The organism is Gemmatimonadota bacterium (assembly GCA_009692115.1).
Taxonomy (GTDB): domain Bacteria; phylum Gemmatimonadota; class Gemmatimonadetes; order Gemmatimonadales; family GWC2-71-9; genus SHZU01.
In genome coordinates, this window is sequence record SHZU01000006.1 from 172,539 (window position 1) to 228,551 (window position 56,013).

Genomic DNA, 56,013 nt, shown 5'->3' on the forward strand with positions numbered 1-56,013 from the left:
GGCCTGGGCGTGGCCCGCCGGGTGCCCGCTCATTTCGCAGACCAGGTCAACACCGTTGCCGTGGGTTGCTTCGAGGACTCGGTCAACCACCTCATCGCGCCCCGGATTGAGGGTCAGGTGGGCGCCCATCTTGCGGGCCAAGTCGAGCCGCATGTCGTTGAAATCGCTGGCAATGACGGTCGAGGCGCCCGCCGCCCGGGCCACGCCGACGGCAAAGCAGCCGATCGGGCCGCAGCCGAGGACGAGCACGGTGCTGCCCGCAAGCTCGGCGCCTTCGAGGACCGTGTGGACGGCGTTGCCGACCGGATCCATGATGGCGCCGATCTCCACCGGGATGCCGTGGAGCCGAACGATATTGCTGGCCGGCATCGCGATGTAGTCGGCAAACGCTCCGTCCCGATCGACTCCGATGATCTGGGTCCGTTTGCAGAGGTGCCCGTTCCCGGTCCGGCATTGGAGGCAGTGGCCGCACACGATGTGGCCTTCGGCAGTGACCAGCTCGCCGACGGCGAGGATCCCGGCGCGGCGGGCCTCGTCGCCGAGTTCCACGATCTCGCCGGCAAACTCATGACCGATGACCACCGGAGGCTTCATCCGGTTGGAGGCCCACCGGTCCCATTCCCAGATATGGAGATCGGTGCCGCAGACGCCCGCGGCGTGAACCCGGATCAGGACGTCCGCGGGTCCACAAGTTGGCTTCGGGACCTCGACCAGGGTCATCCCGACCCCGGGGGCGGTCTTTACGATAGCGCGCATTTGGTCACTTGAGCCGGAGGAAAAACTGGAGCAAGATATACCGGCGACTATGACTGGGTAAGGTTACGTCGGCCCGGTCGGTGGCCGGTCAGTCCGAATCGGTATCAGGAGTTCGAGGACCTCTGATCTGGGGCAACCGGTGGTGCCAGGAGTCATGCTCCGCTTCGCGCTCGGCGGTCCAGAGATAGGCCCAGAGTTTGGTGGCCGTCGTTCGCGAGGTGCCGGGCGAAATGATGATGCCGACGGGCGACGTGGTCGACGACAGAGAGTCTGGCATGGTGCCTCCGAGAGGGTCGCGGAATCGATGAAGCGACACTCTAAGGACGCCCGCCCCCGACGGATCCGCACGGCGGGCCGGGCGGGGCTATTTGACGGAGGAAAGTCCGCTTGGGCGGATCGGGGGGCCGGAGAGGAGGAAGCCCCGCAGGCCAGGCTCGTTGGAGCGACCCGTGGGTCCTCCGGGAGGGGGCGGGATCTTCTGCCAATCGGGGTAGTGGCGGAGGCAGCTTTCCGGCGCGATGTCCGCGTCGGACGAGACCAGGGCGTGGAGTCCCTCCGGAGCCGTGCGCTGCTGGGCCTGGATCATCAGCGACCGTTGCCGGTCCGGCGTCAGTGACTGGACCGTGGCGGCATCGATGACCACGAGGTGGTAGGGGCCGTTGACGGCCGCCGGAATCCAATGGCCGAGCATCACGACGAAGGCTTCGCACTGCCCGCTCAAGGACTCGGAGGCCAGGGTCCCTTCGATCTTGGTGGCGGCGGTGGTATCGCCAATCAAGCAGTGGATCTCGAGGTCATGGGCCGCCAATAAATAGACGGCCCGTTCGGCCCCGGTGCCGATGACCAAGGCCCGGTCGCCGGGTTCGAGCCGGGGCAGGACCAGGGCGACAGGGTCGACGGTCGACATCCCCCAGCGGGTCGGTGATCGCTGGGCTTCCCGAAGGGGGAGGATCTTGGAGCGCCACCTCCGAAACGAGGGCAGCTTCAGCCGCTCGATGATCTGCTGGTCGACGGTTTCCTGCATCAGCATCTCGGTCATCACGAACTGATCGCTTCGGGCCCCGTGGAGCTCTGAGGCGGCATCATCGCCGAGGCGCATCAACATTTCGCGGGAGAGCGAATCCTTGTAGTCCTCGATCCGCTGCATCAGGTAGGCCCGGTGCTGCTGCTCCAATGACGGGAGCGACCGAAGCCGCCGCGCGGGCGCGGCGTCTTCCTGGGGGTCGAGTTGGATGGCGGTACGCACGATACGATATAGTGGCCGGATTGTCCCAAGTATAAGCCTAACCATGTCTAACTGTGGAGGGGGTTACCCCGATCCTGGCTCGACTCGCAGCACAGCGCCTTTCAAGTACCCGGTTTCTGGTATGGTCAGGACCTCGGGATGGTCGGAGGGCTGGGTCAGGTGCTCGACCAAGGTGACGCGCCGGCCGCTATCGGCCGCTGCCTCGGCGAGCATCCCGAGGAATTCGGGCCACCGGACGTGGTAGGAGCATGAGGCGGTCACGAGATGGCCGCCCGGGCTGACGAGGCGAATTGCCCGGAGATTGATATCCTTGTAGCCCTTCAGGGCTTGGTGGACCGACCCCTTGTTCTTCGCGAACGCCGGTGGATCCACGACGACCACATCGAATCGTTCCTTGGCCCGGTCGAGGTCGCGCAAGCCTTCGAAGGCGTCGGCTTCGAGCCAGGTCAGGTTGGTAAAGCCGTTCAGCCCGGCGTTGGCTTGACCGCGGGTCAGCGCCTCGGCGCTGACGTCCATGGCGACAACCGACCGGGCCTGGCGGGCCAAATGGAGAGCGAACGAGCCGTGATAGCTGAAGCAATCGAGACCGCGACCGCCGGCCGGCATGAGTTGGCCGGCTTTGAGCCGGTTGATCCGCTGATCCAGAAAGGCGCCGGTCTTTTGGCCGGACCACGGCGCCGCGAGATACTCGATCGGACCTTCCCGGACCCGGAGATCCTCCGGTACCGTCCCGTACAGGAGAACGATTTCCTGGGGGAGGCCCTCCCGGCGCCGGACGTTCGGGTCATGGCGGGCCAGGATGCCTTCGGGGGCGAGGACATCGAGGACGGCCGCGACAATATCCGATCGACAGGTTTCGAGCCCGGCGCTCAGGATTTGGACGACGACCCACCGATCGTATCGATCGATGATGAGGGACGGGAGGCCGTCGCCCTCGCCGTGGACGACTCGGTAGGCCGAGGCATCGATCGGCCCCCGGCGGGCGAGCGCCCGGGTGATCCGTTCCCGCCACCAAGTCTGGTCGATGGTTGCTTCCGGCCGGCGGTCGAGCAACCGGACTCGGATTTCAGAGGCAGGGGAGTAGAGTGCCTTGCCGATCGCCTTGCCGCGGTGATCGGACACAGTCGCGACGCCAGCCGAACCCTCGTCGGACGTGACGTCGCTGGCAAAGATCCAGGGATGGCCTTGGGTCCACCGCTCGGCGCCCCGCTTGGTGACCCGAATTTCCTGCACGAGACGATCCTCCAGTGGCCTGGGGTACCAATGTTGCTACCTGGCTAGGGTTCGGAGTATTCTGATCCCATGACCTTCGCTGGTGTTGACCTATGATGCTCTACATCGGTCCCGATGTAATCGCGCCGTTGGCTTCGATCTTGGCCGCAATCGGTGGCGCCATTCTCATCTTTTGGCGCCAAGTCAAGTCGTTCTTCAGCCGAGTCGGAACGTGGTTTGGTCGCGACCGGGGCAAGCCGCCGATTGCCTAGGCCCAAATCAAGGGAGGCTCGGTCGAGGCTTCGACCTGTTCCTTGGTCCAGCCAGGAAGCAGTTCGACGACCTTGAGGCCCGCCGGGGTGACATCGAGCACACAACGCTCCGTGATGATGCGATGCACGCATCGTTCTCCCGTAAGGGGCAGGGAGCATTTCTTGAGGATCTTCGGGGCGCCCTTGGCGGTATGCTCCATCACGACGATGACCCGCTTGGCGCCGGCCACCAAGTCCATGGCCCCGCCCATTCCCTTGACCATCTTGCCCGGAATCATCCAGTTGGCGATGTCGCCGGTTTCCGATACCTGCATGGAGCCCAAGAATGTCATTGCCACATGCCCGCCCCGAATCATCCCGAACGAGGTGGCGCTGTCGAAGTAGCTGGTGCCGGGCAGTTCGCTCACGGTTTCTTTGCCGGCGTTGATCAGGTCGGGATCTTCGTCGCCATCGAGCGGATAGGGCCCGACGCCCAGCATCCCGTTCTCAGATTGGAGCACGACACTGGCTCCGGCGGGAATGTTGTCGGCAATCATGGTGGGAATCCCGATGCCCAGGTTGACGTAATAACCGGTCCGGTCGCTGAGGCTCAAGATTTCTTGGGCGGCGCGCCGGACGATGACCTGGCGGATATCGTCGCTCATCGGGGCCTCACGGTTCGGCGTTCGATCAGTTTCTCCTGCGATTGGCGCTGAAAGATCCGCTGGACGAAGATGGCCGGGGTGTGCACTGTGTCGGGTTCGATCTCGCCGGGTTCGACGAGGTGCTCGACTTCGGCGATGGTAATCCGGCCGGCCGTGGCGATCATCGGGTTGAAGTTCCGCGACGTCTTCCGGTATTGGAGATTGCCGAATCGGTCGCCTTTGTAGGCCCGCACCAAGGCGTAATCGCCGGTGATGCCGAGTTCCATCAAGTACCGCCGGCCGTTGAACTCCCGGACCTCCTTACCCTCGGCCACCAGGGTGCCGACCCCGGTCGGGGTGAAGAATGCGGGGATCCCGGCCCCGCCGGCCCGCATCCGTTCCGATAGTGTGCCTTGCGGGATCAACTCGACTTCAAGTTGGCCGCTCAGCATTTGCTTCTCGAAGACGTCGTTCTCACCGACGTAGCTCGACATCATCTTCTTGACTTGGCCGTTCTTGAGGAGATGAACCAGGCCGTGGCTGGAGGTTCCGGCGTTGTTGCTGACGATGGTCAGGCCGGTCACGCCGAGATCGCGGACCGCCATGATGCACTCATCGGGCACACCGCAGAGGCCGAACCCGCCGACGAGGAGCATGGCTCCGTTTGGGATGTCGGCGCAGGCCGTCTTGGCATCGGGAAAGACCTTATTCACGGCAACGGGCTCCCAGCGGTTGGAGTGTGCGAAGATAACGGCCCGGAGTCTCAATGGTCACGGGGTGAGCCAGCCACGCACGAGGGCGGAGGCCGCCTCGAGCCGGGGGAAGTCGACCCCCGTTTGTTCGGGGAACAGGCGGACGAGGTCTTGGGTGGCCACGTTGCCGGTTGCGCCGGGGGCGTAGGGACAGCCGCCGATGCCGCCGGCCGACGCGTCGAAGACGGTAATGCCGAATCCGGCGGCGGCCCGGGCGTTCTCGACGGCGCGGCCGAAGGTATCGTGGAAATGCATGGCGAGCCTGGCGGCGCCGATCCGAGGCATCAGGAGGTCGAGCAAGGCCGCGACCTCCGCCGGGGTCGCCTTGCCGATGGTGTCGCCGATCGACAATTCTGTGCACCCGATCTCGAGCAGAGAGTCGCAGACCGGAAGCACCGCTTCGGGGGCGATCGGGCCTTCATAGGGACAATGCCACGCGGTGGAGACATACCCCCGCACCGGCACCGGCGACTCCCGGACCACCGGGCGGAACCGGTCGACCGACTCGGCGATCGTGGCGTTGATGTTTTTTCTGGTAAACGATTCGCTCGCCGCGGTGAAGACGGACACCTTGTCGGCCCGGGCGGCTACGGCGCGGGCCAGCCCGGCTTCGTTGGGGACCAAGGCGGTGTAGCGAACGCCCGGCCGCCGGGTGATCCCGGCAAACACCTCGGCCGCGTCGGCCAGTTGCGGCACCCACTTGGGTGACACGAACGAACTGACTTCGATCTCATCGAAGCCCGCGTCTGAGAGGGCATCCACGAAGGCCACCTTCACGTCGGTCGGGATGACGGTCTTTTCGTTCTGAAGCCCGTCTCGAGGGCCCACTTCGACCAGTCGAATCGGGGTCATCGACGCGCTCGCTCGGCGGCCCGAATCCGGGCAATGGCCCGAAGGTGCTCGCCGTAGGTCCGGCTGAACACATGCTTGCCGTCGAGGCCGGCGACGAAGTAGAGGTACGGCACCGGGGCCGGATCGAGGACCGCCTCGATACTCTTGGTGCTCGGGGCGCCGACCGGACCGGGCGGGAGGCCGGGGTGTAAGTAGGTGTTGAATCGCGACGGGAATTGGTAGTCTCGTTCGAACAGCCGAGGCTTCCGTTTGCCGGTGGCCACTTGGATGGCGTACTGGACGGTGGGGTCGGCTTGTAGCGGCATCCGGATCCGGAGCCGATTGAGATAAACGGCGGCGACCAGGGGCCGGTCTTCGTCGCCCCGCGCTTCACCCTCCACGATCGACGCCATCGTCACGAGGTCGGTGCGCGACAGCCCCGCGGCGGTGGCGCGTTCGCCCCAGGTGGGGTTCCACCGGGTCCGAAACAGGGTGGCCATCTCACGCACCAGGCCCCGGGCCGTGATCATGCGGGACACGAAGTACGTCTCAGGGAGGAGAAACCCCTCCATCGACGGGCCCTCGACTCCGAACTCCTGCAGCAAGGCGGGATCGGTCGCAGCGGCCTTGATCGAGTCGGCTGGCAGGCCCAGAGCCGATTCGGCCGCCGCGCCGATACCCAGCAGGGTGAATCCCTCGGGGACGGTGAATCGAGTGGTCTTTTCGCTGCCGGCGACCAGCGTTTTGAGCAGGGCGAGCGTCGCTTCGCCTTGCCTCAGTTCATAGAACCCGGCCTTGAGCTTTCGGTCGAAGCGGCCCACCCGCGCCAGGAAGCCAAACCATTTCCGGTTGGTCACGAGGCGATGGGCCACCAGGCTGTCGGTCATTTCATTGAAACTGGCGCCTGGGGGGAGAAACACTTCTTCGAGGGGACCGGTGGCCGGCGCCCCGCCGCACGCCCACGTCAGGGCGGCCAGCGCAACCAACGGCGATCGCCGGCTCACGACGCGGGGGACCTGCTGTCGAGATAGTGTTGGAGCAACACCGCGGCCGCCAAGGCGTCGACTTCATCACGACGGCCCCGGGTGCTACCGCCTTGCTCCCGGATGGCCGCGAGGGCCCGGGCGGTGGACATCCGCTCGTCCCACAATTCCATCGGCAGGCCGGTTCGGCCGCCGATGGCCCCGGCCAATTCACGGGCCTCGCTGGCCGCCGAGCCCTCGTCTCCGCTGGATTCGAGGGGTAGCCCGACCAGGATGCCGGTCGGTTTTTCGGCCATCACATGTTCGAGAAATGCGGGCATGGGAAACCGCTTGCCGGCCCGGCGGGTCAGGGTGCCGAGCGGCGTCGCGATCAGTTGGGTCTCGTCGGAGACCGCGAGACCGATCCGTTTTTCACCCCAATCGACCGACAGCAGTCGTCCGGTGCGGGGGAGCGATCCGCTCATGTCTGCCCTACTGCACCATCGTAGCGAAGAATTCCTTGTTCGACTTGGTCCGCTTCATCCGTTCGAGCAGGAATTCCATGGCTTCGACCGGGGGCATGTCGGCCAGGAAGTTCCGGAGCAGATAGACCCGGTTGAGCTCGTCTTTATCCATGAGGAGCTCTTCTTTCCGGGTGCCGGATTTCTGGATGTCGATGGCGGGCCAGATTCGGCGGTCGGCGAGCCGGCGGTCAAGGACCAATTCCATGTTGCCGGTGCCTTTGAACTCTTCAAAAATGACTTCGTCCATCCGGGATCCGGTTTCGATCAGCGCCGTGGCGATAATCGTCAGCGAGCCGCCACCGTCGATATTCCGCGCGGCGCCGAAGAAGCGCTTTGGCTTTTGAAGGGCGTTGGCGTCGACGCCGCCGGAGAGGATCTTGCCGGAGTGGGGCACGACGACGTTATGGGCCCGGGCCAAGCGAGTAATCGAGTCGAGTAGAATGACGACGTCGCGGCCGTGCTCCACTAGCCGCTTGGACTTCTCAATCACCATGTCGGCCACCTGGACGTGCCGGTCGGCCGGTTCGTCGAAGGTCGAGGCGATGACCTCGGCTTTGACGTTTTCCTGCATGTCGGTGACTTCTTCGGGCCGCTCGTCGATCAGCAGGACGATCAGGACCACCTCGGGGTGGTTCTCATTGATCGCGTTGGCGAGCTTCTGCATCAAGATGGTCTTACCAGCCTTCGGCTGGGCAACGATCAACCCGCGCTGGCCCTTGCCGATCGGGGACAAGAGGTCGACCACCCGCATCGAGATGTCGCCCTTCTTGCTCTCCAATCGGATTCGGGAATCCGGGTACCGCGGCTTCAGGTTGTCGAAGGCAATCCGGTGCTTGGTCTTTTCCGGCTCTTCATAGTTGACCTGTTCGACCTTGAGCAGGGCGAGGTAACGTTCGCCCTCTTTCGGCGGCCGGACCTGGCCCATGACGGTATCGCCGGTTCGGAGGTCGAACCGCTTGATCTGACTCGGACTGACATAGATGTCGTCGGGGCCATAGAGGTAGTTCCAGTCTTGGCTCCGAAGGAAGCCGTACGCTTCGGGAAGGATTTCGAGGACCCCTTCGCCCCGGATAACGGTGTCCTTGTCGAGCAACGACTGCTCGATCCGGAAGATGAGATCCTGCTTGCGAAGGCCGGAGTAGTTGGTGATGTTCAGCTCTTGGGCCAGCTGATGCAGTTCGGCGACCGACTTCTGCTTCAGTTCGGAAATGTCCACGGAGGGAACCTCGTAGCCGGAGACCGCTGATAAATGGGTGGAGTGGTGATCCAGGTGCCCCGAACCGAGGAGCGTGCTGCGTGGTCGTATTGCTGTTCGGGGAATAGAAGGGTGGCGTCGATATTATAGCCCGCCACCCCCTTACTGTCAAGGGTCCCATGGATCAGTTTCCTGTTTTCTTCTCCGCCTGGCGCACCATTCAGGCCGGGAGCCGCGAGGTGATCGACGCCTTGGTCGTTCCGAACCCCGGGCGGCCGTCGGCCGAGTTTACGGCGTTCCTGGCGAGCTGGCCGGGGGCCCACTACTGGGCCGACCCTGGGCGGACCCGGCTGATTCTGGTCCGGCCGCTCGAGAAGGATGCTCCGATCGGCTGGACGAAGCACGTGGTGTTGTTCCTCCTCACGGCGTTGTTTTCCTTGGCGGCCGGAGCGGCCATGGCTGGGGTCTGGACGCCGGTCGATTATCCGGGCTTCGTCGTCGGTTTCGGTCAAGAACTGCTGGCCTTCTTTCAGGGGTTGGTCGCCGGCGACTGGCGGGTGTTCCTGGTCGGTTGGGCCTTTGCCGTGCCGTCCCTCGGCATCCTCTTGGTCCATGAGCTTGGCCACTATTTCGTGGCCCGGCGGTATGCGATCGACGTGACCCCGCCGTACTTCATACCCGTTCCTCCGACGATCTCGCCGATTGGAAGTTTCGGCGCCTTCATTCGGGCCCGGACCCCGGTCCTCGATCGCCAGCAGCTGGCGGATGTCGGAGCGGGGGGCCCGCTGGCCGGGTTCGTGGTGGCGGTGGCGGTCCTCATCTGGGGTTACCTGACGTCGGAACGGGTGCCTTGGGAGCCGGGGCTCACCAAGAGCTACGTCACTTTTGCCGGTCAGGTCCTGACGCTCGGCGACTCGTTGCTGACCCACTATCTGCGGGAGTGGCTGGTGCCCGGTGACACGGCGGTTCGGTTGAGTCTCCCCGCTTTTGCCGGGTGGGTCGGGTGTTTCCTCACCGGCCTCAACTTGCTGCCGCTGAGCCAACTCGACGGGGGGCACATCGCCTATGGGTTTCTCGGGCGGCGGCAAGGCGGGCTGGCGCTGGTGACGGTCGTCGCGCTGCTCTACCTCTCCCAGTTTTCGTTCAACTGGGTCATCTGGGTCGCGATGGCGTTTCTGATCGGCGGCGGACGTCTGCAGCACCCGCCGGTCATCTTGCCCGAGCGATCGATTTTCCGGCATCGGGCCTGGCTCGGCCTGGCCTGCTTGGCGGTCTTCGTCGCGACCTTCGTGCCGATTCCCTTTGCCCAGTGAGCGGTGCTATGGATGATGCGGAACGACTGCCCAAGCTCCGGCATGACATCGCCAACCCGTTGGCAGCCCTGCTGGCCGAGACCCAGTTGCTGTTGATGGAGCCGGAGGCGCTGACTCCCGAGGTGGCAACCGCCCTCAAGGAAATCGAAGCGATGGCCATTCGGATGCGGACCCTGCTGCGGGAGCCTTAGTCGGCGAGTCGCGTCGCGGCCACGCGGCGTTCGAGGACTTCCCGGATGTCCCGGGCCACGTCTGGCCCAACTGCGACGGCAGCCCGAACTCCGTCGGCGTCTTCCCCGTGAATGTCTCCGCCCGGGTCCCGAGCACGCCGTCCGCGGCGGCGTTCGCGTAGAGCAGTCGGCCGATGGCGTCGAACCGGAACGTCGCGACCGGCAGGCGGTCGAGTGCGGAGACGTCGGGCGCCGATCCGTCGTCCTGGTTCCGGAAGTACGCGGCGGTGAGGAGCTGGCGGTCGACCGGTATCGACCGGAACGACACCGTGAGCCGCATCGCGTGGCCGTCCCGGTGGCGGGCGACAATCGAGGTCCGGTCGCCCACGATCTCCTGGCGGTGCGGGACGAAGTCGTGGTTCGACCGCCCGACCAACTCCAATCGCCGGTAGCCAAAGAGCGACTCGGCCGAATGGTTGACCAATACGATTCGATCCTGATCGTCCGTGATGAGGGCGGGGTCAGGGGCGCTTTCGAGCAGGGATACCAGCGACTCGATGTCGGGGCGCCCATTCATCGGAGGTTCCGTTCTAACGTTATGTCCACGTAAGAGATGAATCTCGGGCCCTCAGGTATTTTCTCGCCAGTGGCCGAATGGCCCTAATCGGGCCGCGTTAGGTGCTCATCAGAACTCGGCGCGCAGGGTGACGGTGGGGATCGGCGGCAGGCTGAACAGCCGCCGATACGGCGTGGGCCGGCTTATGGGGTCGAGCGCCAGCGGACCCTCGCCGGGGCCGGTGGCATAGCCAAACTGTGACACGGCTGTTGCCAAGAGATTGATCACCGATGCGCCGAGGGTGAACCGGCGATGGTTGGGTCCGCCAAAGGCGTATCCGAGACCGAGGTCGAGACGGAACGTGCCACTGGTGGCCGCGGCGTTTTCCCGGCCGTACACGGCAACCGGCACGACCCGGCCCGGTACCGGTGCTTCGGGAATACCCGGGACGCCGGCGTCATCGAGGATGAAGTCGATCGGGGTAATCGGGGCGCCGGTTGAGACGTCGATGGCGCCGAACCAGGTGATGCCGCCGAATCTGACCTGGCTGAATCCACGGACCTGGTGAGTCCGGTCAAGCGACCACCGAACCCACCCGTCACCCCAGTCACGTTCCGAGCGGCCATAGACATAACTCAGCGACAGCGAGTGCGGCGAGTCGGCCGCTCCGCGATAGGCCACTTGCGCCTCGACGCCACGGGTTCGGGACCGGCCGAACCGAAAAAACTCGAAGAGGCCGAGTTGGCGTTGAGATGTTTCCGGCGTCAGTTCCCCGATGCCGTTGCCTTCTGATGCGAACACCGACACCCGGCCGATGAACGGCGCGAACCCGAGGTTGAGGTCGAAGGTGGCATGATCGACTCGGGCGGTCGGAACGCTATCGCCGGCGGGTAGCCAGAAATCGAGGAAGTCGAAGTCCGGCTCCGCTTGGGCTTCGCCGAGCAGGTGGTAGAGCCGGCTGGTCCGGCCGACCCCGATGCTCAACTCGAGTCCCTTCGACGCCGCCCACCGAGCGTGCAAACGGGGCTGAACGCTGGCTTCGGGTCCCGCCGCATCAACCCGGAGGGCGGCTTCGGCGGTGACCGGTCCGACCCGCCGGCTGACGCTCGTGTACCCGCCGATCTCGAGCCGACCGGCGTCGATGGCGGCGTGCGGGGCACCGAATGGATCGGGGTCGGGTTCGAAATCGCGCGGGGCGTCGACGATTTGATTGAGGACCTTTCGCCAGCCGATTGCGAGGCCGGAGGCAATTCGGGTCCGTTCGAACACCGAGACCAGATCAGCGGTGACCGCGAGCCGGGTGAACCGGTTCATCAAATTGGCGTTGGCGATGCTATGGAGACCCGGGACGTCTTCGCCTTGCTGCCCGAAATGGGCCGTGGACGTCGAGAGTTCGAGCGTCGTCCGGGCGCCGTCTTTCAAACGCCACCGGCCCCCGAGCATGACGTTGTCCCAATTGAGGAAGGTCCGGGTGCCATCGGTGGGCCCGGCCCGGTCCTGGGTCGCGAAAAGCGTTAGGCGGCCGGTCGGCCGGTCGGCCGGCCCAAAGACCAATCCACCGTACAGGTCTTCGAAGTGGTACGGAATGTCCAGATTGGGAATCAGCTCGAGCGACTTCCAGTAGAAGACCCGCGCGGTGCCGAACGAGCGGACTCGGTCGTTGCCGCCCCCCGCGAAGGCCGACAGAGATCCATAACTCAGGCCACCCCCGGCATGCCATCGATCGAGACGGCCGGTCCGGCCGGTGATGTCGATCAGTCCCGCGGTGGACCCGCCGTGGGCGGCGGTGTAGGGGGCAGCCGAGACGGTGATGTCTTCGGCTGCGTCGGCGGGGAAGGATGAGAAGATCCGGCCGAGGTGATACAGGTTGAGCACTTCGAACCCGTCGATCCGGGTGGTGACTTCCTGGGCATCGTAGCCCCGGATCAGTGGCCGGGCCGAGAGCGGGCTCGAGAAGCTCACCGCCGGGATCATCGCGAGGGCCCGGTAGACGTCGGTTTCGACGGCCGGTGGAACGGTGCGGGCGGCCGCCATCGGCATTTGCCAGTGGCCGTGACCGGACAGATCGAGCGGACGGATGGCCGGGGCGGTGGCGATGAGATCGGAGATGATGACCGGCGCTCGTTCCAGGGCCACGGTCAACGGGTCTGGTTGAGGTCCGGTGACCAGGATGGTGTCGGGTCGCCAGCCGATGGCGGTGATAACCAGGGTGTCGGGTACCGCGGTGGCGATGGTAAACCGGCCCAACCGGTCGGAGGTGGTTGCGGTGCCGCGTCCGCGGGCCACGATCGAGGCGTTGGTGATCGGGGTCGTGCCCGCGGCGGCGACGACGGTGCCCCGCACGGTTTGCGCTTCTACAGCGGTTGCCGTCATCGCGGCGATGGCCGAGCAGAGGAACCGGCGAGTCATCAGCGCCATACGACGATCCGCCGGGTTTCGGACGCCGCGCCGAAGATGCCGAAGGCTCCGCTGAGGTTGGTCTCCGGCCCCGTCAGGTTGAAGTGGTAGCGGTCGGCCTCGCGGTTCAAGGCCAGGAACCGGATCGAGGGGCCGACGCGCTGGCCCGCGGCAACTTGGCGGACCCCGAGATCGGCCTCGGATCCGTGGGTGAAACGGGTGGAGAAGAGCACCTCGGCCGAGTCGACGACCAGGACCGTTGCCCCGCTCGCCCGCCAGGCGATGACGACCCGGCCGGTGACGGCTCTACCGGGCTCACGTTGGCTCCCCTTGAGGAAGAGCGTGTCGCCGAGCGGCGGCTCGAGCATCAGCGGCCCAGGCACCCGGGTCGATGCGCTGACCGGCCGGCCGCCGAGGGTCCCGGCCAGCCGGTAGGTCGCGGGCGCGGTAATCGGGAGGAAAGCCAGATACACGCCGGCGGAATCAGGATCGAGGTCCCAGTCGGCGCGCGTTCCGTCCGGATGGATGAGTTCGAGGGCGGCTTCCTCGGGCTGAATCGGGTTGATGGTTCCGCTGTCGGCCGGGTTGAGCCATTGGAGGCGGAACCGGGTCACGTCGGTGCCGGCCACGAGTACCGCCTCGACGAGCGCCGTTCGCGTATCGGGTCGCGGGGCATCGACGACATGGCTGCAGGCGGTGACCGCGGCGGCGATCATGGCCAGGCGAAGGGGCGGGGTTGCCATCAGGTGGTGCCTCCAACGATGAGGTCGAGCGAACGAGGATGGCCCCTAAACTATTTGACGGTATCAACGGAGTGTCAAATGGGTGGCGCGGAACGCAACAAGCCCCACCGGGTTTGACGGTGGGGCTTGGCGTGAAGTGGGCCCGGCGCGATTCGAACGCGCGACCTTTTGCTCCGGAGGCAAACGCTCTATCCAGCTGAGCTACGAGCCCTCATTCGAGGGCCACAACTTATAGCGTCGCGGCTTGAATCGCCACTTCGCCGGCCCCGGCCGACCAGACCAACTGACCGTTGCACACCGCCGGCAGGGGCTCGCCGAGCCAATCGAGCAGCGTGGCAAAGATGTCGGTGGTTCGAAGCGGCACCGGCCCAAGCGGCCGGTTGGCCCAGAGCGGCACCTGCATGTGGGCCCGAATCAAACTGCCGTGGCCGGCTCGGTGCTCGGGAACCTCCCACCGATCGCGGAAATCGAATCCTTCCCGCGCCACGATGGCGAGATCGCCGGTTCGGGGCGACCGGAAGTGGTCCACCAACGTCGGGCCGGCGTCCGGGTACCGGGCGTCGAATGTCAGCTGGAGCCAGTCGCGGTCAGAGCCGGTGATCGGGCCGGTGCCGAGCGGATCGGCGGTCACGGGCTGGTAGTCGAACCCCGATCCGGCGAGCCGGAGCATGGCTTCGCCGTCCTGATCGACAAGCCGGATGGCACCGTCCTCGTCTTCGGCGGCGACGAAAGCCACGGCGGGTTCCCGGACCAGTCGGTCGATCACGTCGCCCGGGAAGCCGAAGGCCTCCGGGGCCCGCAGGGCGGCGAGCGGCCAGCGACGGTCACGGGGTTGTCCGGGCCGTGCGTACACCATGGCCGACCCATTGCCGGCGACCATCACGGCGGCGGCGGGATCGGCGTGCCACAGTTCCGGGTGGGCCAAGGTGGCGATCCCGAGATGCCGGAGCCAGACCGCCAGATCGAAGTGGGTGTGAACCGGGCTCGCGCCATGATCACTGACCAGGAGGATCAAGGTGTCGTCGAGCTGGTTCCGGTCGCGGAGCAACCGGGTGATCCGGCCGATCGCGGTGTCGACCCGTCGAAGGGCCTCAATCACCCGGGGGGCGTCGGGCGCGGACTGATGGGTGTAGCCGTCGACTGCGGGGAATTGGGCGAACAGAAACCGCCATGCCGGGTCGCGTCCAATCCAGTCGAGTACGCCCTCTGCCACGACGCGATCGCTCCGTTGGTGCCACAGCAGATAGTGGGCGACGGCCCCCCAGAATTTTCGTTGACCCTGGCTCGGGTCGCGATCGGGCGTCAGGCCGCGGGTGATCGGGGTAAAGAACCCGGCGCTTTCGGGGATGATCTCAAAAATGGTCCGGACGTCTGGGGCAATGTCTTGGTCGAGCATCCCCGCCTGATAGCCGCAATAGCTCCGAACGGTGGCCCGGTCGGTCCACCACCGGCCGGTGTAGGCGGCCCGGTCCAGCCACCGGATCGAGGGGACATTGCAGCGGCCTGGGAGGCACCCGGTCAGGAAGGGGAGATAGGCGACGCTGGTGGTGGACGGAAACGCGGTGATGGCGCGGCCAACGCCGTGGTTGCCGACGAGGCGGGCCAACTCCGGGAGATGTCCGGCCGTGAGCTCGGCTTCGGCCACATCGGGTCGCAATCCGTCGACGAGGAGCAGCAACGCCCGCCGTTCGGCGGACACAGTGTTGGGCACGCGGGTCTCGGTCATTCAAAGGGGAAACGCCCGGCTCGGCGAACCGAATCGGGCGTTCAATAAATCGGGGCGCCGGGATTTGAACCCGGGACCTCCTGCTCCCGAAGCAGGCGCGCTACCAGGCTGCGCTACGCCCCGCGGTGTAATGGGCCCGGAGGGGCTCGAACCCCCAACCTTCTGATCCGTAGTCAAACGCTCTATCCAATTGAGCTACGGGCCCCTCCATCCAGCTAGGCACGAGCATGGGCGGTACAAGGCTCGAACTTGTGACCTCCACGATGTCAACGTGGCGCTCTAACCAACTGAGCTAACCGCCCGCGCTACTTGGGCAGACAACAAGGCGGACGGTAGGCAGAAGATCACGTGGTCCGCGGATCTATCTGTTCGACCGTCCGCCTGTCCTTCTGTCCGACTTCTCCTGAAACCTCACCTCAGAACCGTACGGCTGGAAATGGCGGGGGTGGGATTTGAACCCACGACCTCCGGGTTATGAGCCCGGCGAGCTACCAGACTGCTCCACCCCGCGTCGTTGTGCCTTCGTCCTCGACCTGCTCCAGAGCGGGAAACGGGACTCGAACCCGCGACCCCAACCTTGGCAAGGTTGTGCTCTACCAACTGAGCTATTCCCGCATAAGGCGGGCACCCATTGTACCGCCGGGTGCCCTGATAAGCAACACTCAAGCCCAGGGTGCGCGACCGTGAAAATGGAGGCGAGGGGGATCGAACCCCTGACCTCGTGAATGCCATTCACGCGCTCTCCCAACTGAGCTACGCCCCCGTACTTGTGGCCGCCCGCTGGATGCTTATGTTGCAACGCGGCAAGCTAGCCGTCGTCACTAGGCGTGTCAAGCAGAACTCATGCCGATTCTCTCTCCATATAGCGCCGCATGCACCCGAAGAGACTCACGATTCCCGAGTCGCCCGCGTCGCCCGGTTTCACGTTAGGCCCGTTGCCCACGTGACCGACCATCTCAATCTGATCGGGGTGGCCCAACTCGGCTTTTTGCGCCGGACCGGGCGGTGGGCGGTCGATGCGTCGCGGGCGGTCGGGATGCCTCGGGTGTGGGCGCCCCTCGTCGTCACCCACATGCGGCGGCTCGGCGTCGACTCCATTCCGATCTCGCTGTTTCTGGCGGTGTTTACCGGGATCGTGCTCGCCCTGCTCGCCTCCTACATCTTTACCGGCGCCGTGCCGCTCTATTTCGTGGGCGCGCTGGTCGCCAAGACCATCATGATGGAGCTCGGGCCGGTGCTGACCGGCATGGCGCTGGCCGGCCGGGTGGGTGCCAACATCGCCGCGGAACTCGGCACCATGAAGGTGACCGAGCAGGTCGATGCGCTGGAGACCCTGGCGGTCGACGTGCATGCCTACCTGGTCGTGCCGAGGGTCGTTGCGGCCACCCTGATGTTTCCGGTCGTGACTGCCCTGGCGATTGCCGTTGGCGTCGTCTCGGGGTGGATTACGGCCACCAGTCTGCTCGACCTCTCGACTCCCGAGTTCTTCAAAGGGGTCCGTCAGTTCTACCAGTTCAAAGACATTTGGTTCGGCTTGCTCAAGAGCGCCAGCTTCGGCTGTGCGATTGCCGTCATGGGCGCGCTGACCGGACTCCGGACCCAAGGGGGCGCCGAGGGAGTTGGCCGCTCAACGACCCGGGCCGTGGTGCTGGGCTGCGAGGCCATCCTGGTGCTCGACGCGTTCTGGGCCCTGGTCCTGTTGTAGGCCACGATGATCCGGTTTCGGAACGTGTCGAAGGCGTTTGGCGCCAAACGGGTGCTCGAAGGGTTTACCCTCGACATCCCGGACGGGCAGACCACTGTCCTGCTCGGCTATTCCGGCACCGGCAAGAGCGTAGCCCTCAAGCACATCGTGGGATTGCTCGAACCGGACAGCGGTGAGGTCGAAGTCGACGGCAAGGTGGTGGCGGACCTCTCTCGCGACGAATTGATGGCGATGCGGGCGTCGATTGGATACGTCTTTCAGTTTGCCGCGTTGTTCGATTCGATGTCGGTCTTCGACAATGTGGCGCTCGGGCTCCGTCAACAGGGGCGGCCCGAGGATGAGGTCGGGCGCCGGGTGGAAACCAGTCTGGACCGGGTCGGGCTCAAGGATGCGATGGTCCGGTTGCCGAGCGAGCTGTCCGGGGGGATGCGGAAACGGGTCGGCATTGCCCGGGCGATTGCGCTCGAGCCTCGCTACATTTTGTACGACGAACCGACGACCGGCCTCGACCCCGTGACGGCCGCGGTCATCGACGAGCTCATGGTGCGGACCAAACGGGATCTCGGGGTGACCGGCGTGGTGGTGACCCACGATATGCGCCGTGCCTTTGCGGTCGCCGATCGGATCGCGATGTTGTATGAGGGGCGGGTCCACGCCGTCGGCACGGTCGACGAGATTCGGCAGACGGAGGACCCTTTGGTTCGCCAGTTTATTGAAGGTCGCCCATGAAGCGTCGGAACGAATTCCTGGTCGGTACCTCGGTCGTGGCCGCCTTCGCGGTCGTGATCTTCGGGGCGATTTGGCTCTCGGAGACGGATCTTGGCAACCGGGACATCATCCACGGGGCCCGGTTCCGAGAAATCGGGGGGCTCAACGTGGGCGCGCCCGTCACGCTGCGCGGTGTCAAGGTCGGACGGGTCAATGCGATTCGCCTGGCCCCCGACGATTGGGTCGAGGCCGACCTCAAGATCCGGCTCGATGTGGATTTACCCGCCAGTCCGGTGGCCATCGCCGCGTCGGGCAGCTTGTTCGGCGAGTGGCAGGTCACTCTGATGGGGCTTCCCGACGCGCCCCAGGACCCCGAACTCCGGGCCCGATTGGCCGAGGCCGCGGCACCGGCCGGCGAGCTCTGGCCGGGCGCCACCCTTCCCGACATCGGCCAACTCACCCAGCAGGCCAATCGGATCGCCACCGATTTGGGCACCATGACGGGCCGGGTCTCGTCGGCGCTCGATTCCAGCGCCATTCAGGATGTCCGACGGAGCCTCCGCGACCTCCGTGAGGCGGCCGACCGGTTGGCGGAGTTTGCCCGCAAACAGACTGGGCCGTTCAACCAAGTCACCACCAATCTGGCCGCCACGTCCGACGAAGTCGGTGCCGCCTCGAAGCGAGTCAACACCCTGCTCGGCCGGGTCGAAGATGCCACCAAGGACAACCAGATCGGCGACATCATGAACTCCGCGAGGGCCACGTCAGCCGATCTCCGGTCCGCCTCCGCCGATGCCAAGGAGTTGCTCGGCGCGATCCGAGCCCACCAGAATACGCTGACTCGAATTCTGGAGACCACCGATACGCTGCTCACCAAGGTGCAGTCGGGCCGGGGCAGTCTCGGCTTGCTGGCCCGTGACTCGACGTTATACCTGGAAACCACGGCCCTTATCAAGAGCATGAAAGACCTGTTGGCCGAAATTCAGGCTAACCCCCGCCGTTTCTTCCGTTTCTCCGTTTTCTAGGACGATCGATCGTGTCGAAGGAGAAGCGTCCAGAGGGCGGTCGGCCCCGCCGCGCCAAACGGGAAGTGAGCGCCGGCGGGATCGTCTTTCGGCGATTTCCGGATCCGGGCACTCATCGCTTCCTGCTGATTCGCGATAGCTACGGCCATTGGGGCTTCCCGAAAGGGCACTTGGAGGATGCCGAGTCCCCAGTGGAGGCCGCGGCGCGAGAAACGACGGAGGAAACCGGCTTGGGGGAGCTCCGCCTCCATGCGACCCTCGAGACCATCGACTGGTACTTCCGGCTCCGCGGCAAACTGATTCACAAATTCTGCCACTTCTTTTTGTTCGAGTCGCCGGCCGGCGAGCCGGTGCCCCAGGCCGATGAAGGCATTACCGAGTGTATTTGGGTGTCGTTCGAGGAGGCGATCGAGCAACTCGGGTACGAGAATGCCCGGGGGGTACTCCGGCGGGCCGGGGAATTGACTCAGCAACTGGTGGCCGGTCCCCAATTGACGGTCGAGTAGCGAGTGCCCGCGGTCGTTGCGGCACTCCTCGATAGCCCGCTCGCCCTCGCCTCGCTTCGCCGTTCGCTCCCGAAGGGGTCCGGCGCCCTGCGCGGATGCCGAACGGCTGCCGCCCTCTCGGCGGTGGTCGAGTCGGAACTCGTCGACAGCATCGTGCTAGGCGCTCGGGCCCGCCGGACGGTCGACCTCCCCGACCTCCGGCGCCGGTTTCCGAACCTGCCCGTGATTCTCTACGGCGTCGTTCGCTCCGACGAAGGGGCCGCGTTGCTCGAGCTCGACGCGCTGGGGATTCGGCGGATCATCGTGGAGGGAATTGATGATCCGATGGTGGGGGATCTCGTCGCCCGTGGCGGCTCCGCGGCGGCCCGCCGGGAAGCCCTTGCCGGGGTCCCCGCGACGCTTCGGCTGACCGAACCGCTCCAGCGCCGCGCGTTCGACCTGCTGGCCGCGACGGTCGGGAAACCGCCGACCGTGACCTCGCTGGCCCGGCGTCTTCGGGTCAGCCGGGAGCACCTCTCGCGGCAGTTCGGGGCCGGCGGGGCTCCCAACTTGAAACGGGTTTCCAACCTGCTCCAAGTCCTCGCGGTCAAGGACTTCGTCTCGAATCCCGGATACGATGTTACCGCCGCGGCCAGCCGGTTCGGGTTTGCCAGCCTGGGCCACCTGCGGACCGTGGTCCGGCGGGTGGTCCGGCTGCCGGTCGAGGGGCTCCCGAGCGCCAGTCTGGCCGATCTGGTCAAGCGATTCGCCGCGCAAGGCGGCCGGAGCCAGTCGGGGTAGGGCAAGGTGACGTCGCTTGCCTCGGCATAGTGATTGTGATATTTTTCACAAGCTAGGCCAACTCCTGATCACTCAACGATCTGATACCATATGGCGACCGATTCGACTCTCCGTCCGGGCGAGATCAAGGACATCCTTCTCAAAGAGATCGCCGCGGCTGATTTGGGCGCGGTCGACAGTGCCGAAGTCGGCACCACCCTCGAAGTTCGAGACGGGGTGGCCCGGGTGTACGGGCTTCGGGCGGCGGTGGCGGGCGAGATGCTTGAGTTCACCTCGGCCGAATCCGGCGAAACGGTGGCCGGCTTGGTGCTCAACTTGGAGCAGGACAACGTCGGCGCCGTCATCCTGGGCGACTACCTCAAACTTAAAGAGGGCGACGAGGTTCGCTGCACCGGCCGATTGCTCGAAGTCCCGTCCGGTCCGGCCATGTTGGGCCGGGTCGTCGACGCGCTTGGGCAGCCGGTAGATGGCCGGGGGGCGATCAAGACCACCGCCCGCCGTCCGGTCGAGATGATTGCCCCGGGCATCATCGTCCGCCAGCCGGTCAAAGAGCCGATGCAGACCGGTATCAAGGCCATCGACAGCATGATCCCGATCGGTCGCGGCCAGCGTGAGTTGATCATCGGCGACCGCGGCACCGGCAAGACAGCGATCGCGGTCGATACGATCATCAACCAAAAGGGCCAGGGCGTCGTCTGCGTGTACGTGGCGATCGGCCAGAAACGGTCGACGGTCGCCACCGTGGTGGAGCGGCTCAAGGAAGCCGGCGCTATGGAGTACACCGTGGTCGTCGTGGCCTCGGCGTCCGATCCGGCGCCGCTCCAGTACATCGCGCCATACTCCGGCTGCGCCATCGCCGAGTTCTTCATGTATGAGGAGGGCAAGCCAACCCTCTGTGTGTACGACGACCTTTCGAAGCAAGCCGCGGCCTATCGACAGCTGTCGCTGATTCTCCGCCGCCCGCCGGGCCGGGAAGCCTACCCGGGCGACATCTTCTACTGTCATAGCCGGCTCCTCGAGCGGGCCGCGAAGATTTCCGAAGATCCGAACGTGGTGAAGCTCGACAGCCGGATCAAGAAGCCGGGCGGGTCGCTGACCGCTTTGCCGATCATCGAGACCCAGGCCGGCGACGTGTCGGCGTACATCCCGACCAACGTGATCTCGATCACCGACGGTCAGATCTTCCTGACGACGGATTTGTTCTATTCGAACGTTCGACCCGCGGTCGATGCCGGGATTTCGGTCAGCCGGGTCGGCGGCAACGCGCAGATCAAGGCCATGAAGCAAGTCGCCGGGCCGCTCCGTTTGGCGCTGGCGCAGTTCCGGGAGCTCGAAGCGTTCGCGCAGTTCGGTTCGGAACTCGACGCGGCAACCCAGCGGCAACTGGCCCGGGGTGTCCGGTTGGTCGAGGTCTTCAAACAGCCGCAGTACCAGCCGCAGTCGGTTGAGAAGCAGGTCGCGATCATCTACGCGGCCACCAACGGCCATCTCGACGACGTCGAAGTCAAGCGGATTCGGCAGTGGGAACGGGATTTCTTGACGTTCTTGGAGGCTCAGCACGGTGCCATCCTCGAGGGGATCCGCACCAAGAAGACCCTGGACGACGATCTCAAGGCCAAGCTCGAGCAGGCCATCAAGTCCTTCAAGTCGCTCTTCAAGGCCGAGTAATCCGAAATGGCGAACCAAAGCCGCCAGCTTCGGGGCCGGATTCGTTCGGTCCAAAACACCCGCCGCATCACCCGGACGCAGGAGCTGGTCGCCACGTCCAAGTTGAAGCGGGCGCAGGATCGGGTCGTCGCCGCGCGGCCGTACGCTGAGGCGCTGCGGGAAACGATTGCCGATCTGGTCACGCCGGAACTGATGGAGCGCTTTCCGCTGCTCCGCCGGCCGGTGGCGCCCGCCAAGGGCGGACCGACTCGGGCCGCGGTGGTCCTGGTCACGTCCAACCGCGGCCTTTGCGGTGCCTTCAACAGCAATCTGATCAAAGAAGCCCGCAAAAAGGCCGAAGAGTTGGAAGCCGCCGGCTACACGGTGGAGTTTCACTGCATCGGGAAGAAGGGCGCCGGGTTTCTCAAGTACATCGGGATCAAACTCAAGGCCGACCGCCAGGACGTCGGCGACAAGCCGACCGCGGAGCACGCGGCGAGCATCGTGGTCGGCCTGATGACGGACTATAGTGCCGGAGAACTCGCGAGCGTCGACTTGGTCCACGCCAAGTTCAACAGCGCGATTTCAACCCCGGCGACGTCGATCCGGATTCTCCCGGTCGAAACGCCGACGAAGGGGAGCCGGGTCCGCCCGGACTACATCCTGAAGCCGGGGCCGGATGCGATCCTCGAGAATCTGTTGCCGTTGTACGTCCGGAACGCGGTGTATCGCGGTCTGGTCGAGACGGCCGCCGGCGAACATGGCGCCCGGCGGACGGCGATGAAGAACGCGACCGACAACGCGGGTGAAATCCTTACCTCACTGCGGACGGCGTATAACAAGGGCCGGCAGGCGCAAATCACCCAAGAGATCTCCGAGATCGTGGGTGGCGCCGCGGCATTAGAAGGCTAGGGGAGACATTATGACTGCTACGGCTACGGAAAAGAATCTCGGCACCATCGTCCAGGTCATCGGCCCGGTGCTCGACATCGAATTCGCACCCGGCCACCTGCCGGAGATCTACAACGCCTTGGTCGTCGAAGACGCCACGGCCAAGATCCCGATCAAGCTGGTGGCTGAAGTCCAGCAGCATATCGGCCAGAACATGGTCCGGGCGGTGGCGATGAGTTCGACCGACGGGGTGACCCGCGGGATGGAAGTCGTCGACACCGGCGCCACCATCACGGTCCCGGTCGGCGCGGTGCCGCTGGGCCGGATCCTCAACGTGCTCGGCGAGCCGATCGACGGCGGCGCGGCGATTCCCGCGGATGCCCTGCGGTGGCCCATTCACCGGCCCACGCCCAAGTTCGTCGACCTCGAGCCCAAGACTGAAATCTTTGAGACCGGCATCAAGGTCATCGACTTGATTGCCCCGTTCGTCAAGGGCGGCAAGATCGGGCTCTTCGGCGGCGCCGGCGTCGGGAAGACGGTCGTCATTCAAGAGTTGATCAACAACGTTGCCTCGGCGCACGGCGGCAAGTCGGTCTTCTGCGGCGTCGGCGAGCGGACCCGCGAAGGCAACGACCTCTACCTCGAGTTCAAGGAAGCGAACATTCTCGACAAGGTGGCCCTGATCTACGGCCAGATGAACGAGCCGCCGGGCGCCCGGCTCCGGGTCGGTCTGACCGGGCTGACCGTGGCCGAATACTTCCGCGACGTCGAGAAGCAGGACGTGCTCCTGTTCGTTGACAACATCTTCCGGTTTACCCAGGCTGGTTCCGAGGTGTCGGCGCTGCTCGGCCGGATGCCGAGCGCGGTCGGTTACCAGCCGACCTTGGCCACCGAGATGGGCGATCTGCAGGAGCGGATCACCTCGACCAAAGACGGTTCGATCACCTCGGTGCAGGCCATCTACGTTCCGGCCGACGACTTGACCGACCCGGCGCCGGCCGCCGCCTTTGCCCATTTGGATGCCACGGTCGTGCTCAATCGCGCCATCTCGGAGTTGGGGATCTACCCCGCGGTCGACCCCCTCGACTCCTCGAGCCGGATTCTCGATGCCCAATACGTCGGCGATCGCCACTACAACGTCGCCATCGGGGTCCAGCGGACCTTGCAGCGGTACAAGGCACTGCAGGACATCATCGCGATCCTCGGCATGGACGAGTTGTCGGAAGAGGACAAGCTGGTGGTGTCGCGGGCCCGCCGGGTCCAGCGGTTCCTGTCGCAACCGTTCTTCGTGGCCGAGCAGTTTACCGGCTTTCCGGGCAAATACGTCAAGCTGTCGGAAACCGTCGAGAGCTTCGAGCGGGTGCTGGCGGGCGAGTTTGACCATCTGCCGGAACAGGCCTTTTACATGGTTGGCGGGATCGACGAAGCGGTCGAGAAGGCCAAGAAAATGGCCGCGTCGTGATGCAGGTCACGGTCATCGGCCCCGAGTCATCGGCGTTCAGCGGTGAGGCTGACGCCGTGATGATTCCGGCGTACGACGGCCAGGTTGGAATCCTTCCGAACCACGCGCCGTTCATGACGCTGCTCGGGAAGGGCGTCCTGACGGTGAAACACGGGGGACAGGAACACCGTTTCACTGTGCAGGGCGGCTTCCTGCAAGTCGTCTCTAACCGGGTCCGCGTCGTTGCCGAATATGTGGTGGCGGCGGCCTAGCGGCCCCGGCACCCGACTCGAAGGAGACTCCCCATGTTGCGTACGGCTTTCGTTACCTCCGGCCTCATGCTGATCGTGGCGGCCGATCTCACGGCCCAATCCACGGCCACCCCGGTGTTCCTCGCCCCCTATCGGGCGTTGCAGCGAGTGGAATACGGCGCCTCGCTGTCCGATCCAGGATCCGGGATTGCCGTCGAGGGGTTCTACCGATTCGGCAGCCGGAAGTACGACATCGGGTTCCGGGGCGGCTTTGCCGACACCGACCTGGGCCGGACCCAATTCCTCGCCGGGGTTGATTTTCGAACCCAGGTCATCGATCACAGCGATGATTTCCCGCTCGACGGCGCGATCACCGCGGGCATCGGCGGCCGGTTCGGCGACGGTGAGTCGCAAGCCTACATTCCGTTGGGTCTTTCCCTGGGCCGGCGGGTCGAGCTCGAGGATTCCAACGTCGAGTTTACTCCGTACTTCCACCCGGTGCTCGCCCCGACCTTCGGAGATGGCACGTACGACAGCCGGCTGTTGTTCGGCTGGGCTTGGGCGTCGATGTTTCATGCAACGAGAAGTCCGATGTCCGCGTGAGCGGCGCCTTGGGCGACTACAACGGGATCGGGATCAGCTTCGCGATCCTGAGATAGGCTGGCTTGGTGCGGACTTTGGCTTCAGCGATTGGTCTTTCCATCCTGGCAACTCCGCTCGCCGCGCAAGCGCCGGCGATTCCGATCATGAACGCCGGTTTGTCACGGGGTTTTTCGCTGGCGTCGATGGTCGGCTTCAACAATGTCGCCGCCGGCGACGGGACCGGGTTCCTTCTCTCGGGTACCGCCGGGTTCCGCCGGGTGGCCGTGGGAGCGTTTGTGTCCGGCTGGTCAGGTTCGGCGCTTGGGACGGAGACGGTCGTGGCGCGGGGCGCCAGCGTCGCGGTCAAGCTGGCCGGCGGCCCGTTGGTTCCGGTCGGCGTCACGCTACTGACCGGCGCCGGGTACTACTCGCCGAACGCGGGCGGACTCACCAACTGGCGGGTGCCGGTTGGGCTCGGCATTTCGTGGACGATCCCGCAGCCCGTCGTGGCCCTCAAATTCTGGGTCTCACCGCGGCTCGATTATTCCCGGATTCGGGCGACTCGGACCACGACGGCCACCGAGTTCGGCATGAGCGGCGGGGTCAACTTCGGATTCTTGAACGGATTCGGGCTCGACCTCGCCGTCGATCGATCGTTTACCCATGGGCTTGGCGCCAAACCGGCTTCCGTCGGCTTGGGCGCCAGCTACAACTTCAGGTAGGCTCTCCCTGACGTTTCGGAGTTTCGGGCCCGCCCTCGTCCTCCCATCGGCCATCTTCGTGGCTGCCGCCGGCGCCCAAGACGCCGCGGTACCGGTTCGGAACGCGGGCGTCACGCAGGGCATTACGGTGGGTGCCGATCTCGGCTTTGGCCGGATCAAGCGTTCCGGTACCCCCGGTGACGACCGTTCCCGGGCGATCGCGCTCGGCGCCTCGGCTGGATTTGGTCCCCTCGGCGTGACGATCGCGGTGTCGCGCGTGACTCTCGACCCGGCCGTTGGCGGGAATCAGAGCAGCTCGGTGCTGACCGGCTCGGCCCAGTTCACGGTCATTGGCGGTCCGTTGGTTCCGCTCAAGGTAGTATGGCAGGCAGGCGCGGATCGTTCCTTGACCAACGGCGGGGCGGGGTCGCCCTGGCGCGGATGGGCTGGGATTGGCGCGGCGCTCAGCATTCCTGCCGCCGTCCTGTCCATCAAGCCGTGGATTGCACCCCGGCTCGACTACATTGGAAGCCAGCCGGTGACCGGGGGCCGCATCAAGGCCGCGGTCAGCGCCGGCATCGATCTGGGGCTGCTGAACGGATGGGGACTTCGGGTCGGGTACGATAGCCGGCTCGGTTGGCGTAGCGGGGGTACTCCCGCCTCCGGTGTCAGCATTGGGACCAGCTATCATTTTCGTTAACGGACGAGGACTCGTGCTGAACATTCGACGGATCGGGCCGGTGCTGGTCGTGGCCGCCCTGGCGATGACGGGATGTGCCCAAAGTTTCGATGCCACGAGCCTTGGCGTTCCGGCAACAATGGCCTCGGCGGCGGGCGACGCGGCGGTCGGGCAGCCGTTCCGGGTGTCCTCCCACACGGTCCATGCCTTCTGGGGCTTGATGCCGCTCGGGAAGGCGCGGCTCGACAAAGCTTTGGCGAGTCAGCTGGTTGGCGGCAAGGAAGTCGCTCAACTCAAGATCAAGACCAAGAGCCGGTGGTCGGACCTGCTGTTTACGGTGCTGACGGCTGGAATCATCGCGCCGAAGACGGTTATCTACGAAGGCATCGTCGTCGGTCGCTAACGGCCAGGCGGCTCCGGAATCAGGCGGAGGGCCATGGCATCGGCCATGGTGTCCACATTCCGCAGGCGTTCGGGTTCCACCCACGAACGCCCGAGGGCTCGGAGTCGCTGCCGGGTTTCGGCGAGCACGGTCGACGTGCTCCGCGATGCCTGAGAAGAGATCCGGCAGCGGCGTGAGGCTCCCGAGCAGGTAGTACCCGCCGTCGACACTCGGTCCGAGTACCGTGGTTCCGCCCGCCAGGGCACTGCCCGCTTCCACCAACAGTTCTGTCGTAATGCCGCGGCAATCTCCGCCCAGGAGTATCAGGGGCCTTCCGTTGGGAACATCGTGGGCGGTCGCCGAGCCAGTCCCGAAACTCTCTTGAGATCGACCCGAAGCGGATCATCGATGAGATCAGGACGATGGACGATCAACTCGTCGTGGCGGCCCAGACCCCCAAGATCCTGGCGGGCCTCCTGTCGGCGTTTGCGCTCGTGGCCCCGATTCTCGTGGCGGTCGGGCGGTACGGAATCTTGAGCGGTTACGTCAACAACCGGGTCGCTGAAATCGGGGTCGGGGCCGGGATCGGCCTGTCCCTGCTGTTCGGGACGGTGTTGGCCAAGTTTCCCGCCAGCCTGCGGACCAACGAGCCGGTGCTGTTAGCCTTGGTGGCGCTGGGGTTCCTCTCGATTGCCGTCATCCCGTGTGTGATTCCGGCTTGGCGCGCGTCCCGCGTCGACCCGGCCACGGTCCTGCGGCACGAATAGCGGCGCTGGTCTCAGCCTGCGGCGAGAAGTTCTTCAACCAGCACTGCATTGCGGTCAGCCGCGCCCTGCTCGTTGGTCACGAGTTCAAGGCCGCGGGCGCCGGCGGCGGGGCCGACCGTCGAATCGGCCCAGTCGGTCCAGGTATCGGCCAGCTGTCCGGCGGCGTCGGGGCCCGAGATGGTCCGAGCCCCGCCGGCCTCGAGCAGCAGACCGGCCTCCCGGCTCGACTGCCATCGAGGACCGACGATGACCGGCACGCCGGCTGCTGCCGGCTCGAGGACGGAGTGCAGGCCCGCCGATCCGAATCCCCCACCGACATAGGCAATCCGGGCTCCGGCGTAGATCGTGGCCAAGAGTCCCACCTGATCGACGATGATGACATCCGGAACCGCTTGCCCCAGTTCGCTTAACCGCCCGGACGGCCACCCGGTCAGCCGGACGGCCGTGGTCAGCGAGTCGAGATGGGTCAGCTCATGGGGCACCAGAATCAGCCGGGCGTTGGGGACCCGGGCTCGGACCCGGCGGTAGGCGTCGAGAATGAGGTGCTCGTCGGCGGGCCAGGTCGAGCCGGCCACCAGGGTCGGGGCGCCGGCCGTTAGGCGGCGGAGGGGATCGTCCGGGGCGATGGCCCGCACCCGTTCGGCGGCGCTATCGAACCTGGGGTCCCCGGTGATGGTGATCCGGGCGGGGTCGGCGCCGAGGTGAATCAGGCGCTCGGCGTCGGGGGCGGCCACGGCGCCGATCCGGTCGAGGGCTTGATAGCCGGGCCGGGTGAGCCATCGGGCGATCGGGTGGCCTCGGCGGCTCACGGCGCTGACGGTGCCCGCGATCATTCCGAGTTTGACCCCCCGGGCGGAGGCGCCGGTGGCAAATTCTGGCCAGAGATCGAGTTTGGTAAAAATGAGGGCGGCGGGTGCCAGCACATCGAGCATTTGGCGGACGTTCGAGCGGGTGTCGTAGGGCAGGTACCCGGCGGAGTCGACCGGTTGGCGGCCGGCGAGTCGTTCCGCCGAGGGGCTGAAGAAACTGTAGACGATTTGCCAGGAGGGGTTCCGGCGCCGGAGCCGGTCGAGCACCGCGTTGGCCTGGAGGCCTTCACCGACGGAGGGCGCGTGGATCCAGACCAGCGGGCGCGAGGGGTCGCGGTGCGCGGCGGCCCATCGACGCCAGTGCTCGAGCGCGGCCCGCCGGGCCCGATCGCCGAGCGCGAGCTTCGAGGATCCTCGGGCCACCACGGGGAGGAGCGCGGTGGCCAACTCGGCCACGGTTCGATAGGCCATCGAGGTGTGGGACACGACCCAATTTAGCGGGGGCTTGTGTTTAGCGAGCGAGTTTCCCAATTTAGAGACGCCCCTACGGCAGGTATGTTCCACCCCAGGCTCAAGGAGGTGATCCATTGTCTAGTGAGATACGTCGTTCGAGCTCGAGCAGGGCAAGCGGTCGCCAGGTGATCGCGTAGGCTTCTCGAGAATTCGATCGGACGTCAGGAACCTACGGTCCCAGACGCATCGTCTCGAGCTCGAAGGACTTTCATGGTCGCGCCGCCTACCCGTTTCGGGTAGACGGCGCGACGCACTTCTGGGGGCGTTATCCGGTTACGTCATCGACTGATCCCGTTGGCGGTCCTGCCCCTGATGGCGGCGGGCCCGGATCCGTCCGCCAAGATCCTCTTAGCGCTGGCGGTGATTTACATCGCGGCCTTAGCCATGGGCGAACTGGCGGTGCGGCTCGGGCAGCCGTCGGTCCTCGGCGAACTGTTGGCCGGCGTTATCCTGGGCAACCTGCCCCTGCTCGGTGTCGAGGTGTTTCGGTTCATTCCCGACGATCCCGGCGTTGACCTGCTGGCCAGGATCGGGGTCCTGATTTTGTTGTTCGAGGTGGGCGTCGAGTCGACGGTTAGGCAAATGCTGTCGGTCGGGGCCCGGGCGTTACTCGTGGCCGTCGTCGGGGTCGCGGCACCTTTCTTCCTTGGGTTCGGTGCCGGGATGTGGCTCATTCCGGAATCGGGCCCCTACGTGCATGCCTTCATCGGGGCCACGCTGTCGGCGACAAGTGTTGGGATCACGGCCCGGGTGCTCAAGGACCTTGGGAAGTCGAACACCCCGGAGGCCCGGGTCATTCTCGGCGCCGCGGTGATCGACGATGTCCTCGGTCTGGTCATTCTGGCGGTGGTGAGCGGGGTCATCGTCGCGGCGAACTCGGGCGCGGCCATGAGCTACGGAGCGATGGGAGGGATCGTCGGCAAGTCGGTCGGGTTCCTGTTGGCCGCGGTGGTGGTCGGTGTCTGGCTGGCGCCTCGGTTGATCGCGTGGTCGGCCACGTTTCGGACCAAAGGCGCCGCACTCGGCGTGAGTCTCGCGCTCTGTTTCATCACGGCGTTCCTAGCATACCAGATCGGCTTGGCGGCGATCATCGGCGCCTTCGCGGCCGGCTTGGTGCTCGAATCCGGGCACTATCGCGCGTTCACCGACCGGGGTGACCATTCGATCGAGAATCTTCTCCATCCGCTGATTCAGGCCTTCGTTCCGGTGTTCTTCGTGGTGATGGGGATGCGGACCGACCTCCGGGCGTTTGCCGATCTCGGAGTGTTGGGCCTTGCCGGGGTATTGGCCGTGGTGGCGGTCGGGAGCAAATTGGCGGCGGGTCTGGGCGCCGGCGCCGGGATGAACCGGTTGGCGGTGGGTGTCGGGATGGTGCCCCGAGGCGAGGTCGGTCTCATTTTCGCGAATATCGGCCTCGGGCTGACGATCGGCGGGGCGGCGGTCATTACGCCGACCCTGTATTCCGCGATCGTCGTGATGGTCATCGTGACGACGATGGCCACGCCCCCGGCCCTCAAATGGGCCTTCGGGCGGCGGGCTGAATCTTGAGCGCCGTTCCCCCGTACTGAGCGGTCCATGGCAGCCACCTCCTATTGGGCCAAGACCCGCGCCCCGCGTCACAGCCTGACTTTCGCGCTTCCGCTGCTGTTGCTGTATGAGGCCCTGGCGTTTCTCCTCTCGGGGGACGCGATGGCGGGGGTGCGGAACGGCGCCGACGTGCTCCTCAAGAGTGCCTTTATGGCGTTAGGGGGCCGGAGCGGGCTCACGGTGTTCGGGGTGCTGCTGTTCGGGGTGGGGGCGGGGCTGGTGCTTCGGGACCGAAAACGAAACGGTCCGATCGAGGGTCGCCTGTTCGTTGGCATGTTGGCCGAATCGCTGGTCTACGCGTTCGTCTTGGGCGGGCTGGCCAGCACGATCACGTCGCTGCTCTTGGGCCGCTTGGGCTTTGGGCTCGCCGCGGGTGGCTTAAGACAGTTCGGATTTCCGACGCAGATCATGATTTCGCTTGGCGCGGGCCTGTATGAGGAGTTGGTGTTCCGGGTGCTTTTGGTGTCGGGGCTGGCGGCGGCAGGCCGGACCCTTCTCGGGTGGAAGCCCGCGGTCAGTGCCGTGGTGGCCACGATCATCGGCGCCATCATCTTCTCGGGGTTCCACTATATCGGTCCGTACGGTGACCCCTTCCAGCTTGACTCATTCACCTTCCGGGCGGTGGCGGGCCTGATCTTCAGCGGACTTTACCTATCGCGGGGGTTCGGAATTGCCGCTTGGAGTCACGCCCTCTATGACGTGATCCTCGCGGTCATGACCTGAGCCTCCGATCGGGTCGTGGCTTACTTGGCTGGCGGCGGCCCGGTCACACTCCACACCTCATCCGCGAAGGCCGCGGCCCAGGCAGGGTGGGTCTGCTGGATCTGATCGAGGCGATGGTCGAGAGCCCGGTAGACGAGCAGGTGCTGCTCCAGGGAACAGCGCCATTGCTCGAGGGTAATCCCACCCCGGGCCAGCGCTCGGTTGAGCGGCCGGGTTTCAGCGTGTCGATGGGCTTCGGTGGTCGACTCACGGGGAAAGAGGGCGGTTGAGGTCATCGGGCGGCCAGGACGATGCTGGTTCCGGCGGCCAGCCACACGAGACATTTGGCGAGGAAGAAGACGAATGCCACGACGGCAATTCGTTTATTGGTAGTCTTGGGCATGATGCCTGTTAAATAACAATGACTCTCATTTCCTTCTGTAAATTATGGATCGTCTTCATGAAACGCGAGGCGATTATCGACAGTCCCTGGAGCGGAACGCGAGGGCCGCCTGAGGGCGGATCGCCTTGAGTTTCTCGGCGAGGACCTGGATCACGGGTCCATCCCGCTGGATCCGGCCGAGGATCAAGAGGAATGGGGCTCGGCGGGTCACTTCGCGATAGAGTTCCTCGACCTCCTTGCGGACGATGGCGTTCAGGAATCCGAACTCATCCTCCATCAAGATGAACATCACGCCCGCGGCACTCTCCGGTCGTTGGCGAGCGACGACGAGTCCTCCAATCATGACCTGCTCTCGGTGCCGGGCCGACGCGAGAGCCCGGCTGTCGATGGCGCCGGCTCGGGTCAGGGTGGGCCGCATGTGCTCGACCGGATGCCCCGCCAGGCTCGAGCCGGTGGCGAAATAGTCGAGGAAGACCCGTTCGGTGTTGCCTAACGGTCGAGGGGCATGCTCAATGGGCCGGGACGGCGCCAGAGGCAGGGTGTCGCCAACGTGGCGGAGTGCTTCCCAAGCGGCTTTCCGGCGGTCGGGCTGCCAAGCCTCGAACGCTCCGGCCCGGGCCAGGGCCATGGCGTCGGAGCGGGCGAGCTTGGCCCGAACGACCACATCGGCGACATCTCGAAATGGAGCGGCCGCCTGATACCGGGTCAGGGATTCGATGGCCTTGGCCCCGATCCCGCGGATGAACCGCCATCCGAGCCGCAGCATGGGACCGTCGTCGGGGAGTTCGATCGTGCAGTCCGCCGTGCCTTTCGAGAGACAGGGTCCGGTGACCCTGACGTCGCTTCGGCGCGCGTCGTGAATCAGGGTGGCGATCGGATAGAATCCCATCGGCTGGGCGTTGAGGAGGCCGAGCAGGAATTCGGTCGGATAATGCGCTTTGAGGTACGCGGTGGCGTAGGCAATCAGCGCAAAGCTCCAGGCGTGCGATTCGGGAAACCCGTAGTTGGCGAAGCTCATGAGATCTTCTTCGATTTGATTGGCAATCTCGTCGGTGATCCCCTTGCCGATCAGCCGCTCGCGCAACTCGGCCAAAGCCCGGAGCAACTTGGTTCGTTTCCGCTGGTGGCCCATGGTCCGCCGGAGCAAGTCGGCTTCGGCGGCGGTATAGCCGGCCAGTGTCATGGCGATGGCCATGGCTTGCTCCTGGAAGATCGGAATGCCCTGGGTCCGTTCGAGGAGCGGCTCGAGCGCGGGGTGGAGGTAGCTGACCTTCTCTTCGCCCCGGCGCCGCTTGGTATAGGGATGAACGAACTTGGCCTGAATCGGGCCGGGCCGGATCAGCGCCACTTGGACGACCAGATCGTAGAGGCGCTCCGGTTTGGTATGGAGAATCGACGCGATCTGGGCCCGGCTCTCGATTTGGAAGGTTCCGATTGTTTCGCCCTTGCTGATCATCCGGTAGGTGGCGGGGTCGTCGTCGGGAAGCGAGTACATCGACAGTGCCGTGCCGGTTCGCGCCTCGATGGCATTGAAGGCCCGCCGGACCACCGCGAGCCCGCCTAATCCCAGAAAGTCGAACTTTGGAATGCCGAGGCTGTCGAGATCGTCCTTGTCGAACTGGATGATGGTCCGCCCCATCGAGGTCGACTCGATCGGGAGGTGGTTGCCTAACGGTTCCGCCGAGAGGACGAATCCGCCGGGGTGGGTGGACCGAAGCCGGGGCAGGTCATCGAAGGCCCGGACCGCCTCCAGGACCGTTGCTGCCTTGGGTGTGGTGAGGTCGAATCCATGGGCTTCGGCCAAGCCCTTGGTCAGGATCTCGGCGCCGTCGAGGCACCCGACCCGGTGCAAGCGCTTGGAGAGTGTGAAGGCCAGTTCGGCTGGGTAGCCAAAGGCCCGCATCGTGTCCTGGATGGCGGTACAGGCGCTGTAGATCTGGGTGACCCCGGCAATGGCGGAGTGGGATCGTTGATAGCGCCGGTACATGTAGTCGAGTACTTCCTCGCGCCGGTCGTGCTCGAAGTCGACATCGATATCGGGCGCTTCGGTCATCCCGTCGACCCGGGCTTCGGACAGGAACCGTTCGAACAAGAGTCCATGTTTGACCGGATCGACCGCGGTGATGCCGAGGCAGTAGGCCACGGTGGAGTTGGCGGCGCTCCCGCGGCCTTGGGCCAGGATGTTCCGTTCGCGCGCAAACCGGACCGCGTCCCACATCACCAAAAAAAATCCGGAATAGCCCAACCGGGCGATGACGTGGAGCTCGTGGTCGATCTGGGTGATTTCCTTGGCGCCGGGTTGGCCCCACCGCTCCCGGGCTCCTTCGAGTGCGAGGTGCCGAATGAAGCTGTCGTTGTCGTGTCCCGCCGGCACGCTGAAGGTCGGGAGCGGCGGTCGGACCCACCGGAGGTTGAACTCGCATTGGTCCGCGAGGTCGGCTGCCGTTTCGAGTCCGGCTTCCGCTCCGCGCCACCGGACGGCCATCTGCTCGGGCGAGAGCAGCATCCACTCGCCGTTCGGGTGGAGCAGGCCTTGGTCGGTGGCCGCGGGGACGGTGGTGCCGTGGCGGAGGGCCGTGAGCACTTCGTGGACCAGCCGGGTTCCGGGGTCGATATAGCGGGGGTTCCGAGTGGCGAACCAGGGCACGCCACGGTGTTTCGACAACCGAATCAGCGCGCCGGCCAGGGCCTCTTCCCGGCGCCCCGCGTAGTGGAGTCCCACTTCGATGGCGACCCGGTCCCCGAAGGCGGAGCGATAGCGCGCGAGGAGCGCGTCGGCGTCGGCGGGGCGGCGGTCGAGAATCGCGGTGGCCAAGGCGCCCGAGGCCGGCCCGGTCAGGAGGTGGAGTCCCTCATGGCGATGGGCCACGTCGTCCCAGGTGAGTTCTGGCCGGCCCCGGGTGGCGGTACGCTTGGTCCACCGGCGGAGATTCCCGACGCGCGAGTGCGTGATCAGGGCCGCCAAGTTCTGGAAGCCGATGGCGGACCGGACCAAGAGGGCCATCGGGCGGCCGTCCACGACGAGCTGGGCCCCGATGACCGGCCGGAGGCCTTGCTCTCGGCAGGTGACCCCGAACCGGACGATGCCGCCCAGGTCGGCGCTGTCGGTCAGGCCGACGGCGTGATAGCCTAACGCCTTGGCGTGACGGGCCAGCGCTTCGGGCGACACGCCCCCGTCGCCGAAGGAAAACGCCGAGTGACAGCGGAGTTCGACGAACATGGTCAGTCCCACCACCCGGCCAAGTGCCAGCGGCCGGAAGCCAGGTCGCGGTACAACAGCACCATGACGCCATCGTCCCGGATCCCGTGGAAATAGTCGCGCTCGAACCGGGTGTCGTCGAACCCGCCGGCAATTCGGTCGGGTCCCAAACTCACGGTGAGTGCGTAGGTGCGGGTGCCGTCGAAATAGCGATCGGGAACCGGCAGGCCCCGGCGCGTGATGGTCCACACTTCGATGCCGAGCGGTGCGGGCAAGGTTTGCAGGGTGAGTTCCGGCGTTAGGCCGAACGTCGATCCGCCGGGCAGGGGTCGCTCGGCGACTTGGCCGGCCGGGTCGAACCGCCAGGTCACCCGGCGTTCGGGGAGCGGATGCTCGATTCGGTGGGCGATGCCGATGGCGTCGGCCTGCTTGTCGAGTAAATGCGCCAAGGCGGTTTCAGTGGCGCGGGCGGTGGCGAAGCCGAAGTCGAAGAGATCGCCTTGGCGGTCGGCCAGGGGAGCCGTGGCGTCGACCCGGAGGGCGATCCGCATGACGGCCGCCTCGAAGGTGACGGTTTCGAGCGCGGCGCGGATGACCCGGAGCCAGGTTTTTCGGTCGGCGGTGGGGGTCGAGCACCGGACCGGGACGGCCACGATGGCTCGGTCGGCGAGCGAGAACTCGAGCCCGACCGCGTGGGCGCCTTCGCGCCGGACCGCCAGGGCGTCGGTGACGGTGCCGAGGAGCGAATTGACGATGAAGACGACCTGCTCCTGGTTCGACAATTCGTAGTCGACCCACTCGAGTTCCGCGCTCGGTAACTCTCGGGGGCGGGGACCGAAGATCGGGCGGGCATCGTCGGCCCGGGCCAGTTTCCAGATCCTCACGCCTTCGGCCCCGAACCGGACCTCGACGGATTGAGGATCGAGCCGGGCCAGGTCGCCGCAGTTCTCGATGCCGATGGCCGCGATCAGGGGATAGAGCCACCCCGGCGGTGGCGGATGGAGGACGCCCACGTCAAGCGGGGCCAGAAACGTCCGATCGGTACCCGGCGGCACCATGGTGATCCGCTCGTTACCGGTGCGGGCCGCGACTTCGGCGGCGATGGGCGTGTCGGCAATCCCGGCGTGAACCTCGGGGATATCGAGGAACTCGAAGCGTTCCAGCAACTGCCCGGCAATAGCCATTGCATCAAGCCCCCGGGCGTCGGCCCACACGATGCCTCGGCTGCACTCGAGCCGGATCCTGGGGGCACACTCAAGAGCGGCCGCGCCGATCTCAGTCGAGCGCGCCGCGTCGGTCGGCCACGCCGGGCTCGAGAGACAGACGAAGGTCATGGGCTTTGGCGGGGAGTGTAAACGTGGTGCGCTCGGACCATCCGGACGCTTTGGCAGTGACTTCGATGCTGACGGCATCGACCGCGGCCACCTCGCCGAAGGGGCCGATGGACCAGCGAAACCGGTCGACCAAAAACCGGGAGCTCAACCGAATGCTGGCGGTGAGGCCGCGATCGGTGAGGGCGACGAAGGCGCCTTGCCCTTCGTGGACCATTCGGGAGAGCCGGAGCATGGCGCTTTGGCCAGGGTCAATGCCGGAGAGGACGACCAGCGCGAAGCCGCCGGACCGGAGAAGGATTTCCGTGGCCCGAAGCGCCAGGTCCTGGTCGGCAGGCCGGACGACCAGCGGACCATCGGTCCAGCCGGGGCCGATGGTTCGGGCCCCGTCGATCCACGCCACTCGCTCGCCCCGATTGGCTACCCCTTGGCAGGCCGTCCGGAGGATGGCCGTGGCCCCCCCCGTTTTCGACTGCCATACCACCATCCGGCCCCGGGGTAGTCCGCCGTTTGGGAGGATCCGGTCGAGCGAAGCGAGCCCGGTTACGAGCGGAGGCGCCGACCGTTCAGGAAGGAGAACCGCGTTAGGGAAGCGCTCGACCAGGAGGCTTCGGAGGGCGGTGGCTCGGCTTGGGGCAACAGCGGCGGTCATCCGACAGCCTGATCAATGGGGGTCTATTGTAGCCCGAACAAACCCCGAATGTCAAGTACGCCGAGTGCCGAGTGCTATTTCCTCTTAGCCCGATAGAGGGAGTCGAGGACGTAGCGGAACAGCTCCACCGGCTGGGCGCCGATAATGAGGGAGCCGTCGATGTAGAACGTCGGGGTGCTTTGGGCTCCGCTCTTGACGGCGCCGTCGGCGTCGGCCTTGATCAGGGCGACGGTTTCTTGTTTTTCGAGGCAGGAGGCCATGGCGGGCTTGGGCAGCTTGAGTGAGTCGACCAAGGTCATCAGGAATGGCGCTGGGTTCTTGAGCGGGGCCCAGGTTTCCTGGTGCAGGAACAGGAGGTCGTGGGCCGACCAGAATTTGTCGAACTTGGCGGCGCACATCGCAAAGGCCGCGGCCGGTACGGCGTTCGGGTGAATCGACGTCAGCGGATAATTCACGAAGATCCAGCGGACCTTGCCGGTTTTCACGAACTCGTTCTCGATGGCCGGGAACGATTCCATCGCGTGACGCCGGCAGAAGGGGCACTGGAAATCCGACATCTCGTAGACGGTAATCGGGGCCGTTGGAGAGCCTTTGCTCCGCGCGGACATCGGGATCGGGCTTTGGGCGACGGCCGGTGCCGCGAGCGAGGCCAGGAGTACGGCCGCCAGAAGATTCGAACCCATATCAGTACCTCGGCCGTCGACGGCCGGTTTGAGGACTCAAGAACACCGTGTCGCCCGTGATCGCGACATTCCAGTACCACTGTCGATTCGGATCGGTCGGATCGATGGAATGGGCCGTAGCCCACCATCGTCCATTGGTCAGCGTGATGGTGGCCCAGCCGACCGCATCCGTGGTGTCGGCGACCGGGTTGGCAAAGACCCGTTCGCCCATCGAGCGAGTAATCAAAGAATAATCACGATAGACGCTGTCTTCCCACTGGCGCACCACCGCCCGGCTGGTTTCCATCGCGGGTCCGAGTTGTTCCCGGGCCCGGTCCAGTGCTGCCCGGGCGGCGGACAGCGATTCAGCTGCCGGGGCCATCGAACCGGCGGGCGCCCCGCCCGAGCGCAGGGAGTCGAGCCGGGCATTGGCCTTGAGATAGGCAATGAAAGGGGTCCGGAAGTCTAAGAACAGACTGTCGAGCTCCCGGGTCCTTGGGCGCGGCGCGGCCTTGGCCTCGAGCGCGGTCAGGATGCTGTCGCGATTATACGGAAGGAACGACACCACGAGACCGGGCACCGGCGTTTCTACGCCGTTCAAATCTGGAATACTGACTCGGATGGTGGCGGTTCGGGCCCTGCACGCGGTGGCCATGACCGCAACGACGACGAACGTGAGTGGCTTGATCAGTCCGTAACCACGTTGGGGAGGATGTATTTGAGCGGATCGACCGGGCGACCGTTGATATGGACTTCGTAGTGGAGATGCGGACCGGTCGAGAGCCCGGTGTTGCCGACGAGCGCGATCCGTTGACCCCGGCCGACTTTGGCACCCGCCGCCACCAAGACTCTGGAGGCATGAGCAAACTTGGTGACGACGCCGTACCCATGGTCGATCGTGACCACGTTTCCGTATCCAGTTTCCCAGCCCGCCGCCGTCACCACGCCGTTCGCGGGCGCCTCGATCGGCGTTCCGGCCGGGGCCGTGATGTCGACCCCCTCATGGGGGCGAGCGACGTGGAGGATTGGATGATCGCGCATGGCCGCAAAAGCACTGGACAACCACCCCTGGGTTGGTACGATCGACGGGGTGGCGCCGAGCCGTTCGGCATGCGCCGCCATGCTGTCGGCGGCTTCGCTGAAGGAGCGGGTCAGCAGGTTGGCTCGCCGAATCAACGCGCCGAGATCGACCCGGACTTCACTGGCCCGTTCGACCAAGACACTCGAACGTTCTTCGGTCGTGGCCACCGGCAGCGGACCGCCGATGCCGGCGGCGTGGACTTGCGGGTCGATCGGATCAAGATTGGCGAGGAGGCGCAGTTTGGAGTCGCGCTTCTCGAGCGAGGCCACGGAGTCGGAGAGGGTGCTCATCCGCCCCTGGATGATGCCGAGCTCGTGGGCCAGCCGGGCATTCTCGAGCGCCACGGCTTTGGCCCGCGCCATGTTGACGGTCTTCGCGACGGTGCCGTAGCCTAACAACAATGCAACCATCACCGCGGCGACCGCCAAGGTGCCGACGAGCTTGATTGCGGTGTGGGACACCTCGATGACGCGCGACGTGCTTGACCCTTGCGGCACGACAATGATAGTCCAGCGGCTCTTTTTCATCCGTGGCGATCGACCCCGAATTGACAACGTCCAGAACAGTGGCGTACTGAAAACGCTGGACAATAATGGCCCTCGTTCCGGGGGCTGTCAAGCGTCCGGTATCTGAACGCTAACTGATTGTTCGACAACGACTTGAAATGGGTCCCTAGGCCGGGTTCGGTTTCGGGAAAAGGATCGCCGGTCGGGCGATGGTAAGGCCTTGTATGACAGGGTTTTGAACAGTGGTCCATCGAATTGCAGTGAGGGGCTCCGTCTGGCCGAGACTCTGCCAGATCTCGGCCGCTTTGGCGGGGACAAAGGGCCCGACGAGCACGGTGATTCGCACCAGGGTCCGGGCCAGGGAGGCCAGGGCATCGTCCAAGGCCGACTGGTTTCCGGCCTTGGCCAGGCCCCAGGGTGCTGTTTGGGTGATGTCGAGATCGGCCGCCGCGATGATGGCCCAGATCGCGTCGAGGCCGCCTTTGAGGTCGAGTCGTTCCATGGCGGCCCGGTAGGCTGGGACGTGGTGGTCGATGACCTCTCGATCGAGCGACGTCGTTTCGCCAGTCGGCACCACACCGCCGCGATACTTCTCGATCATCGCCAAGGATCGGGCAACCAGGTTGCCGAGTCCGTCGGCCAGGTCGGAGGTATACCGAGCGTCGTAGCGTTCCCAGGTGAAATCACCATCAGCTTCGAAGCCGACTTCGCGCATCAAGAAATACCGGAGCGGATCGGCGCCGTAGCGATTGATGGCCTCATCGAGATTGACCGCGGTGCCGGCGGTCTTCGACATCTTGGCGCCGAGCCACTGCACGTAGCCGTGAGCCCACACCATTTTCGGCGGCGCGATGCCGGCGGCCAGGCACATGGCCGGCCAGAGCACGCAGTGGAACCGGGTGATGCCTTTGCCGATGATATGGAGGTCGGCCGGCCAGAGCCGTTGGTAGCCTGGTTCCGGGAATCCGGTGGCGGCGAGATAATTGATGACGGCGTCGAACCACACGTAGACCGTGTGACCCTCGCTGCCCGGGAAGGGAATACCCCAGGGCAGTCGCGACCGCGAGATCGAAATGTCCTGCAACCCGCCCTCCAGCAGGCGAAGGATCTCGTTCCGGCGGATTTCCGGTTCGACGGCCAACTCACCGCTGGTGATCAGCGCAAGGATTCGATCGCGGTAGGCCGAGAGCCGGAAGAAGTGGTTGGTCTCCTTGGTCGGGACCAGCGCCAAGGTTGGATGCTCGGCGCACTTGCCGTCGACGATCTGACTTTCGGTCTTGAAGTCTTCGCACCCGGTGCAGTACAGTCCTTCGTAGTCAGCGAGGAAGACGTCATCGGGACTTTTGGTGAGGATCCGGCTCAACAACGCGAGCACGGCTTGGGTGTGCCGGGGCTCGGTGGTGCGAATCCAGTCGTCGTTGCTGCACTCGAGCCGGTGCCAGTACCGAGTAAACCGCTCGGCCATTTGATCGACCCAGGCCTCCGGGGTGATCGCGTGTTTCGTGGACATTTCGATCACGCTTTGCGAGTTCTCGTCCATGCCCATGAGGAAATGGACGTCGTCGCCTTGGAGCCGGCGGTACCGCGCGATGGCGTCAGCGCCGATCTTCTCGAGGGCGTGGCCGAGGTGAGGATCGCCGTTGGAATAGTCGATGGCGGTGGTAAGGAAGTACTTGGCCACGTCAGGGCTCTGAGGATTCGGGCGGAGAATTGGGTTCGCCCGGGCCGGCACCGGGGCCGCGTCCCCGGCGGCGGCGGCGGCGCTTGGACCGTTTGGCCGCCTCATTCGGTTCGGCCGAGGCTGCCGCGGCGGCGGGTGGCGTTGGCGCGGGGAGCGGCGGCGCCGGCCGGGGCCGCCGCTCGGGGCGGGGCTCCGCCGCTCGCAGTGGCTCCGTTCGGGGTGGACGGGCAGGGCGTTCCCGCCGTTCTGCCGTTCGGGGGAGTGGTGCGGTCGGGATCGTCGGGGTCCCGGTGGTTGTCGGGGCTGGGGCGTCGCCCGCCGCAGCGATTTCCTCTTTGAGGTCAGCGAGCAGCACCGTCCGTGGCCCGTGCTCGTCGCTCCGGAGGAGGACCCGTTCCCGGAAGATGTCGATGGCAATCACCTTCTCGGTTCCGCGAGAGGTCCGAACGGCCTTGCCCTCCTTCGGGAATCGTTTCCGGGTTGCCACGTAAAACTCATGCTCGTATTTGAGGCAGCAGAGCAGTCGCCCGCACCCGCCTGAGATCTGGGCGGGGTTGAGTGAAAGATGCTGGTCCTTGGCAAGGGCCAAGCTGATCGGGTCGAGCGATCGGAGCCAAGTGGAGCAGCAATATTCTTTTCCGCAGCGGCCGACGCCGCCTAACCGGGCCGCTTCGTCGCGGACCCCGATTTGGCGGAGCTCGATCCGGGCCTTGAACGTGGTCGCGAGATCGCGGACCAAGTCCCGGAAGTCGACTCGTTTTTCGGAGGTGAAGTAGAAGGTGAGTTTTTTTCGGTCCCACTGCCACTCGGCATCCGACAATTTCATCTCGAGCTTGTGGTGCCGCACCCGCTCGACCGCCCGAATCCGGGTGCTATCCTCGGAGCGCCGGAGGTCATTGGCGGTCTTGATGTCGTCTTGACTGGCGACGCGGATGACCGGGCGAGAGGCCGTTGGGATGTCGCCGCCGACCGCGCAGCCGCTGCACCCGGAGGCGCACTTCTTGTCGGCGGTGTCGCCGATGACGCCGACGCGGCCGAAGTCGACGCCCCGGTCGGCCTCGACGATCACAGGCTGATGGAGGTGGAGCCGATCAGCGTCCTCGGGCCAGAGGAAGTAATCTTTGCGGTTGCCTTTGAACCGGACTTCGATCGTGGTGGGCATCAGGCTTCCGTGAAGGCCCCCATCGCCCCGTACTTGTCGGCCCGGCGCCGGATGAGCTTGTCGGGACGGACTTTGTGGAGTTCGGTGATGTGGCGGGCCAAGGCCGTGCGGAGCGACTCGCCGGTGGCCTCGGGATCTTGATGGGCGCCCCCCAGGGGCTCGGGGATGACTTCGTCGATGATCTTGAGCTTGAGCAGGTCGCTCGCGGTAATCTTGAGCGCTTCGGCGGCCCGCTCACGCTGGGTCGCATCCTTCCAGAGGATGGCCGCGCACCCCTCGGGTGTGATGACCGAATAGGTGGAGTGCTCGAACATCAGGACTCGGTCGGCAACCGCCAGCGCCAGGGCGCCGCCGGACCCTCCCTCGCCGATGATACAGGTGACGATCGGGGTCGGGAGCGAGGCCATTTCGAGGATGTTGGTGGCGAGCGCTTCCGATTGGCCCCGCTCCTCGGCGCCAATGCCGGGGTAGGCGCCCGGGGTATCGACCAGGGTAACGACCGGCGCGTGAAACCGGGCTGCCAGCTTCATCAGCCGGAGGGCTTTCCGATATCCCTCGGGGTGGGGCATTCCGAAGTTGCGTTTGATGTTCTCGCGGGTATCGCGGCCCTTCTGGTGGCCGATGACCATGACCGATTGACCGCGGAGCCGGGCCCAGCCCCCGACAATGGCGAGATCGTCGCGGTACAGCCGGTCGCCGTGGAGCTCGATGAAATCGGTGAAGATCGACCCGAGATAGTCCATGGTGGTCGGGCGCTTGGCGTGCCGCGCCACCAGCACCCGCTGGATCGGGGTCAGGTTCTGGTAGATCTCGTGTTTGAGCGTCGTCAGCTTGGCCTGGAGGGTGCCTAGCTCGGCGGCCATGTCGATCTGGCGGTCCTCGCCGACCCGTTGGAGTTCCTCGATCTGGCGATCGAGTTCCGCGAGTGGTTTTTCAAACTCCAGCGTGTAGAGACCCATGATGTCCTATCCGGCTCTGATCAGTCGTACGGCGTCGGCGCCGAGGAGCGTGCGGAGCGAAAGCACCAGTTCTTCGTTTGGGTTGACCCGGAGCCGGCGCGACCGGAGCTTGGCCGTTTCGCCGTTGCCGTCCGACCACTCAATATAGACCGGCGCGGGGCCCGCGTGTTCGGCGCAGAGGGCGGCGATGGCCCGGATCCCTTCCGCCGGGGGCGGGCTTGGCTGGCCCCACCGAATCGAGACCGCCACCGCGCCGCTCTTCCGAAAGTCGATCAGCGGCTTCGACGATTCCACTACAAACGGGGCGCGATCTTCGCCCCGGTCCCGCTGGCTGTACCCGCCGGTCAGCAACAGGCAGGCGTCCTCGAAGATGGCCTGGTTTTGTTGGGCCCACGCTTCGGGGAAGACAATGGCCTCGGCCGTGCCGTGAAAGTCCTCGAGCGTGAGCCGGGCGTACTCCTTGCCGGTCTTTTTGGAAATCTGCCGTTTGATGCTGGTCACCACCGCCCCGATGGTCACCTGTTGCTCGCTCCAGGTAAACAGGGTGGCCGTGGTTCGGGTGCCGAACAACTCGACTTCGCTCTTGAACGGCGCCAACGGGTGGCCGGAGATGAAGAAACCGATGATCTCCTTTTCGCGGGCCAACCGCTCGGCTTCCGGCCAGGGCGGGACGTCCGGGAGGGCGGTCGATTTGGGCTCGGCCTTCTGGGCTTCGGCGAAGAGCGACTCCTGGCCGGTCTCCTTTTCCTGATGGAGAAGTTGCGCTTCGCCGAGCACGGTGTCGAGGGCCGCCATCATTTGGCTTCGGTGGCCGGCCAGGGAGTCGCAGGCCCCCGCCGCGATCAACGACTCGATGACCCGCTTGTTGCAGAGCCGCAAGTCGATTCGGTTGCCCAGATCGTGGAGGGTCTCGAGCCGGTGGCCCTTCCGGGCCGCGATGATCGAATCAATGGCCCCCCGCCCGACGTTGCGGACGGCGCCAAGTCCGAAGCGGATCCGCTGGTCAGCGACGACGGTGAACTTGAAGCCGGATTCGTTGACGTCCGGGGCCAGGACCTCGATGCCCAGTTCGCGGGCCTCGTTGATGTATTGGACCACCTTGTCGGTGTCGCCGATTTCCGACGACAAGAGCGCCGCCATGAACTCCGCGGGATAGTGGGTCTTGAGCCAAGCGGTCTGGTACGAGAGAACCGAGTAGGCCACCGAGTGCGACTTGTTGAAGCCGTAGCGGCCGAAGGTCTTGATCTGCCCGGCCAAGTCGTCCATCAGCTTCTTCGGGTGGCCGAGGCCAATGCCCCGCTCGACGAATTTGGCCAGTTCCTTGTTGATGAGATCGGCGTCCTTCTTGCCCACGGCCTTCCGCAGCACGTCGGCTTCCGCGAGCGAGAAGCCGGCGAGGATGTTGGCGATCCGCATCACCTGCTCTTGATAGGTGATGACCCCGTAGGTCGGCTCGAGTACTTCCTTGAGGGACGGATGCGGATACGTCACCGTCTCCTGGCCGAGCTTCCGTTTGATGAAGACCAAGTGCATCCCGGTGTCGAGCGGGCCGGGGCGGAGCAGGGCGTTCGACGCCACCAAGTCGTCGAACCGATCGCACTTCATCTGGCGAAGGGTGTCGGTGGCGAGTGCCGATTCGAATTGGAAGACGCCGGCGGTGCGACCCTGCCGGAGCAAGGCGTAGACCGCGGGATCGTCGAGTGTGAGGGCTCCGATGTCGACGGCAATGCCATGGCGGTCGGCCACCAGCTTCACTGCGTCGTGGATCACCGTCAGGGTTCTCAACCCGAGGAGATCCATCTTCAGCATCCCGACTTTTTCGAGCGCCACCATGTCGTACTGGGTGATCATGGCGTGTTCGCCGTCGGCGGTCTGGCCGGCCCCCTTCGTGGGCGCGGTGCAGACCGGGACGTAGTTGGGCAACGGGCCCGGGGCGATGACCACCCCGGCCGCGTGGACCGATAGGTGGCGCGAAATACCCTCGATCCGGGAGGCCAGCTCCGCCATCCGGCCGTAGACCGGCATCGACTTGACCAGGGCGGACAGCTCAGGGACCTTTTCGAGCGCCTCCGCGATCGTCAGGCTGTAGGCGGGTCCGGAGGGGATCAATTTGGTGATCTTGTCGGCGTCGCCGGGGGGGACCTTGAGCACCCGGGCCACGTCCTTGATGGCTGCCCGGGCCTTCATGGTTCCAAAGGTGACGATCTGGCCGACGCTTTCTCGGCCGTACCGCTCCCGGACGTACTCGATCACTTCGCCGCGGCGTTCGAAGCAAAAGTCGACGTCGATGTCGGGCATCGACACCCGTTCCGGATTCAGGAACCGTTCGAACAGCAAATCGAACTTGAGCGGGTCGACGTCGGTGATGCGGAGGGCATAGGCCACCAGCGATCCGGCGGCTGAACCGCGGCCCGGCCCAACTGGGATACCCCGCTCCCGGGCGGCGGCAATGAAGTCCTGGACGATCAGGAAGTAGCCCGAGTACCCGGCCTTGGTGATGACTCCAAGCTCGTAGGCAAGCCGTTCCTCGACCGGCGGGGGCAGCGGCGTCCCATAGCGGTCGCCGGCACCCTTGCGCGCCAGGTCGGACAGGAGGACGTCATCGTCGGCATACTCGGCGGGGCGAGGAAAGCTTGGAAGGAAATACCGTTTCTCGAAATCGAACTCGCAGAGGTCGGCCACCCGCTGGGTGTTGTCGATGGCGTCCGGATACTCCTTGAAGAGCTTCCGCATCTCGGCTTCGCTCTTGACGTACGATTCCTGGCCGGTAAAGCGGAATCGTTTCGGATCGTCGAGGTCGGCGCCGGTTCCGATTGCGAGCAAGACGTCGTGCGCCTCTGCGTCATCGCGCTTTAAATAGTGGGCGTCGTTGGTGGCGACGACCGGAAGGCCCAACTCGCGGGACAACTCGATCATGCCGTCGAGGACGACCTTCTCTTCCGGAATGCCATGATCCTGGATTTCGAGCCAGAAGCCCTCGGGCCCGAACAGCTTGGCAAACCACTGGGCGCTTCGTTTGGCTTCCTCGTACCGCTGCTGGCGGAGCCCATAGGCCACCTCGCCGGAGAGGCAGGCGGCTAGGCAAATGATGCCCTCGGCGTGCTGCTCGAGGACTTCTTTGTCGATCCGGGGGCGGCGGTAGAAGCCCTCGGTGTAGCCGATGGAGGTTAGCTTGATCAGATTCTGGTAGCCGACCTTGTTCTTGGCGAGCAGGACCAGGTGGCTGTAATGGGCCGGGGCATCCGGCGGCTTCTGCCCCGAGCGCCGATCGCCGTAGGCCAGGTAGGCCTCGAAGCCGAGAATCGGCCGGACCTTGTTGGCTTTGCAGGTTTCGTAGAAGTTCCAGGCGCCGTGCATGTTGCCATGGTCGGTCAGGCCGACGCTGTCCATGCCCAGGCTCTTGATGTATTGGACCAGTTCGGGGATCTGGTTGGCCCCATCGAGCAACGAGTATTCGCTGTGGGTATGCAGGTGGGCAAAGGCCATCGAGACTCCATCGGCGGCCAGCGGGCCACCGAAATCTGACAGGTGCGGGGCCCCTTCGATCGGCTCCGAACGCGGAACCGGTCAGGGGACCGTATCAATACCGTGTCGCTCGGATGATGGCTAGCCGGTCGGCCCCGTCCTTGCCGAGATTGGGTTGCCCCAAGCGACAGGCCGGGAAGGTATCCGTTCCCGGTGGCGTTGTCAAAAGACGTTGTCAGTCAATGGTTTACGCGGTTACGAAAGGGAGGGGCAATGGGTCGATCCGGGGCAGTGATATCGGGCTTGTTGGTGGTGGTGGTCTTGGCAGGCTGCCAAGGCGAGCCGGTCTCGCCACCGCCTCCCCCCCCGCCGCCGCCGCCGCCGCCGCCGTCGCCCGTCGCGCAGTGCGGGAGTCAATCGACTCTCCAGCTCTCGGTCGGCCAGCATCAGGTCGTCGATCCCGGCGCGACCAGTGGGTGCGTCCGAGTTCCCACGGCCGGCGCCGCCGGGGCCGAGTACATCGTGGTGGTGGCCTCGGGCGCTCCGACCCGGAGCACGAGCGGGGTCAGCGGGGGCTACTACGTTCGCGCCAGCAATCCAGGCGCCTCCAGTGTGGCAACGCCCGCGGTGTCCCGGGCCGAGGTCGCGGAACCCCTGGTATCGCGGACCTCGGCGGCGGACCAGTTCCACATGACCCTCCGGCGGCGGGAAGCGGCCCTGGCCGCCGACCCGTCGAACCGGTCGGTGCCCGTGGCGCTGAGCGCCCCGGCCGCCCCGCCGGTGGTTGGTGATACCCGGACGTTCAAGGCGTGCAAAAACCTCGCGTGCAGCGCCTTCGACGACGTGCTCGCGACGGCGCGCTACGTCGGGACCAAGGCCGCCATCTACATGGAGAACGTGGTGCCGACCGCCGACACGTTGCGGGAGGAAGATTACGCCGACCTTGGTCGCACGTTCGATACTTATCACTATCCGATCGACGCCGCCGCGTTCGGGACCGAGTCCGATATCGACACCAACGAGCGGATCGTGATTTTGATGACCAAGTCGGTCAACAACCTCACGCCGGATTGCACCAGCGGGCGGGTGCTGGGCTATTTCTTCGGCTTGGATCTGATTACGACCGGGAGCCAGTCGGTAAACTCGAACAAGGCTGAGATCTTCTACACCTTCGTCCCGTCACCCTCGACGCCGACCTGTACCGCCATCAACCGGGTCCAGACCCTTTACTCCGTCAAGCCGACGTTGATTCACGAACTCCAGCACATGATCAGCTGGAACAAGCGGGTGATTCAGGGTTCTGGCAACGCCGAAGAAACCTGGCTCAACGAGGCGATGTCGCACTTTGCTGAGGAGCTCGGCGGGCGATTGATTCCGGCGGATCAGTGCCCGCCGCCTAGCGGTTCCAGCGCGCCGTCATGCCGGAGTCAGTACACGTCGGGCGACATTCTCAATGTGTATGACTACCTCGCGTCGACCGAAGACCACTTTCTGATCTACCCCACTTCGTCCAACGGCACTTTGGAAGAGCGGGGAGCGAGTTGGCACTTCCTCCGGTGGGTCATCGACCAGTTTGCTACCGATTCGCTGGTGGGCTCGGACTTCACGCCGTCGTTGGTCACCGGCCCGGGCGGGGCCGCGACGATCACGGCGCGGACCGGCCAGAGTCTGGCCCAACTGGTGCCGGAGTGGCTCCTGGCCGCGTATCTCGACGACTTGCCCTCGTTTACCGCGGCAAGCCCCCGGCTCCGCTTCAAGAGTTGGGGGTTGCGGTCGATCTTCACCAATCCGCTCAACCAGGGACCGAGTGGCCCGTTCAGCGGCTTTCCAGTCAAGCCCGACTCGACCAGCGGGTCGTACACCAAGGCAGGCACCCTTCGCGGCGGGAGCGGACGCCATTTCCGGCTGATCCAACAAGCCAATGGGCCCGGGATTGATTTTCAGCTGGTGAAGGACGCCGCGGGCACCGCCATCGACCCGGCGTTAGTGGCCCGGATCGGGATCGCCAGGGTTCGTTAGGCGGGCTTGGCCCGAAAGCGCCCCGGTGCCATGCCGCGGCTTTTGGTGAAGGCTTTGGTCAGGTGCCTCTGATCGGAAAATCCGCAGCGGACCGCGATCTCGGCGATGGAAATCCGACGGTCGCGGGGCAGGACCTCGGCCCGGTCGATCCGGGCTGAACGCCGGAACTCCGCCGGTGAGGTGTGAAAGTGTTTCCGGAACATCCGCGCCAGATAGATCGGATGGCCCCCCACCTGACGGGCCACCGCGTCGATCGTGTCCTGGTGGTTTTCGGCCAAAATCGATTTGGCTTCGATTAGCCAGCCGGGGGCCTGGCGGTTCCGTTCCCGCGGGTACCGCGCGATTTCGCCGAGGAGTTCGAGGCAAAGTCCCTCGATGACCAGGGCGGAGGCCGGTGACCAGCGGAGACACCCGTTCGACATCTTGCGGACGGTGGCGCCGATAGTCTGGTGGCGGAGCGCCATCGGATCCGTCGGCTGGTGTCCGACTGATTCAGCCAACCGAATCCGCTCGGCCGGAATCGACACCGTGAAGAACTGCCCCTGGATCGCGCCTGCCACCGGGTCGAACCGGTCCCGGTGGGTCGTCCCGGGTGGATTGTAGATCACCACCGATCGATCGCAGATCTCCGGTGCCCCGCATGCCGAGGCCCGGTAGGCGCCTCCGATCGGCAGGACAACGTGGGCGTCTTCATGGGTGTGGAGCCCGACCGAGCGAGTCGGGTCGGCTTCCCAATGAGCCACCGAAAACGCCCCGGCCCGCCGGTCCTGGTCGCAATGTCCGAAAAACTGGCCGGGACGAAGAATCCGGTTAGTCGAGCTCGGTCCGGATATGAGCATAGTCGCTGTCCTACGGAACCGGCGGGTGTCGAGTTCCACGAGCTTGACCGCCCAGCTTGAGTGCGGGGCACGCTTCCGCGAGATTCCGCTGGTGGAATACACCTTCGTTCGGATGGGGTTGGCGCTCTCGGCGGTGACGGCGGTCGCCATGGGTCCGCTCGCGGCCCAGGCCCGGCCAGTGCCGGCCATTCTGTCGTATCCGGCCAACGTTCGCGCTGCGGGGCTGGCAGGAGCGGGCGTTGCCATGACCGGTTATGCCGGCTCCGTGTTTAATAATCCCTCGGGGCTCGCTCCGATCCGGGCCTTGAGCCTTGAGATGACCCTGGCGCGGCTGCCGGACCGGTCGACCTACTTGATGGGAGCCGCAGCCGCCCGGGTAGGCCGGTTCAACGTGGGCGGCGGGTACCAATACCTCCGGTTGCCGACGGGCGGCCCGGTGTATGACAACTTTGCCGGCGTGGGTACCGGAGTGTATCGGCGGGGCGGGATCGCGCTCGGCACCAGCGCCAAGTATGTGTCGGTGGAAGATTCGGGCGGCGTGATTACCCGATCGGCCACGACGGACGTCGGGGCGACGGTGGCGCTTTTTGAGATTGCCGCGCTCGCGTTGTCGGTCCACAATCTCGGCGACTGGAACGTGTCGAACGGCGGCCTGGCCTTGCCTCGCTCCTGGCATCTCGGGTTTAGCTTCAACCTGCTCGACTCGTTCTCGAACGGGCGACTGATGACCACGATCGAGACGGTGTGGACCGAAGACCAGCGCCGGCGGACCGTGATGGGCCTCGAGGTGGGTGCGGTCGTGAAGGGGCTCGGTTTGGTGGCCAGGATCGGCCACGGGGGCCAACCGGGGGACGTGGCGGGCACCCTGTCCAAGACCACGTACGGCGGGAGCATCGTGGCCGGCGAGACCCGGTTCGACTACGCCTACCAGCGGCGAAGCCCGTTAGGCAATGGGGTTCATCTTTTCGGGGTCCGCTGGACGCCGTGACCAGGAAACGGTTTCTCATGGGTATTCTCGTGGCGGCGGTGGTTCTCTTTCTGGGGTACGGTACCGCCTACGTGGCCAGCGAGGATATCCGGTACCTGACGCGGGCCGGGATCGAACAGACCAGGATTCTGGAGCGGCGGAAGCCACTCGAGGCGATGGTGGCGGATTCCACGCTCCCGGCCGTTGACCGGGCCTATATCGGTCTGGTGATCGAGGTCCGGCGGAAGGCGGCGGCGCTCGGACTCGAGGCCGGTGAGACCTATACCACCTATACGGATGTGGGCCGCGACACCTTGCTGTTGAGTTTGACGGGGTCGCGGAAGGACTGCATTTGCCCCGTGACCTGGAAGTATCCGATCGTCGGCCGGGTGCCGTACAAGGGGTTCTTCGATCCGAAGATGGCCGAAGCGGCCGCCCAGAAGATCGCGGCCAAGGGCTATGACTATTCGCTCCGTCCGGCCTCCGCGTACTCGACGCTGGGCTGGTTCAACGACCCATTGTTGTCGACCGCCATGGTGCGTGATTCGGTGGAGCTTTCGGCGCTGGTGTTCCACGAGATCGCTCACAACACCCTCTATGTGAAAAGCGCCACGGCCTTCAACGAGAGTTTTGCCCAGTTGGTGGGTTACCGGGCGGCGGAGGCTTTCTTCCGGGCTCGGGGCGACAGCGCGTTGGCCGACCGGGCGCGGGGCCGCTGGGAAGACGAGATCGTGCTGGCGGAGTATTATCGGAAGTTGATCGACACCTTGACGGTCTTCTACAACTCCAAACCGATCGGCGATTCGCTCGAGGCCGGCCGGCGGACGATCGGCCAGTGGTCGAAGGGGTACTTGGAGATCACGATTGGGCCGCTGCTGAAAACCTACCGGGTCAGCCGACTGGCCGAGCGGCCGATCAACAACGCCCAGTTGGTGGGGGTTCTGCTCTATCGAACCCACCTCGAGTGGTTCGAGCAGTGGTTTGCCAAGCATGGGTCGGACATCGGTGCCAGCGTCGCGGCCCTCCGTGAGGTGATGAAGGGCGCCGAGGGTGACGGCGCGTTCGAGCGGTTGGAGGCCGCCATTCCATGAGAAGACTCGGAACCCTGGTCCTCGCGCTGGCAGCCGGCGGAGCGGTGCCCGGTGCGGCGCAGACCCAAACCGCCGTTGACGAGTACACCCGGTACGAGCTGCTCGATCCCGCCAGCGCTCAATTCAAGATCCGCTATGACGTGACGGCGGCGACCCCCGGGGCCCGCTACTTCTTCAACCCGATTCGAAAAGGCAGCGTAGCCACCGACGAGTCGGTCTTCGACCGGGCCACCGGTCAACCGCTCGCGTTCGAGGTCGTGCCGGGTTCGGCGGCGCGGGTCCAAGGATTCGGGGCCGCCGACCTCGAAACGGATTACATCCGGGTGACGCTCCCTCGCGCGGTACCAATCAATGGCGAAGTCCGGATCCTGATCGTCAAGACGTACCGGGATCCGAAGAGCTATTACGCGGCGGGCGACACGATCGTGTTCGCGCGGTCTCTCGGGATCAAGATGAATGCGGTGGTGCTGCCGGCGGGCTACGAGTTGGTGGGGCTCAACGTGCCCTCGCAGGTGTTGACGGAGCCTGACGGGCGGACCCTGATCAGCTTCATCAACGCGGGGCCCGATGCGGCCTCGTTGGTGGTGACGGGCCGGAGGTTGGCGCGATGACCAAACTTGTTGCGGTGCTGACGGTGGTGTGGATGGGCTCGTTGGGTGCCCAACCGCGGGCGGCCCGGCTCACCGAGCGGGCCACGGAGACCCGGGACATCGTCTACTTCCTCCAGCAGCCGGAGACCCATGCGTTCGATCTCTACCACGACTATACCGAGACCCGGGTGGGTGTCGACAAATATCTGAATGTCGTCCGGGCCGGAAGCGGGGTCTCGAATCCATCGGCCGTCATCCTCGATACCGGTACTCCGCTCGACACCCGGACGCTCAGAGGTGCCGCGATTACGGCCGCCGGCCTCGATATTGGGGAGCCGGTGCGGCCGACGACTGAAGTGGTGGTGATTTCGTTCCCAGCGGTTCAGCAAGATCAATCCACCCGGCTCCGGATTTCCGAGACCTATACCGATTCGGTCCGGTACCGGGTCGAAGCCGGCGAGTTGATCTGGGATCGGTCCTTCGGGCGGGCGTACAATGCCGTCGTGCTCCCGGCGGGGTGGTATCTGACCCACAGCAGCGTGCCGGCCACGGTGCGGCTGATCGAGGATGGCCGGGTCCGGCTCGATTTCGTGAACCCGAGGCTCGATGAGATCCAGGTGCTGATCGTGGCCCGGCGGCGAACGGGCAGATGACCCGCCCGTGAGTTCGTCGGCCCGGAGACTGCTTGGTGTCAAGATCGTCCACACGATCGCCTGGGCCTTTTTTGTCGCCTGCATCCTCGCGATACCGATCTGCGGCTGGATGGGCCAATACGGCCGCGCCGGCATCTTCACCGCCATCGTCGCGGGCGAGGTGCTCGTCTTGGCGTTGAACGGCTGGCGGTGCCCGCTCACGGCGGTGGCCGCCCGCTATACCGATGACCGGATCGACAACTTCGACATCTTCCTGCCCGTATGGTTGGCGCGGTACAACAAGGAAGTGTTCGGGACCCTGTTCGTGGGTGGGGTCCTGTTTACGGTCGCCAAGTGGTTTGGCTGGCTGAGGTAGGCGAAACCTCGCCCGAATCGGGCGCGTACGAGCGAGAACCTAAGAGAGGCGCTGCCATGGACCCCCTGCCATTTACCCTACGGGTTCGAGGGCATGATGTGATCGAGGGTCTCGACGCCTTCTCGATTTCCGTCAAGGTTGAGGGCATGGCTTCCTGGGCCGACGATACCGGGTTGACGCTGGAGTGGGCCGAAACCCAGCATATCGACGAAGTGTCGTTCACCCGGGTCAGCAGTGACGTCGTCTCGCAACCGCCACTCGCCATCGACATCGCGGTCGATGAACTGGCCGGCGCGGCCGTTCTGGGAGGGTGGTGGCGCCCCCGAGTGGAGTTCAAAGGCCGGTATCTCGACACGTTTACCCATGTGCCGGGATCGCAGCCCGGGCGGGTTGTCTTGTGGATTCAGCGGAGGGACCGCCACTTGGCGGGTCAGTTGGCCTTGGCGCTGACTCAGGCGATCAGGAGCGGTCCTTCGTTTCCCACTACCGACCCGCGGCTCGAGTTGGGATCGTGAGACATGGCTGATCCGTCCCGTCGCCTCCAGTCTTTGGATCTCATTCGGGGCGCCGTGACACCGCCGGGGCTCGGCGCTACGGGCTCGCGCTGAGCATCCGAATGACCGAACTTGGCCCCAAGCTCGGCCACGGCGGGCGGATTCCAGGGTATCGGACGGATATGGGCTACTATCCCGACGGGGGCTTCTCGGTGGTGATCCAGATGAACACCGATCGCAAGCCAATGACCGATCGGATCGGCGACTACGCGGCGGTTTTGGCTCGGCGAGAGGCGCTCCAGGTCCAGACGTCCGGTTTGTCACTCGAGTGACAAACTGGTAATGGTGCTTCTGGCCCGAGAGACGTGGCAAAGGAACTAAAGGTCCAGAGCTTTCTTGGCGGCGGTTCCGCCCGCCGCTAGGTTTCAGAACCGTGGTGCTCCCTCAATAATTCGGAGATAATGTGAGCCAGAACCAGTCCGATTCACCCACCAACGCCGCCGGCGAGATCGACCGCCGCACCTTCCTTCACGGGGCCGCCGCCGGCGCGGCCGCCGTGGCCCTGGGCGACCGGGCGGCCCTTGCCGCGACGACCCAGAACCCCGATCAAGCCCTCGTCGTGGGCCAGATCGCCAAGCAGCATGCTGCGTCGATCAAGATGCTGCAGGACTGGATTGCCCTCCCGTCGATCGCGGCCGAGAACCGGAACTATCCGGCGGGCGCGGAGTACATGGCCAAGCTCGCCCGCGAGGCGGGATTCCAGCACGTCGAGCTGGTGCCCACGGCTGGGAAGGCCGGGGTGTTCGCCACGCTCGACTCCGGCGCCAAGACATCGCTCGCCATCTACTTCATGTACGATGTCAAACAGTACGACCCGGCGGAGTGGAGTGCCCCGCCGCTCGAGGGACGGCTGGTCGACAAGCCCGGCCTCGGCAAAGTGATCATGGGGCGCGGCGCTACCAATACCAAGGGCCCGCAGATGGCGGTGCTGGCGGCGCTTCATGCGTTCAAGGCCGCGGGCAAGAAGCTCCCGGTCAATCTGGTGCTGGTGTGCGAAGGCGAAGAGGAGATCGCCTCGCCGAACTTCCGGGAGATCGTCTTCAAACCGCAGGTCGAGGCCGCGCTCCGGCAGTGTGTCGGGATCATCATTCCGCTTGGCAGTCAGTCGCCCGATGGGGCGGTGGAGGTGAATCTCGGCGCCAAGGGGGTGGTGGAACTCGAATTGGTGTCGAGCGGCGAGAAGTGGGGCCGGGGCCCGAAGCTCGACATCCATTCGTCGTACGCGGCGTCGATCGACAGTCCGGCGTGGCGCCTGGTTCAGGCCCTCAACACCCTGGTCAAATCCGACGGCCACACCCCGGCCGTCGAGGGCTTCTTCGACCTGGTCAAGCCGCTCAGCGCCCGGCAGAAGGCGATTCTCGAGGCCTCGATTCCGAAGCGGAACGAAGCCGGCTTGAAGAAGGCGCTCGGCGTGGCCCATTGGATCGGCGATGAATCGTTTCACGATTCTCAAGTTCGATTGGTGAGCCAGCCGACCATCAACATCGAGGGCTTGGTGGGCGGCTACACCGGTCCGGGCGGGAAGACGATCCTTCCGCATCGGGCCGTGGCCAAGATCGACATGCGACTGGTGCCGGACATGACGGCGTTAGGTACGCTCGCGCTGCTCAAGAAGCACCTCGCCAAGCATGGCTTCGGCGATGTCGAGGTCAACATGTCGGGCGGGTACGATCCCACTGAAACCGACCCCGAATCCACCCTGGTGAAGGCCATGGTGGCGACGTACCGGAAGTCCGGCGTGGAGCCGTTGCTGTGGCCCCGGCTCGCGGGCTCGTGGCCAGGGGTGACGTTCACCGGCGCGCCGCTCAAGCTCGCGGCCGGACAGTTCGGACTTGGGCACGGCGGCGGGGCCCATGCGCCGGACGAGTACTACGTCATCGAGGCCTCGAATCCCAAGGTGGCGGGGTGGGACGGGGCGGTCAAGTCGTACGTCGACTTCTTGTATTCGCTGGCCTAACGCGAGCTGCTGAGTGATTCGGATCAGTGCCGTTGCCCTGGTGGCTGCGCTTCTCACGGCGCCGCCGCCGAGCCGGTATCTATACGTGTGGACGGCATCGGCCGACAGTACCGCCCTGGACTACCTCGCGGTCTTCGACATCGAGCCCAAGGGCGACCGGTACGGCCACCCGAGCCAAGAACTCGAGCGGGTCCACCGCGATGGGGTTGCGGGCGCAGTAGCGGGCCAGCCGGAGGGCGAAGGCGCGATCGTCCTCGGGCACCCCGACGCCGGCGTGGACATGAAAGCCCGAGTGGGGCCACTGGAGCATGCCCGCGGCCTGGTCCTCCGCGAAGAGGCCGCGGCGCACGAAGAGCCGGAGTACCGCCCGCCGGAACGCTTCCGTCAGCCGGGCGGTGTCATGTCCCGGCCACCCCGGCCAGCGCACGAAGGTCCCGTCGGGCCGGAACCCGCCATCGGTGACAACCAAGTGGAGATGGGGATGCCAATTGGCGAGGGAGCCGTGGGTCTGGAGGCAGGCGATGATCCCGACCGACAGATCCGCCTCGCCGGTGGTGGCGCGGACCGCGGCGGTCACGGTCCGCGCGGCCACCCGGGCGAGATCGCCTACCAGGCTTCGGCGGAACAGGCTATACGCACGGAGCCGTTTGGGGATCGTCAGCACCACCTGCCGGTGGGGTCTTGGGGTTAAGAGGGCTTGTGTTTGGGTCGGGGGGCGCATCTGCGCAAGCAATTTGATAGCATTGTTGCCTTTGGTACCCTTCCCCTTCTTTTAGTGGTATCATGACGCAGATCCAGCAAGTCACCCCCTTTGCAGTGACGCGGGTCGGAAGCGGCTCGCCGTTGTTGCCCGTCGCCCTCCACCGAACGATCTTCCCGCCTTTCACCACCGCGATGAGTTTGTAATCCGGCCCTTGCTGGACGACATTGCTG

The 56,013-nt window shown here is 65.4% G+C and carries 55 protein-coding genes and 7 tRNA genes (1 of these 62 cut by a window edge); 26 read left to right on the forward strand and 36 right to left on the reverse strand.

Going from position 1 to position 56,013, the window contains the following annotated elements:
* From EXR94_09025 to EXR94_09070, 10 genes are all read right to left on the reverse strand, one after another.
* Nucleotides 1-756, reverse strand: partial view of an L-threonine 3-dehydrogenase gene (locus EXR94_09025; protein ID MSR02865.1) — the 5' portion only. The gene continues 288 nt to the left of window position 1, outside the view; 756 of the gene's 1,044 nt are visible here — the first part of the coding sequence; the start codon lies at nucleotides 754-756; its stop codon lies beyond the left edge, outside the window.
* An 88-nt stretch (nucleotides 757-844) separates the two neighbouring features.
* Complete coding sequence (locus EXR94_09030; GenBank protein ID MSR02866.1) at nucleotides 845-1,033, reverse strand: hypothetical protein; 189 nt, start codon at nucleotides 1,031-1,033, stop codon at nucleotides 845-847.
* Between the two features lie 87 nt (nucleotides 1,034-1,120).
* On the reverse strand, nucleotides 1,121-2,002 hold the full coding sequence (locus tag EXR94_09035; protein MSR02867.1) for a hypothetical protein: 882 nt from the start codon (nucleotides 2,000-2,002) through the stop codon (nucleotides 1,121-1,123).
* A gap of 63 nt (nucleotides 2,003-2,065) precedes the next feature.
* Nucleotides 2,066-3,250 (reverse strand): class I SAM-dependent rRNA methyltransferase, encoded by a 1,185-nt coding sequence (locus tag EXR94_09040; protein MSR02868.1) that lies wholly within the window; start codon nucleotides 3,248-3,250, stop codon nucleotides 2,066-2,068.
* A gap of 232 nt (nucleotides 3,251-3,482) precedes the next feature.
* A complete protein-coding gene (locus EXR94_09045; protein ID MSR02869.1) occupies nucleotides 3,483-4,130 on the reverse strand; it encodes a CoA transferase subunit B in 648 nt (215 codons plus the stop codon).
* Entirely contained in the window at nucleotides 4,127-4,822 is a 696-nt protein-coding gene (locus tag EXR94_09050; protein ID MSR02870.1) for a CoA transferase subunit A, read from the reverse strand. The genes EXR94_09045 and EXR94_09050 overlap by 4 nt, the downstream gene beginning before the upstream one ends.
* A 57-nt stretch (nucleotides 4,823-4,879) precedes the next feature.
* The gene (locus tag EXR94_09055; protein MSR02871.1) at nucleotides 4,880-5,713 is read right to left on the reverse strand and encodes a hydroxymethylglutaryl-CoA lyase; all 834 of its coding nucleotides are present in this window, start codon (nucleotides 5,711-5,713) and stop codon (nucleotides 4,880-4,882) included.
* Nucleotides 5,710-6,696: an endolytic transglycosylase MltG gene (gene mltG, locus EXR94_09060; protein ID MSR02872.1), complete on the reverse strand. Its 987-nt coding sequence runs from the start codon at nucleotides 6,694-6,696 to the stop codon at nucleotides 5,710-5,712. Before mltG ends, EXR94_09055 begins: the two co-directional genes overlap by 4 nt.
* On the reverse strand, nucleotides 6,693-7,139 hold the full coding sequence (gene ruvX / locus EXR94_09065) for a Holliday junction resolvase RuvX (protein MSR02873.1): 447 nt from the start codon (nucleotides 7,137-7,139) through the stop codon (nucleotides 6,693-6,695). The genes mltG and ruvX overlap by 4 nt, the downstream gene beginning before the upstream one ends.
* A gap of 7 nt (nucleotides 7,140-7,146) precedes the next feature.
* Nucleotides 7,147-8,394, reverse strand: coding sequence for a transcription termination factor Rho (locus EXR94_09070; GenBank protein MSR02874.1), 1,248 nt, complete (start codon nucleotides 8,392-8,394; stop codon nucleotides 7,147-7,149).
* A gap of 158 nt (nucleotides 8,395-8,552) precedes the next feature.
* Here EXR94_09070 and EXR94_09075 point away from each other — a divergent pair, with 158 nt between their 5' ends.
* Nucleotides 8,553-9,686, forward strand: a complete 1,134-nt coding sequence (locus EXR94_09075; GenBank protein ID MSR02875.1) for a site-2 protease family protein — start codon at nucleotides 8,553-8,555, stop codon at nucleotides 9,684-9,686.
* The gene (locus tag EXR94_09080; protein MSR02876.1) at nucleotides 9,683-9,877 is read left to right on the forward strand and encodes a hypothetical protein; all 195 of its coding nucleotides are present in this window, start codon (nucleotides 9,683-9,685) and stop codon (nucleotides 9,875-9,877) included. Before EXR94_09075 ends, EXR94_09080 begins: the two co-directional genes overlap by 4 nt.
* On the opposite strand, the gene EXR94_09085 is transcribed toward EXR94_09080, so the two are convergent.
* The 11 genes from EXR94_09085 to EXR94_09135 all read right to left on the reverse strand — a co-directional run bounded on the left by EXR94_09085 (nucleotide 9,822) and on the right by EXR94_09135 (nucleotide 16,041).
* Nucleotides 9,822-10,433, reverse strand: coding sequence for a PAS domain-containing protein (locus EXR94_09085; GenBank protein ID MSR02877.1), 612 nt, complete (start codon nucleotides 10,431-10,433; stop codon nucleotides 9,822-9,824). The genes EXR94_09080 and EXR94_09085 overlap by 56 nt on opposite strands.
* Before the next feature lie 108 nt (nucleotides 10,434-10,541).
* A complete protein-coding gene (locus tag EXR94_09090) occupies nucleotides 10,542-12,830 on the reverse strand; it encodes a hypothetical protein (protein ID MSR02878.1) in 2,289 nt (762 codons plus the stop codon).
* Nucleotides 12,821-13,552: a hypothetical protein gene (locus EXR94_09095; GenBank protein ID MSR02879.1), complete on the reverse strand. Its 732-nt coding sequence runs from the start codon at nucleotides 13,550-13,552 to the stop codon at nucleotides 12,821-12,823. The genes EXR94_09090 and EXR94_09095 overlap by 10 nt, the downstream gene beginning before the upstream one ends.
* Before the next feature lie 137 nt (nucleotides 13,553-13,689).
* Nucleotides 13,690-13,763 (reverse strand) — tRNA-Arg (locus EXR94_09100).
* Nucleotides 13,764-13,781: 18 nt separating this feature from the next.
* A complete protein-coding gene (locus EXR94_09105) occupies nucleotides 13,782-15,278 on the reverse strand; it encodes a hypothetical protein (protein MSR02880.1) in 1,497 nt (498 codons plus the stop codon).
* A 49-nt stretch (nucleotides 15,279-15,327) separates the two neighbouring features.
* A tRNA-Pro gene (locus tag EXR94_09110) sits at nucleotides 15,328-15,401 on the reverse strand.
* 8 nt (nucleotides 15,402-15,409) lie between these two features.
* Nucleotides 15,410-15,483 (reverse strand) — tRNA-Arg (locus EXR94_09115).
* A 23-nt stretch (nucleotides 15,484-15,506) separates the two neighbouring features.
* A tRNA-Val gene (locus EXR94_09120) sits at nucleotides 15,507-15,580 on the reverse strand.
* A 135-nt stretch (nucleotides 15,581-15,715) separates the two neighbouring features.
* Nucleotides 15,716-15,789, reverse strand: a tRNA-Met gene (locus tag EXR94_09125).
* Between the two features lie 31 nt (nucleotides 15,790-15,820).
* Nucleotides 15,821-15,893, reverse strand: a tRNA-Gly gene (locus tag EXR94_09130).
* A 75-nt stretch (nucleotides 15,894-15,968) separates the two neighbouring features.
* A tRNA-Ala gene (locus EXR94_09135) sits at nucleotides 15,969-16,041 on the reverse strand.
* Nucleotides 16,042-16,062: 21 nt separating this feature from the next.
* On the opposite strand from EXR94_09135, the gene EXR94_09140 reads away from it, so the two are divergent.
* The 12 genes from EXR94_09140 (at nucleotide 16,063) to EXR94_09195 (ending at nucleotide 26,215) form a co-directional block, all read left to right on the forward strand.
* Entirely contained in the window at nucleotides 16,063-16,983 is a 921-nt protein-coding gene (locus EXR94_09140) for an ABC transporter permease (protein ID MSR02881.1), read from the forward strand.
* 6 nt (nucleotides 16,984-16,989) lie between these two features.
* Complete coding sequence (locus EXR94_09145; protein MSR02882.1) at nucleotides 16,990-17,712, forward strand: ABC transporter ATP-binding protein; 723 nt, start codon at nucleotides 16,990-16,992, stop codon at nucleotides 17,710-17,712.
* The gene (locus tag EXR94_09150) at nucleotides 17,709-18,716 is read left to right on the forward strand and encodes an MCE family protein (protein ID MSR02883.1); all 1,008 of its coding nucleotides are present in this window, start codon (nucleotides 17,709-17,711) and stop codon (nucleotides 18,714-18,716) included. The genes EXR94_09145 and EXR94_09150 overlap by 4 nt, the downstream gene beginning before the upstream one ends.
* Nucleotides 18,717-18,724: 8 nt before the next feature.
* Nucleotides 18,725-19,222, forward strand: a complete 498-nt coding sequence (locus tag EXR94_09155; protein ID MSR02884.1) for an NUDIX domain-containing protein — start codon at nucleotides 18,725-18,727, stop codon at nucleotides 19,220-19,222.
* A gap of 3 nt (nucleotides 19,223-19,225) precedes the next feature.
* Nucleotides 19,226-20,002 (forward strand): AraC family transcriptional regulator, encoded by a 777-nt coding sequence (locus EXR94_09160; GenBank protein MSR02885.1) that lies wholly within the window; start codon nucleotides 19,226-19,228, stop codon nucleotides 20,000-20,002.
* Nucleotides 20,003-20,092: 90 nt separating this feature from the next.
* Entirely contained in the window at nucleotides 20,093-21,670 is a 1,578-nt protein-coding gene (locus EXR94_09165; protein ID MSR02886.1) for a F0F1 ATP synthase subunit alpha, read from the forward strand.
* Between the two features lie 6 nt (nucleotides 21,671-21,676).
* Complete coding sequence (gene atpG / locus EXR94_09170; GenBank protein MSR02887.1) at nucleotides 21,677-22,561, forward strand: ATP synthase F1 subunit gamma; 885 nt, start codon at nucleotides 21,677-21,679, stop codon at nucleotides 22,559-22,561.
* Between the two features lie 7 nt (nucleotides 22,562-22,568).
* Nucleotides 22,569-24,002 carry a F0F1 ATP synthase subunit beta gene (atpD, locus tag EXR94_09175; GenBank protein MSR02888.1) on the forward strand — a complete coding sequence of 478 codons (1,434 nt, stop codon included), beginning with the start codon at nucleotides 22,569-22,571 and terminating at the stop codon, nucleotides 24,000-24,002.
* Entirely contained in the window at nucleotides 23,999-24,253 is a 255-nt protein-coding gene (gene atpC / locus EXR94_09180) for an ATP synthase F1 subunit epsilon (GenBank protein MSR02889.1), read from the forward strand. The genes atpD and atpC overlap by 4 nt, the downstream gene beginning before the upstream one ends.
* 33 nt (nucleotides 24,254-24,286) lie before the next feature.
* Nucleotides 24,287-24,835 carry a hypothetical protein gene (locus tag EXR94_09185; protein ID MSR02890.1) on the forward strand — a complete coding sequence of 183 codons (549 nt, stop codon included), beginning with the start codon at nucleotides 24,287-24,289 and terminating at the stop codon, nucleotides 24,833-24,835.
* A 65-nt stretch (nucleotides 24,836-24,900) separates the two neighbouring features.
* Nucleotides 24,901-25,536, forward strand: coding sequence for a hypothetical protein (locus tag EXR94_09190; protein MSR02891.1), 636 nt, complete (start codon nucleotides 24,901-24,903; stop codon nucleotides 25,534-25,536).
* Between the two features lie 58 nt (nucleotides 25,537-25,594).
* Complete coding sequence (locus EXR94_09195) at nucleotides 25,595-26,215, forward strand: hypothetical protein (GenBank protein MSR02892.1); 621 nt, start codon at nucleotides 25,595-25,597, stop codon at nucleotides 26,213-26,215.
* Here EXR94_09195 and EXR94_09200 read toward each other — a convergent pair.
* Entirely contained in the window at nucleotides 26,184-26,903 is a 720-nt protein-coding gene (locus EXR94_09200; GenBank protein MSR02893.1) for a DUF2064 domain-containing protein, read from the reverse strand. The genes EXR94_09195 and EXR94_09200 overlap by 32 nt on opposite strands.
* Nucleotides 26,904-26,998: 95 nt before the next feature.
* Here EXR94_09200 and EXR94_09205 point away from each other — a divergent pair, with 95 nt between their 5' ends.
* Nucleotides 26,999-27,343, forward strand: coding sequence for a hypothetical protein (locus EXR94_09205; GenBank protein MSR02894.1), 345 nt, complete (start codon nucleotides 26,999-27,001; stop codon nucleotides 27,341-27,343).
* Between the two features lie 11 nt (nucleotides 27,344-27,354).
* Here EXR94_09205 and EXR94_09210 read toward each other — a convergent pair whose 3' ends face one another.
* Nucleotides 27,355-28,740, reverse strand: coding sequence for a hypothetical protein (locus EXR94_09210; protein MSR02895.1), 1,386 nt, complete (start codon nucleotides 28,738-28,740; stop codon nucleotides 27,355-27,357).
* Between the two features lie 237 nt (nucleotides 28,741-28,977).
* Between EXR94_09210 and EXR94_09215 the strand changes: the two genes are divergently transcribed.
* Nucleotides 28,978-30,213, forward strand: a complete 1,236-nt coding sequence (locus tag EXR94_09215) for a cation:proton antiporter (protein ID MSR02896.1) — start codon at nucleotides 28,978-28,980, stop codon at nucleotides 30,211-30,213.
* 27 nt (nucleotides 30,214-30,240) lie between these two features.
* Nucleotides 30,241-30,975 (forward strand): CPBP family intramembrane metalloprotease, encoded by a 735-nt coding sequence (locus EXR94_09220; protein ID MSR02897.1) that lies wholly within the window; start codon nucleotides 30,241-30,243, stop codon nucleotides 30,973-30,975.
* A gap of 20 nt (nucleotides 30,976-30,995) precedes the next feature.
* On the opposite strand, the gene EXR94_09225 is transcribed toward EXR94_09220, so the two are convergent.
* From EXR94_09225 to EXR94_09275, 11 genes are all read right to left on the reverse strand, one after another.
* Nucleotides 30,996-31,298 (reverse strand): hypothetical protein, encoded by a 303-nt coding sequence (locus EXR94_09225; protein ID MSR02898.1) that lies wholly within the window; start codon nucleotides 31,296-31,298, stop codon nucleotides 30,996-30,998.
* 132 nt (nucleotides 31,299-31,430) lie between these two features.
* Nucleotides 31,431-34,577 carry a DNA polymerase III subunit alpha gene (gene dnaE, locus EXR94_09230; GenBank protein MSR02899.1) on the reverse strand — a complete coding sequence of 1,049 codons (3,147 nt, stop codon included), beginning with the start codon at nucleotides 34,575-34,577 and terminating at the stop codon, nucleotides 31,431-31,433.
* 2 nt (nucleotides 34,578-34,579) lie between these two features.
* Nucleotides 34,580-35,890 carry a hypothetical protein gene (locus EXR94_09235; GenBank protein MSR02900.1) on the reverse strand — a complete coding sequence of 437 codons (1,311 nt, stop codon included), beginning with the start codon at nucleotides 35,888-35,890 and terminating at the stop codon, nucleotides 34,580-34,582.
* Nucleotides 35,832-36,539, reverse strand: a complete 708-nt coding sequence (locus EXR94_09240; protein ID MSR02901.1) for a hypothetical protein — start codon at nucleotides 36,537-36,539, stop codon at nucleotides 35,832-35,834. The genes EXR94_09235 and EXR94_09240 overlap by 59 nt, the downstream gene beginning before the upstream one ends.
* A 74-nt stretch (nucleotides 36,540-36,613) precedes the next feature.
* Nucleotides 36,614-37,222, reverse strand: coding sequence for a hypothetical protein (locus EXR94_09245; GenBank protein ID MSR02902.1), 609 nt, complete (start codon nucleotides 37,220-37,222; stop codon nucleotides 36,614-36,616).
* A 1-nt stretch (nucleotide 37,223) separates the two neighbouring features.
* A complete protein-coding gene (locus EXR94_09250; protein ID MSR02903.1) occupies nucleotides 37,224-37,856 on the reverse strand; it encodes a hypothetical protein in 633 nt (210 codons plus the stop codon).
* Between the two features lie 32 nt (nucleotides 37,857-37,888).
* On the reverse strand, nucleotides 37,889-38,809 hold the full coding sequence (locus EXR94_09255; protein ID MSR02904.1) for a M23 family metallopeptidase: 921 nt from the start codon (nucleotides 38,807-38,809) through the stop codon (nucleotides 37,889-37,891).
* Nucleotides 38,810-38,954: 145 nt separating this feature from the next.
* A complete protein-coding gene (locus EXR94_09260) occupies nucleotides 38,955-40,574 on the reverse strand; it encodes a methionine--tRNA ligase (GenBank protein MSR02905.1) in 1,620 nt (539 codons plus the stop codon).
* Entirely contained in the window at nucleotides 40,471-41,631 is a 1,161-nt protein-coding gene (locus EXR94_09265) for a stage 0 sporulation protein (GenBank protein ID MSR02906.1), read from the reverse strand. Before EXR94_09265 ends, EXR94_09260 begins: the two co-directional genes overlap by 104 nt.
* Complete coding sequence (locus EXR94_09270) at nucleotides 41,631-42,590, reverse strand: acetyl-CoA carboxylase carboxyltransferase subunit alpha (GenBank protein ID MSR02907.1); 960 nt, start codon at nucleotides 42,588-42,590, stop codon at nucleotides 41,631-41,633. The genes EXR94_09265 and EXR94_09270 overlap by 1 nt, the downstream gene beginning before the upstream one ends.
* Nucleotides 42,591-42,596: 6 nt before the next feature.
* Nucleotides 42,597-46,076, reverse strand: coding sequence for a DNA polymerase III subunit alpha (locus tag EXR94_09275; protein MSR02908.1), 3,480 nt, complete (start codon nucleotides 46,074-46,076; stop codon nucleotides 42,597-42,599).
* A gap of 252 nt (nucleotides 46,077-46,328) precedes the next feature.
* Between EXR94_09275 and EXR94_09280 the strand changes: the two genes are divergently transcribed.
* Nucleotides 46,329-48,074 (forward strand): hypothetical protein, encoded by a 1,746-nt coding sequence (locus EXR94_09280; GenBank protein MSR02909.1) that lies wholly within the window; start codon nucleotides 46,329-46,331, stop codon nucleotides 48,072-48,074.
* Here EXR94_09280 and EXR94_09285 read toward each other — a convergent pair.
* The gene (locus tag EXR94_09285) at nucleotides 48,071-49,102 is read right to left on the reverse strand and encodes an AraC family transcriptional regulator (protein MSR02910.1); all 1,032 of its coding nucleotides are present in this window, start codon (nucleotides 49,100-49,102) and stop codon (nucleotides 48,071-48,073) included. The two genes, EXR94_09280 and EXR94_09285, sit on opposite strands and share 4 nt — an antisense overlap.
* 55 nt (nucleotides 49,103-49,157) lie before the next feature.
* Here EXR94_09285 and EXR94_09290 point away from each other — a divergent pair, with 55 nt between their 5' ends.
* From EXR94_09290 to EXR94_09325, 8 genes are all read left to right on the forward strand, one after another.
* A complete protein-coding gene (locus EXR94_09290) occupies nucleotides 49,158-49,901 on the forward strand; it encodes a hypothetical protein (GenBank protein MSR02911.1) in 744 nt (247 codons plus the stop codon).
* Between the two features lie 17 nt (nucleotides 49,902-49,918).
* Nucleotides 49,919-50,971 carry a hypothetical protein gene (locus EXR94_09295; protein MSR02912.1) on the forward strand — a complete coding sequence of 351 codons (1,053 nt, stop codon included), beginning with the start codon at nucleotides 49,919-49,921 and terminating at the stop codon, nucleotides 50,969-50,971.
* Nucleotides 50,968-51,582 (forward strand): hypothetical protein, encoded by a 615-nt coding sequence (locus EXR94_09300; GenBank protein ID MSR02913.1) that lies wholly within the window; start codon nucleotides 50,968-50,970, stop codon nucleotides 51,580-51,582. Before EXR94_09295 ends, EXR94_09300 begins: the two co-directional genes overlap by 4 nt.
* Nucleotides 51,579-52,214, forward strand: coding sequence for a hypothetical protein (locus tag EXR94_09305; GenBank protein ID MSR02914.1), 636 nt, complete (start codon nucleotides 51,579-51,581; stop codon nucleotides 52,212-52,214). The genes EXR94_09300 and EXR94_09305 overlap by 4 nt, the downstream gene beginning before the upstream one ends.
* Nucleotides 52,215-52,221: 7 nt before the next feature.
* A complete protein-coding gene (locus EXR94_09310; GenBank protein ID MSR02915.1) occupies nucleotides 52,222-52,569 on the forward strand; it encodes a hypothetical protein in 348 nt (115 codons plus the stop codon).
* A 56-nt stretch (nucleotides 52,570-52,625) separates the two neighbouring features.
* Nucleotides 52,626-53,084, forward strand: coding sequence for a hypothetical protein (locus EXR94_09315; protein ID MSR02916.1), 459 nt, complete (start codon nucleotides 52,626-52,628; stop codon nucleotides 53,082-53,084).
* Between the two features lie 101 nt (nucleotides 53,085-53,185).
* The gene (locus EXR94_09320; protein ID MSR02917.1) at nucleotides 53,186-53,395 is read left to right on the forward strand and encodes a hypothetical protein; all 210 of its coding nucleotides are present in this window, start codon (nucleotides 53,186-53,188) and stop codon (nucleotides 53,393-53,395) included.
* Nucleotides 53,396-53,526: 131 nt separating this feature from the next.
* Nucleotides 53,527-55,080: a M20/M25/M40 family metallo-hydrolase gene (locus tag EXR94_09325; protein MSR02918.1), complete on the forward strand. Its 1,554-nt coding sequence runs from the start codon at nucleotides 53,527-53,529 to the stop codon at nucleotides 55,078-55,080.
* A 79-nt stretch (nucleotides 55,081-55,159) separates the two neighbouring features.
* Here the strand turns inward: EXR94_09325 and EXR94_09330 are convergent, their stop codons facing one another.
* Nucleotides 55,160-55,801, reverse strand: coding sequence for a hypothetical protein (locus EXR94_09330; GenBank protein MSR02919.1), 642 nt, complete (start codon nucleotides 55,799-55,801; stop codon nucleotides 55,160-55,162).
* Between the last annotated feature and the right edge of the window lie 212 nt (nucleotides 55,802-56,013).

What these genes read in the sequence shown, in the direction of transcription:
- EXR94_09030 (MSR02866.1), bottom strand. Translation starts at nt 1,033, where the DNA reads ATGCCAGACTCTCTGTCGTCGACCACGTCGCCCGTCGGCATCATCATT.
- EXR94_09045 (MSR02869.1), bottom strand. Translation starts at nt 4,130, where the DNA reads ATGAGCGACGATATCCGCCAGGTCATCGTCCGGCGCGCCGCCCAAGAA.
- EXR94_09055 (MSR02871.1), bottom strand. Translation starts at nt 5,713, where the DNA reads ATGACCCCGATTCGACTGGTCGAAGTGGGCCCTCGAGACGGGCTTCAG.
- ruvX (MSR02873.1), bottom strand. Translation starts at nt 7,139, where the DNA reads ATGAGCGGATCGCTCCCCCGCACCGGACGACTGCTGTCGGTCGATTGG.
- EXR94_09075 (MSR02875.1), top strand. Translation starts at nt 8,553, where the DNA reads ATGGATCAGTTTCCTGTTTTCTTCTCCGCCTGGCGCACCATTCAGGCC.
- EXR94_09085 (MSR02877.1), bottom strand. Translation starts at nt 10,433, where the DNA reads ATGAATGGGCGCCCCGACATCGAGTCGCTGGTATCCCTGCTCGAAAGC.
- EXR94_09090 (MSR02878.1), bottom strand. Translation starts at nt 12,830, where the DNA reads ATGGCGCTGATGACTCGCCGGTTCCTCTGCTCGGCCATCGCCGCGATG.
- EXR94_09095 (MSR02879.1), bottom strand. Translation starts at nt 13,552, where the DNA reads ATGGCAACCCCGCCCCTTCGCCTGGCCATGATCGCCGCCGCGGTCACC.
- EXR94_09105 (MSR02880.1), bottom strand. Translation starts at nt 15,278, where the DNA reads ATGACCGAGACCCGCGTGCCCAACACTGTGTCCGCCGAACGGCGGGCG.
- EXR94_09140 (MSR02881.1), top strand. Translation starts at nt 16,063, where the DNA reads ATGCTTATGTTGCAACGCGGCAAGCTAGCCGTCGTCACTAGGCGTGTC.
- EXR94_09145 (MSR02882.1), top strand. Translation starts at nt 16,990, where the DNA reads ATGATCCGGTTTCGGAACGTGTCGAAGGCGTTTGGCGCCAAACGGGTG.
- EXR94_09150 (MSR02883.1), top strand. Translation starts at nt 17,709, where the DNA reads ATGAAGCGTCGGAACGAATTCCTGGTCGGTACCTCGGTCGTGGCCGCC.
- EXR94_09165 (MSR02886.1), top strand. Translation starts at nt 20,093, where the DNA reads ATGGCGACCGATTCGACTCTCCGTCCGGGCGAGATCAAGGACATCCTT.
- atpG (MSR02887.1), top strand. Translation starts at nt 21,677, where the DNA reads ATGGCGAACCAAAGCCGCCAGCTTCGGGGCCGGATTCGTTCGGTCCAA.
- EXR94_09185 (MSR02890.1), top strand. Translation starts at nt 24,287, where the DNA reads ATGTTGCGTACGGCTTTCGTTACCTCCGGCCTCATGCTGATCGTGGCG.
- EXR94_09205 (MSR02894.1), top strand. Translation starts at nt 26,999, where the DNA reads ATGGACGATCAACTCGTCGTGGCGGCCCAGACCCCCAAGATCCTGGCG.
- EXR94_09210 (MSR02895.1), bottom strand. Translation starts at nt 28,740, where the DNA reads ATGGATCACCTCCTTGAGCCTGGGGTGGAACATACCTGCCGTAGGGGC.
- EXR94_09215 (MSR02896.1), top strand. Translation starts at nt 28,978, where the DNA reads ATGGCGGCGGGCCCGGATCCGTCCGCCAAGATCCTCTTAGCGCTGGCG.
- EXR94_09220 (MSR02897.1), top strand. Translation starts at nt 30,241, where the DNA reads ATGGCAGCCACCTCCTATTGGGCCAAGACCCGCGCCCCGCGTCACAGC.
- EXR94_09225 (MSR02898.1), bottom strand. Translation starts at nt 31,298, where the DNA reads ATGTCTCGTGTGGCTGGCCGCCGGAACCAGCATCGTCCTGGCCGCCCG.
- dnaE (MSR02899.1), bottom strand. Translation starts at nt 34,577, where the DNA reads ATGTTCGTCGAACTCCGCTGTCACTCGGCGTTTTCCTTCGGCGACGGG.
- EXR94_09235 (MSR02900.1), bottom strand. Translation starts at nt 35,890, where the DNA reads ATGACCTTCGTCTGTCTCTCGAGCCCGGCGTGGCCGACCGACGCGGCG.
- EXR94_09240 (MSR02901.1), bottom strand. Translation starts at nt 36,539, where the DNA reads ATGACCGCCGCTGTTGCCCCAAGCCGAGCCACCGCCCTCCGAAGCCTC.
- EXR94_09245 (MSR02902.1), bottom strand. Translation starts at nt 37,222, where the DNA reads ATGGGTTCGAATCTTCTGGCGGCCGTACTCCTGGCCTCGCTCGCGGCA.
- EXR94_09250 (MSR02903.1), bottom strand. Translation starts at nt 37,856, where the DNA reads ATGGCCACCGCGTGCAGGGCCCGAACCGCCACCATCCGAGTCAGTATT.
- EXR94_09255 (MSR02904.1), bottom strand. Translation starts at nt 38,809, where the DNA reads ATGAAAAAGAGCCGCTGGACTATCATTGTCGTGCCGCAAGGGTCAAGC.
- EXR94_09260 (MSR02905.1), bottom strand. Translation starts at nt 40,574, where the DNA reads ATGAGGCGGCCAAACGGTCCAAGCGCCGCCGCCGCCGCCGGGGACGCG.
- EXR94_09265 (MSR02906.1), bottom strand. Translation starts at nt 41,631, where the DNA reads ATGCCCACCACGATCGAAGTCCGGTTCAAAGGCAACCGCAAAGATTAC.
- EXR94_09270 (MSR02907.1), bottom strand. Translation starts at nt 42,590, where the DNA reads ATGGGTCTCTACACGCTGGAGTTTGAAAAACCACTCGCGGAACTCGAT.
- EXR94_09275 (MSR02908.1), bottom strand. Translation starts at nt 46,076, where the DNA reads ATGGCCTTTGCCCACCTGCATACCCACAGCGAATACTCGTTGCTCGAT.
- EXR94_09280 (MSR02909.1), top strand. Translation starts at nt 46,329, where the DNA reads ATGGGTCGATCCGGGGCAGTGATATCGGGCTTGTTGGTGGTGGTGGTC.
- EXR94_09285 (MSR02910.1), bottom strand. Translation starts at nt 49,102, where the DNA reads ATGGCCGGCACTGGCCGGGCCTGGGCCGCGAGCGGACCCATGGCGACC.
- EXR94_09290 (MSR02911.1), top strand. Translation starts at nt 49,158, where the DNA reads ATGACCGGTTATGCCGGCTCCGTGTTTAATAATCCCTCGGGGCTCGCT.
- EXR94_09295 (MSR02912.1), top strand. Translation starts at nt 49,919, where the DNA reads ATGGGTATTCTCGTGGCGGCGGTGGTTCTCTTTCTGGGGTACGGTACC.
- EXR94_09300 (MSR02913.1), top strand. Translation starts at nt 50,968, where the DNA reads ATGAGAAGACTCGGAACCCTGGTCCTCGCGCTGGCAGCCGGCGGAGCG.
- EXR94_09305 (MSR02914.1), top strand. Translation starts at nt 51,579, where the DNA reads ATGACCAAACTTGTTGCGGTGCTGACGGTGGTGTGGATGGGCTCGTTG.
- EXR94_09315 (MSR02916.1), top strand. Translation starts at nt 52,626, where the DNA reads ATGGACCCCCTGCCATTTACCCTACGGGTTCGAGGGCATGATGTGATC.
- EXR94_09320 (MSR02917.1), top strand. Translation starts at nt 53,186, where the DNA reads ATGACCGAACTTGGCCCCAAGCTCGGCCACGGCGGGCGGATTCCAGGG.
- EXR94_09330 (MSR02919.1), bottom strand. Translation starts at nt 55,801, where the DNA reads ATGCGCCCCCCGACCCAAACACAAGCCCTCTTAACCCCAAGACCCCAC.